Origin of the sequence: Marinobacter sp. (assembly GCF_048266785.1) — a bacterium.
Taxonomy (GTDB): Bacteria; Pseudomonadota; Gammaproteobacteria; order Pseudomonadales; family Oleiphilaceae; genus Marinobacter.
On sequence record NZ_JBLWYX010000007.1, the window covers coordinates 57,672 to 114,967 of the forward strand.

Consider the following 57,296-nt stretch of genomic DNA (forward strand, 5'->3'; position numbering starts at 1 on the left):
CGCACATCCTGTACATGCCTCAGCCAGTTACTGATCAGCCCAAAACCCTCATTGCGCAGAGCAGTTCTGATACCACCGCAGCCGTAATGACCAACCACAAGAACATGTTTGACCTTCAGCACCTCTACGGCGAACTGCAAAACGGACAGGCAGTTGAAATCTGTGTGAACTACTACGTTAGCGACGTTCCGGTGCACAAAAAGCTCGCCGGGAGGCATATCAACAATCTGGTTGGCCGGCACTCGGCTGTCGGCACAGCCAATCCACAGATATTCCGGCGCCTGCTGATTCGACAGGCGATGAAAAAACTGCGGATCATCGGCTTTAATGCCCTCAGCCCAAGCACGGTTTTTTTCAAGAAGGTGGTCAAGTTGCCCCATTAACAGACTCCATTTCGTTGTTCCCGATCACGATTGAACGGGAATCCCGGTTTCAAAGCAATACCCAGTTTGTCTGAATCATGTTATGACACCAGTTCAGGTTGGCTGTCACCGTGGGGCTGATGCAGTGTACTTTGCGCCAGATCCAGCAACTCGCGCAGAGCAACCGAGAACATGGCGTACTCGGGCTCTCTCACCCCCTTGAGTTCCAGCAGCATGGATTTCCAACGGACGATCATGTGCTCGTGCCGCAGTAGCCAGCCGTCCACGCAGGCCGGCACGTCTTCCGGTTTCTCAGCCAGATTCAGAACACCTGTGGTCAGTGCGCGCTGTTGCCAGTCCAGATCTTCGCGGAAACTCTCACGCGCCAGCGCCTGCCAGTGCGAGGCCGGCTTGAGCTTGGCAATTGCGGTGGCAAACCAGTTCAGATCCAGCCGATCGCCCAGCTCATAATAGAGGTTTGCCACCGATTTCAGCGGCATACCTGTGACTTCCTGAGCCTCGATAATGCCAAGCGATGAATAAAGATAGCCGGTTCCGGACACCACAGATGCCAGCTCAGCCGGCAGCCCGGCACCAACCAGTTCTTCATTGCGCTTTTCCCAAACGGTGCGAGCCTGGTCTCCCAGATACTCCGGCAGGCCTGAGGTGATCGCCCAGACACTGTCGGCAAAACGCTCCATATGGTTCTGGATGCTCAGCTCCGCCCGGCGGTTACGTAATAACCAGCGCACAGACCGGCGCATCAGGCGCATCAGATCCTGCATCAGTTCCATCTGCAGCTGCGCCGATATGTGAAAATCGAGATCTTCGATCTTGTCCCACCAGTTATCAATCCGGAAGACGTCCCGGGTGATCAACCAGGCCAGCGCTATGGATGCGGCATCTGCTCCAGTGGACTGTTTCAGTCGCTCCACAAAAGTAATGCCCATGTGGTTAACCATGTCGTTGGCGACCTGCGTGGCAATAATCTCCCGCCGCAGTTGGTGCTCGCCGAGCTCTTTTGAGAACTTCTGAGTCAGATCCCGGGGAAACACCTTGTACATTTCACGAGCAAGCAGCGGATCGTCCGGCAAGCTGCTGTCTATGAGAGTCTGCTTCAGATCGCCTTTGACGTAGGAAATCAGAATCGACAGCTCAGGCCTGGTCAGCCCCTTCTTGTTCAGTTTGCGCTCAGACAGGGTTTCATCATCCGGCAGGAACTCCAGAGCCCGGTTGAGCTTGCCTTCGCTTTCAAAGGTGTTCATCAGCCTGCGATATTCTTCAAGGCGCGTTGCTGCATCCTCATTGGCAATACTGATCGCCTGCGTCTGCCGGTAGTTGTTCTTGAGAACCAGCGCGGCTACGTCGTCCGTCATTTCTTCCAGCATGACATTGCGCTGTTTGGAGGTCAGGTCTCCCATGGCAACAGCACGGTTGAGCAGGATCTTCATATTGACTTCATGATCCGAGCAATCAACACCGCCGGAGTTGTCAATAAAGTCAGTATTCAACCGCCCGCCCTTCAGGGCATAGTCAATGCGCCCCAGCTGGGTCATACCCAGATTGCCGCCCTCACCTACGATCTTGCAGCGCAGCTCTCCGCCGTTGATTCGCAGACCGTCGTTAGCTTTATCGCCAACGTCGCTGTGGGATTCGCCGCTGCCTTTGATGTATGTGCCGATGCCGCCGATCCAGAGCAGATCAACCTGGGCCTTCAGAATGTGGGATATCAGCATGTTCGGCGGTACCCGGTCAGAATTGATACCCAACAGCTTCTTGATCTCCGGGCTCAGCGGTATGGATTTCGCGTTGCGGTTAAACACACCACCGCCTTTGGATATCAGCTTGGTGTCGTAATCGGTCCAGGCCGAACGGGGCTTCTCGAACAGCCGCTTGCGTTCCTTGTAGCTCTTGGCAGCGTCTGGTGACGGATCAACAAAAATGTGGATATGGTTAAATGCTGCCACCAGGCGGGTTTTCTCGGAACTCAGCAGGCCGTTCCCGAAAACGTCCCCCGCCATATCGCCAATCCCAATAGCGGTAAACTCGTCCTCTGCCGGGTTAACACCTCGCTCACGGAAGTGACGCTCAACAGAAACCCAGGCGCCTCGGGCGGTAATGGCCATTTTCTTGTGGTCGTAGCCATTGCTGCCGCCAGAGGCAAATGCGTCGCCCATCCAGAAATTGTATTCCGCTGCCAGACCATTAGCGATATCAGAAAATGTAGCGGTACCTTTGTCGGCTGCCACAACCAGATAGTGATCGTCCGAATCGTGGCGAACCACGCGCTCTGGCGGCTGGATACCCGCATCTACCAGGTTGTCGGTAATGTCGAGCAGGCCCCGGATAAACGTCTTGTAGGCTGCAATGCCTTCTGCCTGGAAGGCTTCGCGGTCAGAGGAGTCCGGAAGACGCTTGGCAACAAAGCCGCCTTTGGCACCCACGGGAACAATAACCGCATTCTTTACTTGCTGGGCCTTCACCAGACCCAGAACCTCGGTGCGATAGTCCTCAAAGCGATCTGACCAACGCAAGCCGCCTCGGGCGACCTTGCCACCACGCAAGTGAACACCCTCAACACGAGGCGAGTACACGAATATCTCGTACACAGGCAGCGGCAGCGGCATGTCCGGAATCCCGGAAGGATCAAACTTCACACTGATGTAGGACTTGGGGCCACCCGCTTCGTCAAACTGATAATAGTTGGTGCGCAGAGTCGCCTGTATCAATTCCAGATAGAGGCGAAGCACGCGGTCTTCACTGAGGTTTTCTACCTCCTCGAGCCCCGCATTGAATTCGATTTCCAGTTTCTGCTGGGCAGCCTGGCTCTTACCCTTGCTCTGATAACGATCGGGGTTGAAACGTACCTCAAAATACTCCAGCAAAATCCGGGTGAGCTCAACATGATTCACCAGCGTGTTGGAGATGAAAGTCTGACTGTTGGAAAAGCGGATCTGGCGCATGTAGCGGGCATAAGTACGTAGCAGCGCAATTTCCCGCCAACTCATGTAAGAGGTAATGAGCATGCGGTTGAAAGCGTCATTTTCCGCTTCGCCGTACCACACCCGGTGAAACAGCTCCTCGAAGATGGGCCGGATCCGGTGGATATCCACTATTTTGCCGCTGTGGGCGTAAAGAGTGAAATCGTGTATCCATACGGTTTTGTTGTTGCGGTCGGTTACTTCAAACGGGTGCTCACCCAGAACGCGGAAGCCCAGATTGTCGAAAATGGGCATCACATCCGACAGCGGCAACTGCCCATCGGGGTAGAACAACTTGAAATGCAAGGTGCTTTCGTCTTCTTCCAGCGCTCGATAGAAGCTCATCGTCAGATCTTGACGAGTCGAAGCCGCCGAAATATGTTCAAGATCGATAGCCGCCCGGCGCGGCGAGAACATCTCGGTGTAGCTCGCGGGGAAGCCTGCGGCCCAAAGCCGATAAAGCTCGTTACCTTCCTCTTCGCCATAGGTCTCGCTCAAGGCACCCGAGAGACCATCGCGCCACGACTGAGCCATCTCGATGACTTTTTCCCGTATTTCAGCAATCGGCAGCTTACGGTTTTCAACCTGGGGTACACGAATGGTGAACTGTACACGCGCCAGCACAGACTCCGAGAAGTGCGTAACAAACTCGATATCTTGAGCTTCCAGCCGGTCCAGAAGCACCTGCTCTACCTTCAGGCGAAGCTCGGTGTTGTATATATCCCTCGGGAAAAACGCGAGGCAGGTTACGAACTGGCCGTATACGTCTTCGCGCATGAACAGCTCAATGCGGCGCCGCTCCTGTATGTACAGGATGTTTTTGGCGACATTCAACAGTTCATCCTCGGCGATCTGAAATAGCTCGTCACGGGGATAGAGAGTAAGAATCTGCTCCAGTTCTTTACCCGCGTAATCCGCACGCAGGAAGCCCGAGCGTTTCATCACATTCTGGAACTTGCGCTTGAGCAGTGGAATCTCATCTGGCCGCTCGTTGTACGCGCGGGAAGTATACAGCCCGAGGAAACGGCGCTCACCAACCACTTCACCCTTTTTGTTGAACTTCTTGACGGCAATATAATCCGGGTAAGCGGGGCGGTGAACCCGCGAACGCTGGGCAGACTTGGCGAAAATGAAAATATCATCGGCTCGCGTCATCTCATGACGTGTACGTTGGGGCAACGCGTTGAGACGAACCCGGTCTGGTCGCTCGTTGTTCACACGGAGTATCCCTAGCTCGGAATTCTCCACGCGGCGAACCATCATGCCCGACTTGTCACTGGCAAAGTCGTACTCATCGTAGCCGAGGAAAGTAAAGTGATCGCGCGCCAGCCATTCCAGAAACGCACGAGCCTCCTCCTTTTGCTCGCTGCTGATGCCGGCGGTATCATCCAATTCTTTAATGATCTGGCTGACCTTTTCAGTCACAACCGGGAAGTCCGCGACTGCAATGCGTACCTCGTGCAATACGGTTTGCAACGTCTGCTCCAGATCTTTCAGGTCCTCTGGATTACTATGCCTGTCGATTTCCAGAACGATAAATGCTTCGTAAGCAGACGCGGAATCACTTTTTTTGATCGCCATTAGCTTCTTGAGCTTGCCGGCCTTGTCGCGTTCTACCTGGAGAATGGAGTGCTGGATCGAGTGCGTTCCGATTTCTCGCTGATTAACCGCTATGCGCAGGGAATCAATCAGAAACGGAATGTTAGGGTGCAGAATAAACACAACAGTGTGTGTGGATTGCCAGCCGTCGCTCTCGAGATCCGGATTGAACACTGCGACAGGCGTTTCCTCGGCGCTGCGTTTCTGCAGAAACTGCCAGGCTGCCAGTGCCGCACCGTAGGTATCGGAGAGGCGCCGGCTAATGAGCTCCTCCAGAGGAATATGGGCGTAATGCTGCTTTACAAATTCGCTGATTTTCTTGGCTTCGGCTTTGGCAATTTTTCTGGAAAACTCTTCAGCCAAAAGCTCAAAAAACTGATCTTTGCTGGCCACTGTCAGCGCATTCATGGGCGACCTCAGATAGTGTGAAGTAAACGTAATCGGGATATCGTGAGATAAGCATAGTCAAACCCTTGATTTTTGCCGGCCAGACACCAAAACTGCGGCAACTACTTACGCACGAGAGCAATCACTTCCAATGTCGTTACAGCATACGTTCGGAGAATTAAGGACACAGTTAGCCAAAAGGATTATCGGGCAGGAAAAACTGGTTGACCGCCTTCTCATTGCATTGCTTGCCGATGGACACCTCCTGGTTGAAGGCGCTCCGGGGCTAGCTAAAACCACCGCCATAAAGGCCTTGGCCGATCATCTTACCGGTGACTTCCATCGCATCCAGTTCACCCCGGATCTTTTGCCATCAGACGTCACCGGCAGCGAGATCTACCGTGCCGAAACCGGGTTGTTCGAGTTTCAACGTGGGCCGATTTTTCACAACCTGGTGTTGGCGGATGAAATCAACAGGGCACCGGCCAAAGTACAGTCCGCCCTGCTTGAGGCCATGGGCGAGCGCCAGGTCAGTGTGGGCATGCGCACATTCCCGCTTGATCGCCTGTTTATGGTGATGGCAACCCAGAACCCTATTGAGCAGGAAGGTACTTACCCACTTCCCGAAGCCCAGCTTGACCGCTTCCTGATGCATGTGGTGATTGGTTACCCGTCTGCACAGGCCGAACAAGCCATTCTCCACCTGGCCAGAAGTGACTACCGCCAGGGTCAGCCGACCACTGATGTTCGCCTGACTGCCGACCAGGTGTTTGAAGCCCGGACGGAAGTTGCGGATATCTTCATGGCCGAGCCGGTTGAGCAATATTTGCTGGCCCTGGTTCTGGCAACAAGAGACCCGGGCACCCTGGACCCGGAGTTGGCACGCTGGACGGCTTTCGGCGCCAGTCCGCGAGGCACTATTGCCCTGGACCGCTGCGCCCGCGCCATTGCGTGGCTCGACGGCAGGGATTATGTAACGCCAGACGATGTTCGCGCGGTAGCCTTCGATGTACTCCGGCACAGGATTCTGCTGACCTTTGAAGCCGAGGCGGAAGGCGTAACATCCGATACAGTAATACAACGCCTGATTGAACGTTTGCCAGTGAGCGCCTGAGGCTGGCCATGGACGTAACCGCCAGCGATGCAACAACCCGCATCAGCCTGCAGGCACTCATCCGCCTACAGGCTGATGCCAGGGCGCTCAAGCTGCCATCGGCACGCCCGGCCCGAGCACGCCAGGCCGGGCTCCAGCACTCCTCGCAGCGCGGGAGAGGGATGGCATTTGCCGAAGTGCGGCTTTACCAGCCGGGAGACGATATCCGCAGTATTGACTGGCGCGTAACGGCCCGGCGTCAAGCCCCCCACACCAAGCTTTATGAAGAGGAACGGGAACGCCCTGTACTGTTGATCTGCGACCTTGGCCCCACCCTGTTCTTTGCCAGCACTGGTGCCTTCAAGCAGGTACGCTGCGCCCAGCTTGCCGCCATTCTGGCCTGGCTCGCACTGTCGGCAGGGGACCAGGTAGGCGGCATTGTTTTTAACGGCAACACCTTGACCGTTCAGCGCCCGGCACGGCGCAAGAAATCCGTGCTGCGACTGCTGGATACGCTTGCCAGCCAGCAACGCTCACATATAGACAGCCCTGCATCCGAAACCACCCTTGATACCGCCCTTGCAGAAGCCCGCAGAGTCGCCCATACGGGCAGCAGAATCTTTGTCATCAGCGATTTTCTCGGCATCTCTGAGAACACCACCTCTTTACTCGGTGCGCTGGCTCGTCACAACAGTGTCAGCGCACTGCGGGTTGTCGACCCATTGGAGCAGGAGTTGCCGCAACGTGGGCGCTTTGCCATCGCGGGAGCAGACGGCCCGGTGTGGTTTGATGCGTCCAATAGCAGCTTTCAACAGGCCTGGAGTGAAAAAATCAGCCGTCATGAAACCGCTCTTGAGGAGTGCTTCCGTTTGGCTGGTGTCGGGGCAACAGACGTTTCTACCCGAGAGGCACCGGCTGTAAGCCTTAAGTCCATACTTGGGCCCGGAGGACGAATCGGATGATGCCAGACGACCCCCTGAGCCAACTCCGGGATATCCACCTGCCACAAACCGGAGGCTTCTGGCCGCCGGCGCCGGGCTGGTGGGTTCTGGTTGTTGTGCTGCTTTTTGCAGTCGCTGCTCTGGTATGGCTGGCCCGTCGTCGTCACCGCCGAAACCGCTGGTTGAGACTGGCGCGAGCCGAGTTGGCCATCCTCGAACATACTGCGTCAAAAGAACCACAGTGGTTTGCGCACCTGAATACGCTGCTGAAGCGAGTCGCACGGGAACGCTACCCGGATGAACATCCCGAGGCACAATCCGGAGAACAATGGACCGCCTGCCTGTTAAGCCATCTCCCCGAGGGCAAGATTGCACAGCGACCGGTTGTTGAAGCGCTGGTCAACAGCGCCTGGCAGCCGCAGCCAGCGGCCGAGCCCATACAGGCTCTGGATTTCGCCCGAACCTGGCTGGAGGCGCAGAAATGCTGAGCCTCGCTTACCCTTGGGCACTCCTGCTGATTCTGGCGCCCGTGCTATTGCAATGGAGAAAGCCGGCTGCGCAAACCGTAGATGCTCCAGTATTTCCAGTTGGTCACTGGCTCTCGGATCTGCCCGGTGTGACTCGCCAGGGCAATACCATACCGCGCTGGCAAACCCTGATCCTGTTGCTGGCCTGGGCGCTTCTGGTGCTGGCACTGGCTCGCCCACAGCATGTGGGCAAGCAGGTTCAGATGCCCGTAACCGGGCGCGATCTAATGCTCGTTGTGGACATCTCCCCTAGTATGGAAGAACAGGACATGGTCATTCAGGGCCGCAGCATTAACCGCCTGCAGGCTGTAAAAAAAGTACTGAATGAATTTATTGCCCGCCGCAAGGGCGACAGACTTGGCCTGATATTGTTCGGCACAGAGCCCTATGTCCAGGCGCCTCTTACGTTCGATCTTGCAACTCTTGAAACGCTTTTACAGGAATCAGGGATTGGTATGGCCGGTCGTGCAACTGCCATTGGGGATGCCGTTGGCCTGGCAACCAAGCGTTTGAGGAACAGGCCCCAGCAACAGAGGGTTGTAGTGCTGCTTACAGATGGCGCCAATACTGCCGGCGAAATTACGCCCGACACAGCCACAGAGATAGCCGCCGCCGCTGGCATTCGCCTTTACACCATCGGTATTGGTGCCGAATCCATGGTCCAGCGAGGATTGCTCGGCTCACGCCGGGTGAACCCTTCCAGAGATCTGGACGAAAACCTGCTTATTCGAATGGCCCAACAAACCGGTGGAGAGTATTTTCGGGCTCGCAGCCTGCCGGAACTGGAGCTCATCTACGAAACCATCAACCAGCTCGAACCCATTGAGCTGGATGGCAAATTCTACCGCCCGGTTACCGACCTGTTTTTCTGGCCAGCCGGCTTGGCGGTGGCGCTTTGGTCAGGTCTTTTCCTGTACCGGCGCAAGGCAGGCAAGCTGACCCTCACTCGACCGAGCACCAAGGGGGGCGCAAACCATGGCTGACGTCCATTTCCTGCGCCCGCTCTGGCTTCTGTTATTGCTGGTTGTGCCCGTGCTTTACCTCGCGTTGAAAGGAAAAGGCTCCGGAGACAGCGGCTGGTCTGGCCTGATCCCTGAGCAACTTTTGTCCCCGGTGATCCGGCGATATGGCGGTGCCGCGGAAACACGCGGCTCCAGTTTTGTGCCCGCAATCAGCGCTGTTGTCATCCTGGCTATTGCGCTGGCGGGACCCGCCTGGCGTGAGGCCCCCACTCCCCTGAAAAAACCGGGGGATAGCCTGGTGATTGTGCTCGATCTGTCCTTGTCCATGCTTGCAACGGATCTGGAGCCCGACCGCCTGACCCGTGCAAAACGCAAGATCCGCGATATTCTGGCTGTTCGTGAGGGCAGCCTGACAGCGCTGGTGGTGTATTCAGGGGACGCACACGTTGTGACCCCCCTGACAGACGACAGCAACACGCTAACGGGCATGCTCAACGTCCTCGACCCGATCATCATGCCGGTTCAGGGCAATCGCGCCGACCTGGCCGTTTCCAGGGCCCTGGCTCTTCTGCAGCGGGGCGCTCCGGGCCAAGGCCGCGTTCTGTTGATTACTGATGGTGTATCCGAGCGCTATCTCACGCCCATCAGCAACGAGCTCGCCGATACCGGATTCACTCTGAGTACCCTGGCGGCTGGCACCCGCGACGGCGGCCCTATTCCCCTTGCACGGCGTGGCTTTATCCGCGACAACGGCAACATTGTCATAACACGTACCGACCCGGACATGCTCGCGGAGCTCGCCCGTAATAGCGGCGGCGCAAGCCATGAGCTAACGCTGGATGACAGCGACATAGAGGCCCTGAACCTCAGCCCTGAAGAATCAGACGAGTGGCAGGACACGAACACCGGGCTCACTATCGACCGCTGGAAAGATGATGGCTATTGGTTGTTGTGGCTGGCCCTGCCGTTGCTGTTACTGGGCTGGCGCCGAGGTGCCTTCACCGCGATGGCGTTGATTCTGATGCCCGCGATACCGCAGCCTGCTGCGGCCATGGATTGGGGCAGCCTCTGGCAACGGGAAGATCAAAGAGCGGAAGAGCTGATTCATGAAGATCCCGGTGCGGCAGCAACGATACTGGACTCCCCGGAATGGCGGGGCTCTGCGCTTTATCGTGCCGAGCGCTATGACGAAGCTGCCAAAGTCTTTGAAGGGGCAGACACGGCCCTTGCAGATTACAATCGCGGCAATGCTCTGGCCCGCGCCGGAAAGCTGCAAGAGGCTCTTGAGGCCTACGATAGCGCGCTGGACCGTAATCCCGATATGGAAGATGCCCGCGCAAACCGGCAACTGGTAGAAGATCTGCTCAAGCAGCAAGAGAAATCCGACCAGGATCAGGGCAACGGCGATCCGAACGACTCAGATTCATCCGGTGAAAACAGCCAGCAGGAAAGCCCTTCCGATGCGTCCGGTGAAAACCAGGATTCCGACAGCGCCCAGAATTCTCAAAATTCCGACACTGAATCAGAGCCGTCCCAAGGCAGTCCTGACGAACAGGAGCAGAGCGGCGACCAGAAAGCGTCTGGCGAAGAGCAGCCCGAAGACAGTTCTGAAAATAACGCTCAAACCGATTCTGAAAGCAACGGTGCAAATGATCAAGCCGCAGAGCCTGGCGCTGAGGAAGTTCAGGCGCCTGCGCCGGTATCCGAAACGCCGCTTACGCAGAGCCAGGAGCAATCGCTGCGCCGGGTGCCCGATAACCCCGGCGGGCTTTTACAGCGAAAATTCCTGCAACAGTATCAGGAACGCCAGACACCATCTGACAAGGGCGACACACCATGGTAAAATGGTTGATTATTCCGACAATCTGGCTGGTTGTTTCTGCAATCCTGATGGCTATCTGGCTGCCAGCCCATGCCGGCGAGCTCACCGCTGAACCTGACAGAACCCGGCTGTACGAAGGTGAAGTCCTGACGCTCACCGTTAAAGGCAGCACAAAGATCGATATCAATTTGAGCAATCTTTTCGATTTCGATATCTCAAGCCTGCCTTCGCCGGATATTGAAAAGGTTACTCCGGATTTCGAAATACTGGCTCGCAATCAGCAGTACAGCATTCGCACCGTCAACGGCGACATGGTGGGAGAAATAACCTGGACATACCAGCTTGCGCCTACGTCCACCGGAGAGATCACCATCCCCGCCCTTACCTTCAAGGATTCCGTATCCAGACCGGTAACCATAGAGGTGGTAGACGGCAACCCTCCAGATCAGGCAGACACTAGCCGGGAAAGCTTCATTGAGCTGTCAGCAGACAAGGCAGAGGTATACGTTCAGGAGCAACTGATTCTGACAGTGAGGTTGTTTTTCCAGGGCAATCTTATCCGTGGCGAGCTATCCGACCCACAGCACCCCAACGCGATCATCGAATCCCTGGGGAAACAGCGCGAGTTTTCCCGAGACCGCGATGGCGTACGATACCGGGTGGTAGAGCGGCGCTATGCATTGTTTCCGCAAAAACCGGGCTCTCTGAACCTGCCTGCCATTCGTTTCGAGGGCCAGGCCAGAGATGCCGATGGCTCGCTCCGATTCCTGCGGGACAGTGCTGAGCTGTTTGAGGTGCAGGTCAAAGATGTTCCACAGGAGTTCAGTGGCTCGACCTGGCTCCCGGCTACCGACCTTACTCTGGCCGAAGCCGGCATGCCGCCAACGCTGAACCTGAAGACCGGCGATAACCTCACACGCACACTCAGCCTGCAAGCAACCGGACTACCTTCAGAGGCATTGCCGCCCCTGCCAGACTCTGTACCGGACGGGCTTCGCAGCTATCCAGAAGCAGCCCAACGGAACGCCAGCAGCGGCCCGGAAGGTATTACGTCCACGCTTACGCAAACCCGGGCACTGGTTCCTGTTGAAGCCGGTAAACTCGTGCTTCCGGCAATCCGCATCCCCTGGTGGGATACGCAATCCGACAGCGAAAAGGTCGCCGTGATCCCGGCACAGACCCTTAATGTAACTCCCGCAAATGGTACAACCATGCCCTCTTCAGGCGCCGCCGGTAGCTCGGCCACGGCCACCGAAACCAACAGCGAACAGAGTGCTTCGAGCGCGGGCGCTGCTACCGACGGTCACAGGTTCTGGCAATGGGTAAGCTTAGCGCTGGCCGGAATATGGGTTCTGACCATGTTGGCCTGGTGGCGCACTCGCAGAGTCACATCCCGGACATCTGCCAATACCGACTCTGAAGGCGCCGGAAATGAGGGAGCGTTATTTGAGCAACTGCTTAATGCCGCAAAGGAAGGCCGTACCTCAACACCCGGGCTATTTGTGAGCTGGGCAAATTTACGCTGGCCCGGCTACAATTTCCGATCTGCAAAGGACATTTTCAGCGTGTTACCGGCAGCCGATCTTGAGCAGGAGCTCGACCGGTTACAGGCACACCTTTTCAGCCGTGATCATTCAGGTGGCGAGAGAAGCAACAAAACGTGGGATGGCAGTGCTTTGGTCAACGCGCTCAAGCAAGTCCGAAAGAAGGTGGACGCCCCGTCTTCAGAGACCGGCTTGCCGCCACTCTACCCCAACAAACTCTCGGTGTAGAGGCAGGCCTGGCGGCAATTCAAAACTCCCAGGAGACTCTATGAGCCGGTATTCACCGGCTCAGTTAATCAGTTGTTGATCAATAACCAACTCGACCGGCGAGCCCGGAACCCCTGAAACAGCAACGGGCGAATCTGTACTGCCCTCCCAGTCACCCGGCTGCGCGTTGATATTGCCCGAGCGAGTGAGGCGAGCGGTCACAACCACTTCTTCTACGCCGGATATAACCGCTTGTGGCGCCATCGCATGACGGTCATCCAGGCGGATCTCAACGGGCAATGCGCCAGCGGTCAATCTGACAACGGCTAAGGGCGGCCCGCCCTGAGTGTTGGCAGCGCGGGCAAAAAGGAACAGCGTCGTATCGTCAGGAATATCCTTCTGAAATGCCTCATCCAGAGTCACCCGAACGGTAACGCCAGCGCCCTCTTGGACCACGCTGTCATCGGGAGCCGAGAGTGCGGATTTTTCGGCTGGCGGCTGTTCACCAAGACGCGTATATGCTTCTTTTATGCCACCCTGAATTGAAGCCAACTGCGGATGATCCGGCGCGACGGTCTGGATGCGTTCCCAGTAATTGATCGCGTCACGATAATTACCCTGACTGAATGAATGGATACCCAACAGACCAAGCGAGTTAACCTCATCGGGGTTCAGTGCCCTCGCCTCCTCAATCGCAGAGGTCACGGCCTGGGTCATGGCACCCTGGCTGTGGAAAAACTGCGCCTGAGCCGCCAGACCCAAGGCTATAGCCCTGGAGCCATCATCGGCACGGACGCTGTCAGCCAGTTGCCGGAATGCCCAGGCGGCATCTTCATGCCGCTCCAGGCGCATATAGGTCTGGCCCAGCATGGCCCAGCCGTCCGGGTTGTCGGGGCTGGCTTCAAGCCGCGCACGCAGTTGCTGAGTCAGTTCACTCATTTGCGCTGCCCGGGCATCATCCGAGCTACCCAATTCCTGCATGGCAACAAATGCTTCGACGCTGTCCATCGCGCCCCACTCTTCGTAGAGCAGAACCGTGGCAGCAGGAATCAGAAGTATTGAGAGCAAAGCGACGGCCATGGCGGCCTTGTGGCCCGGTACCGTTTTGGCGACAACCTCGTTCTCCGGAACATCGTCCAGCATGGCGCCGGCGAGTTCTTCCCGGAGTTGCCGGTAGTTTCCGGTATCAAGAATGCCCGCCTCGTGCTCTTTTTCCAGTTCGGCCATGCGGCCACGATAGGCCATCAGGTTCTGGTTCCTGAGGTCTGTCTGCTGTCGGGCGTCCCGACGATTAAACAGCACTGGGTAGAGTACAAATGCCAAGGCGAGGATGATCAGTACCGTTGCGGCAATCCAGAAAGTTTCAGTCATGGAGATATCGTCACAGGTTCAAAAATGAATAAACGGTGCATGTTGCTGCGAAGTCAGGCGTTGCTCTTCCAGGTAATCAGGCGCTGCCGCCCTCATTCCGTTCCGCGAGCATTTTATCAATGCGGGCTCGCTCCTCACTGCTCAGTGCCGGCGCTGCCGTACCGGCCCTCCGGGAGCGAACAACGACTCCGACGACCACAAGAAGGCCCCCCAGAACGGCAATCACGGGAGTTGCCCAGAGCACGAGCGTACGGCTGTCCAGATCCGGCTTGTATTTGACGAACTCACCAAAGCGACCCACCAGAGATTCGACAATTTCTTCGTTGCTGGCGCCATCCAGCATCATCTGATAGACCTCGTTTCTCATATCTTTGGAAATAGGCGAGTTTGAGTCCGCAATGTTCTGGTTCTGACACTTGGGGCACCGAAGCTCAGCAATCAGATTCTGATAACGCTGCTCTTCACCACGGCTTTCAAAACCATAAACGGCAGAAACGTCCGCAACGGAAAAACCGGATGCCGTAATCGCCAAAAGGAAACACGCCATACGGAGCATCAGCCGTTCTCCCGCGCTTCGTTAATCACCGGCAACAGAATCTTCTCCCATACCTCGCCGTTGACCACACCCACATGGCGATACCGCACAACACCGGAGGCATCAATAACAAAGGTTTCCGGTGCACCATACACACCCAGATCAAAACCCAACGTGCCTTTGGGATCATAGATAACCGTGCGGTAGGGATCCCCCAGCCTGTCCAGCCAGACCAAAGCATCGTCACGGTTGTCCTTATAGTTCAGCCCGATAATCGCAACCTTCTTTTCCCGGGAAACCCTCATGAGGTCGTCATGCTCGTCCCGGCAAGCAGGGCACCAGGTGCCCCAGACGTTCAGAAGGGTAACTTCGCCCCGGAACAGGCCCTCATCCAGAGAACTATCAGGACTTTTCAGGCTTTTGAGACTGAATACAGGAACCTGTTTTCCGATCAGAGCTGAATCAAGCTTGGTGGGATCTTTGCCGATACCGGCAAACAGAAAAACACCCACTACGACGGCCACCAATAAGGGCAGAAACAACAGAAACCGCTTCATGAAACCGCTCCCGCCGTGCCTTGGGCATCGGTCTGCGCTGGCGACAATTTTGCTGAGGATACTGAGCGCTCGGTAGCTCGCTCACGAATCCGGTAGCGGCGGTCCGACACAGCCAGAAAGCCACCGGCAGCCATAAACAGTGCCCCCAGCCACAGCCATCGGATCAGCGGCTTATACTGGAGCCTTATGGCCCAGGCGTTATCTGAAATACGCTCACCCACCGCAACGAAGATATCCCGAAACAGGCCTGCATCGATATCCGCTTCGGTCATGACGCTCATGCCAACGGCATACTGGCGCTTCTCAGGATGCAATTCGGCGATCTTTTTGCCGTCGAGCATGACCTCAAACGTGCCGTACTGGGCTGTGAAATTCTGGCCGCGCCGCTCACCGATGTCGACAAAGAGGAACTGATAGTCACCTACCTCGGCGACATCGCCAGGCACCATACGGACATCACGCTCGATACCGTAGTTCGACACAACGGTTGCGCCGGCCATGGTGATGGCGAGGCCGAGATGCCCAAGCACCATTCCGTAGTAACTGCGAGACTGGCGTTTGAGCCCGTGGACTCGCCCCTTTTTGGAAGAAGATTTGTCCCACAGGTCCCAGAAGGTCGCCGAGGTTACCCAGACGGCTGTAAATACGCCAAGAAAGGCCCAAGGCGTGAACCCACCATAACCGACCATAGTCGCCGTGGTGAGCAGCATACTCACCGCCAGTGGCCACAACAGCTTGCGCGCAAGCCAGCCGGCATCTGTTTTCTTCCAGCGGGAAAAGGTGCCGACGCCAAGCAGAAGGCCGGCCGCCACCGCAAGTGGACTGAAAGTGAGATTAAAGAATGGCTCGCCGATTGAGATTTTGCCCAAATCAAAGAAATCAAGAACCAGCGGGTACAGGGTACCTACAGCTACCAGCAGCGTCGCGGATACCAGCAGCACGTTGTTCAGCAACAGGAATATTTCCCGCGAAAGAGAGCCGTAGCGTGAACGTACATGAACAACAGGTGCTCTGAATGCATAGAGAATGAGGCTCGCAAGAACCGTGATCGCCAGCAAAATCAGAAGGAAGGTGCCTCGCTCAGGGTCTGATGCAAAAGCATGGACTGAAGTGAGTACGCCTGAACGAACAAGGAAGGTGCCCAGAAGGCTCAGCGCAAAAGTGACAATCGCCAGCAGCACCGTCCAGCTTTTGAACACACCGCGTTTTTCCGTCACTGCCAGTGAGTGCATCAGAGCCGTACCGGATAACCAGGGCAACAGGGAGGCGTTCTCAACCGGATCCCAGAACCACCAGCCGCCCCAGCCAAGTTCGTAGTAGGCCCACCAGCTTCCAAGGGCGATACCGACGGAAAGAAATGCCCAGGCAACGGTGGTCCAGGGCCGTGACCACCTGGCCCAAGCGGCATCCAGCCGGCCGTTAATCAATGCCGCAATGGCAAATGCAAAGGCCACCGCAAAGCCAACGTAGCCCATGTAAAGCATAGGCGGATGAACAATCAGCCCAAAGTCCTGCAGAAGCGGGTTCAGGTCTGCACCATCAGACGGCACATTGGGCAGCAAACGGTCGAAAGGGTTCGACGTAACAATAATAAAGAGCATGAACCCGACACTCACCATGCCCAGAACCGACAACACTTGTGAAATCATCACAGAAGGCAAACGACGGCTGAAAATGGCAACTGCCATCGTCCACCCCGTCAGCATCAGTATCCAAAGCAGCAGTGAACCCTCATGACCACCCCACACGGCGCTGAACTTGTAGTACCAGGGCAGCATGCTGTTGCTGTTGTTGGCCACGTAAGCTACGGAGAAATCATCCGTTAAAAACGCGTGGGTCAGCACTGCAAATGACAGCCCGACAAACACAAACATGCCGGTGGTCAGAGGGCGCGCAAATGCCTGGAGATTGTCCCGGCCGGTGAGTGAGCCAACCAGGGGTACAACCGAAAGAAGCACTGCCAGCAACAGCGCGAGTATCAGTGCAAGCTGTCCGAGTTCGGGATACATCAAAGCTCTCCAGGAATCAGGCTGTTGATTGAGGTGTGTTTAGTAGGTTGCCGGTTTGGCAGTGTCAGACATCGGCATACCCTCGGCTTTTGAAGCCTTTTCCAGTGCGCTGGCAACTTCCGGCGGCATGTAGTTTTCATCATGCTTGGCCAGAACCTGGTCCGCTACAAAGCGGCCTTTGTTGTTGAGCCGGCCCATGGCAACGATACCCTGCCCTTCCGCAAACAGGTCCGGCAGGATGCCGACGTACTCAACCGGCACTGAGGCATTAAAGTCGGTTACCAGGAACTCCACTTTCAGGCTTTCCGGGTCTCGTACAACCGAGCCTTCTTCGACCATACCGCCTGCGCGGATTCGCACATCAACCGGCGCTTCCCCGGCAGAAATCTGGCTTGGGTCGTAAAACAGATTGATGTTCTGGCGCAGCGCGTAAGTAGTCAGTGCCACCGCGACGGAGAGCCCTATCAGCAGAAACAGAACAATGGTCAGCCGCTTTTTACGGATCGGATGCATTTACATACCTGTTAGTCAGTCTTGGGAAACGTTTACGCGCGCGAAGGACGCAGAGGTCGCTGGAGCCGCCGCCACTGTACTCTTTTCAGCCTGAAACTCATAACCGCGACGGCAGGACTCAATGATCGCATTCCTGCTTCGTACCGACCCGATCATCATCAGTGCCATCAACACGAAAAACACTGCGTAGCAGGCCCAGACATAGGGGCCGTGGCCTTCCATCGCGATAAAGGCAGAAAAGGAATCAAATGCCATTGCTCAGACCCTTCCTTTCATTACGAATTCTTTTACCCACCGGGTGCGTTGCTCCCGGGACAAAATCTCTGTCTGCATGCGAACACAGGCCAGCCAGCCAAAAATCAGGTACAGGCCCAGTACTGATAACAGCAGCGGCACCCACATTTCCGCCGGCATGGACGGTTTTTCTGTGAGTTTGAACGTCGCGGGCTGGTGCAGTGTATTCCACCACTCCACGGAATATTTGATAATGGGGATATTCACTACCCCTACCAGCACCAGCACCGCAACCGCGCGGGCAGCGGACTTCTCGTCATTAATAGCACGGTCCAGTGCAATGACACCGCCGTACAGAAACAGCAGTATCAACATGGACGTTAGCCGTGCATCCCATATCCACCAGGTGCCCCAGGTTGGTTTGCCCCAGACAGCGCCGGTAAAAAGCGCCAGAAACGTAAGCACCAGACCGACCGGCGCAACCGCCTTGACGAACACATCGGCCAGCTTCATGCGCCAGACCAGTGTTACAAGGGCCGCAGACGCCATCATGATGTATACCGACTGCGCCATAAACGCCGTAGGAACATGAATAAAAATAATCCGATAGCTGTTGCCCTGAAGGTAATCCTTGGGCGCAAACGCCAGACCCCAGACAACGCCGGCCATAAGCAACAGTAGGCCGCCCGCCAGCAGCCAGGGCATGAACCGGGTGGATATCCCGAAAAACCACTTAGGGGAACCCAGTTTGTGAAAAAATTGCCACATCAGATGGTCACCGTCCTACCGTTTACCTTGTTTTACCCATTAGACAAGCTGATTCTCAACGCTGCTGCTGCTGCAAACGGCGCCAAAGTCAGCGCCAGCATAAGGAAAGCGCCCATAAGTGCCAGGTAGGCTCCCACAGCCGCGCCGTCCGCTGCTGCCGCAACTGTACCCGTGCCGAAAATCAGCACAGGAATGTACAGTGGAATGATCAGCAGGGACAAGAGCACGCCTGCGGATCGCAGCCCAAGCGTTAAAGCAGCGCCAATGGCGCCAATCAAGCTCAGTACTGGCGTACCAATCAACAGCGTTAGACACAAAACAGCGATAGAGTTCCCGTCGAGGTGCACCATTACTCCAAGAACGGGCGTCAACACGACCAGAGGCAACCCCGTTAACATCCAGTGCGCCACGGTTTTTGCCAGAATAAGAAGAAACAGCGGTTGCGGCTGGAGCACGAGCTGCTCCAGGGTGCCATCATCAAAATCGTGGCGGAACAAATGATCCAGTGACAATAATACAGAAAGCAGAGCCGCCACCCAGAGAATGCCCGCTCCCGCTTCACGCAGAAATGAAACCTCCGGGCTGACCCCAAGAGGAAACAGAGTAACAACCATCACAAAAAACAGCAGCGGGTTAAGCAGGTCCTGGCGCTGTCGGAATGCTACTTTCATATCCCGCGCAAAAACGCCTTTCATGGCAGCCAGCGCCCCAACACTGCTGCTGGCTAAACGAACCGCAGGGCGAACCTCAGCGTTCATGGAGCCCCCCGGCGCCAAGAGTCAGTCGGTGCATGCCCGGCAATGCCAGATCATGGTGAGTGGTAACCAGCACGGCGCCACCCTCGGCAGCGCGCTGCTGCAAAAGTGCCTCGAGGGCTTTTACGCCATCTGCGTCGATGGCAGTGAATACTTCATCGAGTAGCCACAGCGGCTCATCAGCAACCAGCAAGCGCGCCAACGCAACCCTGCGCTGCTGGCCGGCAGACAGGTTGCGACAGGGTACATTTTCATAGCCTGTCAGGCCGGTGCCCTGCAGCGCCTGACTCAATGCCGCATCAGCTACTGGCCTACGACCGGCCATCAAGGCCCGGAGGTTTTCCGTGGGGGTAAGGAGGGGTTTGATACCCGGGCGATGCCCGAGATAGAGCATGTTCCGGAGAAACGCCTCTCGCTGGTTGGCTACCGGGGTTCCGCACCACTTCAGTTCGCCTGTCCACGCATCGTTCAGGCCGGCCAGTATTTTCAGCAGCGTCGTCTTGCCGGAGCCGTTTGGCCCCTCGACACGGGTTACCGTACCGGGCAGTATGGAGAAGGATAACTCACGGAAAAGTATCCGCTTGTCCCGTTCACACTGCAGATTGACAGCCTGTAGTAACGGCTCGGACATCAGGGCCCCGTAATCAGGTCGATGCGCATATTGCATCGGGTGTGTTCACGGCAAAAGTTGCCGGCGCGGCGTATTATAACGAAAGCGCCTACAAAATACTCTTGTCTGGTATCAAGTCAGCAGCGATGAAACTACCCAGCGGTCAACAGCCCCCTGCACCCCCGGTACCGGTTACCCCCGGCCCCGCAAAAACCACTGACACCGGGCAATCAGGCCGGGAAACTGCCGTTTTGTCTGCCCGACAGCAACTGGACCAGCTTCAGCTTGCGAACCGGGAAACCATGCTGGCCCGTGTCGCGGAAATCATCCAACGTCAAGGCAGCGGTAGTGCCGAAGTGCTTCTGGACGTGCGAGGCAAACCGCTTCAGGTAAGCGCGGCCATTGGCGCCACGGAGCTGACGCCCGGGGACTGGGTGAAAGTGATGCGCGCCGGCAATGAACTGCAACTCATGGGCAAGCTGGCGCAAGCCCCGGAAGCCACCATTGCCCGGGCTCTTGCCCAACGTATGCCCTGGCAGCAGAGCCTGGACAGCGGTCTGGTCAAGCTGATGACCGCACTGAACCGCGGCGTTATTCCTGAACTGACGCCCGGCCAACTCCCTAAAACCCGCAGCCCGCAACCGCTGCCCGAGGCTGCACGACAGGCTCTCGAAACGCTGCTTGCAAGACTGCCTGTCAGTAATACCCTGGCACCGGGCGCTGGAACGCAGAACAACACCGTGCAACAAATACGGCAATGGATCGCGGAGAGCGGGCTGTTCGCAGAATCCCGCCTGACTCAGACGCCATCCCCGGCCCTACCCGACCTCAAGCTTGCCATTGGCCGTATGATCACCGCCCTGCTGGCTGAACAAGGCGGCGACAAGGCAGTTTTGTTCAACCGCCTTACACCACTGGCCAGCCCCGGGCTGGTTCAGGCACCTCTGCAGTTCCCGCAGGCTCTGACATCAACGCCGCCCGCCATGAGCTCCGAGCCCACATCAGTGGGGCAGACATTGCGAATGTTAGCCGGCATGCTGAACCGCATTACCGTAAACCAGTTACACAGCCAGATACTGACTGCCAGAGGCGGGGGTGACGCACCTGCGCCCGCCTCAACCTTGCTCATGGATTTACCTTGGGTAACACCTCAGAATGAGCCCAGAGTGGCGCAATTGCGCGTAGAACAGCACAAGGACGAGGCCTCTTCAAAAGGGCGCGACCACAAGCGGGCGGCCATCAGCGAATGGCGCCTAAATCTTGCCATTGATCTGGAACAGGCCGGCGCCCTGAATTTTGAAGTTTCCCTGCGCCAGCAGGAAATCAGCGCACGGGTGTGGGCAGAAAAACAGGACACGCTGAAACAGGTGAACGAAGAGCTGCCATTACTGAGGCGAAGCCTGTCGGAGCTGGGGCTGGAAGTTACTGACCTTGAGTGTCGCCGTGGCAGCCCGTCGTACCCGACAACGAAGCTGGAACACAGACTGGTGGATACCCGGGCATGAAAAAGCAAAATGAACGTCAATCCTCCAGCGCTGCCGTTGCACTTAAATACGACGGTGAGAAGGCTCCGACCATAACGGCTACGGGTACGTACGAACTGGCCGATGAGATTATCAGGATCGCCAGGGAGCACAATGTGCCTCTGTATGAAAACGCAGAGCTGGCTGGCATTCTTGCGCGCTTGTCCCTGAACGACGAAATCCCCGAAAACCTTTACCGGGTTATTGCTGAAATTCTTGCGTTTGCCTTTCATATCCGCGGCCGAACGCCCGAAGACGCCGGCGGCGATTCAACAGAAACTTTATAGCAGCTTTGCTATCTCAGGCCGCCTGGCGCTTTCTCAATGCTGATACAAGCTCGGCCTCAGGACGGGATATCCCGCAGGTATTCATAAGATCGTCTATATCCGCACCAAGATCCACGAGCCGTGAAGCTTCGTCGTAGGAGATGCGTAACGGGTCGTTCTGGCGCATCTCGTCAATGGTCGAGCGCAGCTCATGCAATTGTCGCTCGCAAACTACGAGACGCTGGCCCACCCCCATACTGCCGCTCGCTGTGGCATGCAGCTCACGGCCGAGCGTATCGCAGCGCTCCTTGAGTGTGGCTTTCAGTTGCCGGTTTTGACGCCCGAGCGTCACACCCTGGGCAAAAACCAGAAAAAGCGCTACCGAGGTCAGCACCCACGGAATATAAGAAGGAATTTCAGCAAACATGATGGACGTCTCCGGTTTATTTGCCACGGAAGGCGTCCATCATAAGGTCTGTCCGGTATAACTCCGGTTCACAGCCCTGAGATTTCAGCCCATTCGTGGTCTGACAGCATTTTGTCGAACTCGACCAATATGATCAGTTCACCACCTTTGTTACACACACCCTGGATAAACCGGGCACTTTCTTCGTTACCCACATTCGGTGCAGTCTCAATTTCACTGGCTTTCAAGTACACAACCTCGGCCACAGAATCCACCAGAATGCCCATTACCTGATCGGCAGATTCCATCACCACTATCCGGGTCGCGTCTGTTACATCCGCATCCGCCAACCCGAAACGGCGGCGAGTGTCGATAACCGTCACCACATTACCCCGCAGATTGATGATACCGAGCACGTAATCCGGAGCACCGGGTACTGGCGCGATTTCCGTGTATCTCAGCACTTCCTGAATCTGCATAACGTTTAGACCATAGGTCTCGTTATCCAGCCGGAAGGTCACATACTGCAGTACCTGATCGTCCTGGGCCTGACTTTGCTGTCCGCTCGGGGATGCCATAACCTGTATCTCCTGTTCGGCTGCCCGGCGGGCAACCTGATCGTCAAAAAAACATCATCAGTGCCCAATACTATAATCAAGGGCACAAACCGTGCCAGCATGGCACCGTTTCATTCCGTAACCGGCTTGCCGGTCAGCTCAGATCAAGATGCTGTTCCCGTTCGGCACCTACCAGCAAGTTCGCCATGGTGCGCACATCAACAAGGGCACACATCTGTTCAATTACCGTTCCCGCCAACCATGGCCGCTTGCTGCGCGCCGTGCGCCAGCGCACATTATCCGGGCTTAGAGTGAACGACTGAGCCACGTCATCACAGGCCAAGCCCCACTCGCTATTGTCTAACCGGATAACAAACCGGTAGTTGTCCCGGGCATTCACCGGCACCCTGCCGGCCATAATCCACTCGGCCGTATCCACAACTCTCAGATTCTCTTGAGTGCCCGGGCGGATCCCCATATACCACTTGGGGCTACCGGGAATTGGCCGGACTTCCTCTTCAATCCGGTGGATAGCACCCAGCAGCAGGAGCGGAACTGCAAGCTGCAGGCCCGCCACGGTAAAAATCAGGCACTCAAACGGGCGGTGCGACCACTCAGGGCGCGACACCGGCATTTCCGATGCCGGTTCCGGCGCGGAAGCAACGACAGCAACAACCTCTTGAACTTGCTCCGGTTTCGGCGACGCTTCCACTCGGGGCGCTGGCCTGGTCCGCAACACCGGCTTCTGCACCGGTGTCGGTTTCGGCTCAGGTTTCATTTCGGGAACTGGCTCCGGCTCGCGAACCTCTTCATGCAACGCGGTGTCGGTTGCCGTATGCAGCAATTCATCCAGATAGCTGGCAATGGCACTGGCCGGACCCGCCAGCCTTGTCAATTTTTCGTCAGTCATACTGACGCTCCTTCCCTGCGCCTGTTCTTGCCAGCAAATCGTCCAGCAAGTGCCGATACGCCCGCACGCCATGAGTCTGCGCGTCCAGTTTTGACGGCACTATGCCTGCCTGGCTGGCATCACGGAATTTGGTATCGACAGGCACCGCAAACCTCCACAGGGTGTCCTGATAGGTTTTTCGCAGCTGGTTCACGCTCTTGATCGAAGCCTGGGTACGTCGGTCGAACAAAGTTGGCACAATGGTATAAGGAAGTTCGTTCTTCTGGGAGCGCATGATCATCTGCAAAGTATGCAGCATGCGCTCAAGTCCTTTGATCGCGAGAAACTCGGTCTGCACCGGAATAACGAGGTGCTGTGCTGCCGCCAGGGCATTCACCATCAGCACGCCCAATGATGGCGTGTTATCCAGGATGACGTAGTCAAAATCGTCCCATAGCTGGGTGAGCGCGCGTGACACGATAAGCCCCATACCCTCAGCGCCGACCATCCGACGCTCCAGCGTCGCCAGTGCCGTGCTCGCGGGCAGCAGCGACAACCCGGGGCAACTGGTTTCGGTAATAAGCTGGGCAGGCAAACCCTCAGGCACTTTGCCTTGGTGCTGGAACAGGTCAAAAACACTGTGCGCGAGGGTATCAGGGTCGTACCCGAACCAACTGGTAAGCGAACCATGAGGGTCAAGATCAACCACGAGAACGCGCTTGCCGCGCTCTGCCAGCAAGCCGCCCAATGCGACCACCGAGGTGGTTTTACCCACACCACCTTTCTGATTGGCTACTGCCCAGATTCGCACGTTTTTTCTCCGAAAAGTACGGTATTACGACCCACTGAAAACCAGTTGTACTCCGGTTTATCGGCCAGAGGTTAAACAACTTGAACGGGAACGGAACCCTAGCGCATGATTCCCCGAACACTGGCCTCCCGGGAGACTAAAAGCACCACGCGGCGGTTTCGCCGGCGCCCCTCTTCAGTGTCGTTGCGAGCTAAAGGCTGATACTGTCCATACCCGACCGCTGCCAGTCGTTCGGGCTCAATGCCATCCATGCCCAGCATGCGAACAACCGCAGCCGCTCTTGCCGCTGAAAGCTCCCAATTCGAGGGAAAGCGGGTCGTACGGATGGGCTGATTGTCGGTGAAGCCTTCAACCTTTACTGCGTTATCCCGGTTCCTGAGAACCCTGGCGATTTTTTCGATCACTCCAAACGCGTCATAGTGCGGCTCGGCATCACCGCTGCCAAACAACAGACTGTCCGGCAGATTAAGTGCCAGCCAGCGCTCATTGGTTTCAAGCGTTACCACCCCACGATTGATCAGATCACCAAACTCCATTGCGAGCTGATCTGCCATGGTACGCAATGCTTCAGTGCGCTCCTGAATTTCTTGCTCCGGGTTTCGGGGAGCTTCTGTGACCGCCGGAGGGATAACATCCTCCGACACAGCCACTTCAGAAGGCGGGGGCTGATCGCCGATTTCTATAGGCTGAAAGGATCGCTGAGGTGCGTTGAAAACGCCCGTAAGCGTTTCTGAAAGCACCTTGTATTTGCCCTCATTTACCGAAGACACTGAGTACATCACCACAAAAAACGCAAACAGCAGGGTTATGAAATCCGCATAGGAAATCAACCAACGTTCTTTGTTGTGCAGATCATCCTGAGGTTGCCTGCGACGCCGCATAAATAGGAACCGGGTTTGCCTACTGCAGGAAGCCCCGCAGCCGCAATTCAATGGATTTAGGGTTCTCACCCTCCGCAATGGCGATAAGGCCATCAATCATCATGTCTTCGTATCTCGAGCGCTCCTTCACCAGCCCGCGAAGCTTGTTGGCAACCGGAAAAAACAGCAGGTTTGCCAGTGCTACGCCGTAAATAGTTGCTACGAAAGCCGTGGCAATCCCGTTGCCGAGCGATTCCGGGTCTTCAAGGTTGGTCATTACCTGGATCAGTCCCATAACGGCACCGATAATACCGATCGTCGGTGAATAGCCGCCCATGGCTTCAAACACCCGGGCAGACTCCAGATCCCGCTGCTCACGGCACTCCAGATCAATATCCATGATGCTTCGGATTGTTTCTGTTTCTGCCCCATCCACCAGCAGCTGCAAGCCTTTGCGGGCAAAGTTTTCCGGCTCTTTCTCAGTCAACCCCTCAAGCCCAAGCAGGCCTTGTTTACGAGCCTTTACGCTCCAGTCGATTACCTTGCCAATGCCGTCTTCGATACTGATGTAAGGAGGAACAAACACCCATTGGGCCTGTGCGAAGGCTCTTTTCAGGGTCGGCCAGGAGGTCTGGAGAATAGTGGCCGCCAAGGTGCCGCCAATAACGATAATCGCCGCAGGGCCATTAAAGAGGGAACTCAGCGCCCCACCCTCAAGCAGGTTGCCACCGAGAATGGCGGCAAATGCCAGAACAACTCCAAGCAGGCTGAGAAAATCCATCAGCTAACGCCCTCAATCAGCCTCGGGGCTACGTCATCAAGAGCCAGAACCTCATCGCTCAGGCCCGCTTTCGCAACGGCCATGGGCATACCGTAGATCACCGATGATTTTTCATCCTGAGACCAGATTTGCGAACCACTCTGTTTCATCATGCGGCAGCCTTCCCGGCCGTCTGACCCCATTCCCGTCAGGATCACACCCAGTGTTTTTCCCGGGTATGCGCGTGCCAGAGAACCAAAGGTAACGTCCACACAGGGCCGATAATTCAGCCGTTCGTCTCCGGGCAAAATACGCACCCGGGGCTGTCCACCGCGGTTTTCAACCATCATCTGTTTGCCGCCCGGTGCCAGCAATGCCAACCCTGGACGCAAAATATCGCCGTCCTCAGCCTGGCGAACTTCTATCTTGCACAGCTTGTTGAGACGCTCTGCAAACGCTGGAGTAAAACTCGCTGGCATATGTTGAACCAGCACAATGGGCGAAGGAAACGTTGCCGGCAGTGCCGCCAGAACTCGCTGGAGCGCGACAGGCCCACCGGTAGAGGTGCCGATACCGACAACAGCAAAGTGCCTGGCCGGACCTTTTCGTGAGGGGCGACTGGGTACGCCCTGCGCACTCTGATCGCCCGATGGCAGCGGTCGCGTGTCCGGGCGGCCCGGAGCTGAAGGCCTGGAAAAAACCGTGCCCGAGGCTGACTGATCGGGTCGTGAAGAGTGAGAAGAAGATTGAGACGGCGATTGATAAGTAGAGTGCGAAACCCGACTGGAAGGCCGGCTTCGCGCAACATCAAGCACGCGATCAATCAGAATTTTCTGCAACTGGCTGCCATCGCGGGCAATTTCTTCAAAGTTTTTAGGCAGAAAGTCTACGGCCCCGGCTTCGAGTGCATCCAGCGTAATTCTGGCACCTTCATAGGTAAGGGAAGAAAACATCAACACCGGCACAGGGTGCCTTTTCATAATCTCACGCACAGCCGAAATACCGTCCATGATCGGCATTTCGTAATCCATGGTAATAACATCCGGGCGCAGTGATTCAGCCAGCTCAACGCCTTCCCGGCCATTGGACGCAACACCCACCACCCGAATCTGTCCGGATGCAGTCAGTATCTCCGTCAGCCGTTTGCGGAAGAACCCTGAATCGTCGACGACCAGGACAGAAACTGTCATCCGTTTCTCCTACCAAAAATATGTTGTCCCACAGAGTCTTCAGCGATCATGAAGAGCCCTCAGCGATCATGAAGAGCCCTCAGCTACCATGAAGCGCCCTCAGCTTTTATGAAACGCCGTCAGCTGTAACGCTGCAACAGGCTGGGAACATCAATAATAAGCGCGATACGGCCGTCGCCGGTGATCGTGGCGCCAGCCATACCGGGTGTACCCTGAAGCCCGCGCCCAAGAGGCTTGATAACCACTTCTTCCTGGCCCACCAACTGATCAACTACAAAGCCAACCTGGCGGGTGCCCATGGACACGATCACCACATGGCCATTTTCAGATTCACCCTTGGCGACAGAGCGTTTAACCAACCACCGCTTTATATGAAACAACGGGAACACCTTGTCGCGCACAACAATGCATTCGCGGCCGTCCACAATATTGGTGCGGGTCAGATCCAGATGGAAAATTTCCACCACATTCACCAACGGCAGCGCAAAAGACTGGTTGCCCAGCATGATCATCAACGTTGGCATGATTGCCAGGGTCAAAGGCACCTTGATGATGATGCGTGAACCTTTGCCCAGCTTTGAAACAATGCTGAGCTGACCGTTGAGCTGGCCGATTTTGGTCTTGACCACATCCATACCCACACCGCGGCCAGAAACGTCAGAAATCTGCTCTTTGGTGGAAAAGCCAGCGGCGAAGATCAGGTTGAAACACTCCGTATCGGTCAGGCGATCGGCTGCATCCTGATCGTAAATTCCTTTCTCCACGGCTTTGCGTCGCAGTACTTCCGGATCCATACCGGCGCCATCGTCATCAATAGACAGGAGAATATGATCCCCTTCCTGCTCTGCCGAAAGCGTGACTGTACCCTGCCGCGGCTTGCCGGCTTTTTCGCGCACGTCCGGCGCTTCAATGCCGTGATCCACCGAGTTCCGCACCAGGTGGACAAGTGGATCCGACAGCGCTTCGACGAGGTTTTTATCGAGATCGGTGTCCTCGCCGTGCATGACAAGGTTCACTTCCTTGTTCATGCCACGGGCAAGATCGCGAACAACACGCGGAAAACGGCCGAATACTTTCTTGATCGGCTGCATCCGGGTTTGCATGACAGCGGCCTGCAGGTCTGTCGTCACGACATCAAGGCTGGATACCGCTTTGTGCATGTGCTCGTCTTCGCTCGCAGAACCCAGCCGCTGCAGCCGGTTGCGTACCAAAACCAGTTCACCCACCATATTCATAATGTCGTCAAGACGCTTGGTATCGACGCGTACAGTGGTTTCTGCAACCGGCGCTTGCTCTCGGGCGGGTGCCGCAGGCGCAGCTTTTTCAGGAGCCTGTTTGGCGGCCGGCTTTGAATCAGACTTGCTTTTCGCAGGTCCGGGGCCGGGTTCTGCTTTTATCTGTGAAGGTTCATCGGGTTTTTTTCCGCTACCGGTTGTTGGGCTGCCGCCCTTGCCGTGCAGCTCGTCCAGCAGTTTTTCGAATTCATCGTCGCTGATTAGCTCGCCACTGCTGCTTGTTGCCGGGCCACCTGAGCCTGTTGCGCCGGAATCCGCGGCCGGGGCTTCCGGCGCTGCAAATTTGCCTTTGCCATGAAGCTCATCCAGCAAGGCTTCAAATTCATCATCGGTAATCTCATTGCCGGCGCCATCACTGTTGTTGCCAACTGGCTGCTCATGCGCCTGGCTCGCACCTGCCCCGGCGGCGGGAGTTTCCCCGTGCAGAGCATCAAGCAGTTGTTCAAATTCCTCGTCGGTAATATCACCGCCATCTGCCCCGGCTTCCGGGGATTCTTCCCGGGATTCGCCTGACGCTTTCGCAACGGCATCCTGCGGCAAGGCCAGAGCGTCCAGTGCGGCGATCAATTGATCAGGCGCAGGCGTAAGTTCTTCCCGATTGCGCACCTGATCAAACATGGCGTTCACGTGGTCCAGAACTTCCAGGACAACGTCCATAAGCTCTGAATCCACCTGCCGCTTATGGTTGCGTAGAATGTCGAACACATTTTCTGCGGAGTGACAGCAGTTAACAAGTGCCTCAAGCTGCAGGAAACCTGCACCACCTTTGACGGTATGAAACCCACGAAATATTGCGTTGAGCAGGTTGCTGTCATCAGGATGTTGCTCAAGATCGACAAGTTGCTCAGACAGTTTTTCGAGAATCTCTCCGGCTTCTACGAGGAAGTCCTGCAGGATCTCATCATCGGCATCAAACGCCATGGGTTAACCTCTTAAATTCAGAAACCGAGACTGGACAACAGATCATCTACGTCGTTTTGCCCCGAAACTACATCTTCACGCTCTTCAGCCTTGATCTGAGGCCCCACGCCCTGCTCAGCAGATACGTCCGGGCCTTCAATCTGATGAACGGTGCCGGTGAGCCTGTCGACATGGCTGGCCATGACAACAAGGCTGAGCATCTGCTCTTCCACGTCTTTAACCAGCGTCGTGACACGCTGAATCACCTGTCCGGTCAGATCCTGAAAATCCTGCGCCAAAAGAATTTCGGAGAGGCTGCTGTAAATCGTATCGGCGTCCTGGGTCAGGCTTACAAAAAAGTTGTCAATCCGACCGTATAGTTCACGAAACTCCGCAGGTTGCATTTCACGGCGACGCAAACGCTGCCATTCCTCCCGCAAAGCGGTCGCTTCGTCACGCATTGCATTGGCTACGGGCATACTTTCTTCAACCAGATCCATGGTGCGATTGGCAGCCTGGCCGGTCATCTGGACAACGTAGGCAAGCCGATCTGAGGCGTCTGTCATCATCGACAGAACTTCCTTCTGTTCGGGACTGCGTGGGTCTATCTGGAAATTCCGGATTGATTCATGAAGCGATCGGGTCAGTCGTCCCACTTCCCGATACAGACTCTGATCCCGGACCTCGCCCAGCTCATTGATCAGGGTCATAGCGCCGGCATAATCTCCGCCTTCAACGCATCGGCTAAGCTCTGCCGTCTGCTGCCGGAGCTTTTCAGTTACTTCCGGCTCGAGACCCCGGTGGATCTTCTCGTTATCACTCATGCGATCCATCCAATCTCTGATTACTGGATTCGTTCAAAAATTTTCTCAATTTTTTCCTTGAGAACAGCGGCGGTGAAAGGCTTCACCACATACCCATTCACGCCGGCTTGAGCAGCCGCCACAATCTGGTCGCGTTTGGCTTCGGCCGTAACCATCAACACCGGGAGAGTTTTCAGATTGTCATCGGCCCGCACTGCCTTGAGCAGATCAAAGCCAGACATTCCAGGCATGTTCCAATCTGTCACCAGAAAATCGTATTTACCGCTTTTGAGCATAGGCAAAGCCGTGTTGCCATCATCAGCTTCATCCGTATTGGTGAAACCCAGATCACGGAGCAGGTTCTTGATAATCCGCCGCATTGTGGAGAAATCATCCACAATGAGAATTTTCATGTTCTTGTCCAAAGGGACCTCCAGTAAGTAAGACCCGGAATTCGTTTGACCTTTGCGCTCAAAATTTGGCAGGCCGCTGATTTAAGCACTTATTGTCTGATCTTTATCACGGTTGTAAAGCATCGGTTACCAAATACTACACTCCAGTACGATCGGGATACCTGAGCCGGGCCTATTGGCCATCCTCATGGCGCCATTCCGAGAGCCTGCCACGCAGTCGCAGCGCAGCTTGACTGTGAATCTGGCTGACCCTGCTTTCGCTGACGCCCAACACAGCGCCAATTTCCTTAAGGTTCAGCTCCTCTTGGTAATACAGGCTCAGAACCAGCTTTTCCCGCTCTGGCAGCTGCTCAATAGCCGCTGCCAGATTGCTGCGAAAGGAATCAGAAGCCAGTCCGTCCAGTGGATTATCACGGGTCTCTGTTTCTCCTATCGGCAGCTCTCCGGATTCATTTAGCTCATCAAGGCTAAAAAGTCGCCCACTGTTCGAATCAGACAAAGTGGCGTGGTATTCAGAAAGCCCCATACCGAGCTCTTCGGCAACCTCCGCGTCCTGGGCTTCACGTCCCAAACGATTTTCAACTGCCTTGATAGCCTGGGCAACGCGGCGCCCGTTCCTGTGAACAGAGCGCGGCACCCAGTCGCCTTTGCGGATATCATCCACCATGGCACCCCGGATGCGGATACCGGCATAAGTCTCGAAAGTTGCGCCTTTGGTGGAACTGTAGCGTTGGGCAGCCTCAAGCAAACCGATCATACCGGCCTGCATAAGATCATCGAGCTGCACGGATGCGGGCAGTCGCGCCAATAGATGGAGAGCAATTTTCTTGACCAGGGGCGCGTGCGTCTCGATCAGCTCTGAAGAGCTCTTTGCGCCTGCCTGGCTGTAGATTCCCAAATTTTTCGTCAATGTCATGTATCCGGTATTGTTTGACGGGATCGGTTTCAGACTTCGACGAGTCGCTCCACAAAAAACTCCAGATGTCCGCGAGGGGATGAAGGCAGCGGCCAGCTTTCCACTTTGTCGGCCAGAGCCTTGATCGCGAGCGATGCCTTGGCCCGGGGGTAGGCTTCCAGCACGGCTTTCTGACGTTGGACCGCTTTTTTCACGGCTTCGTCGTACGGCACCATACCCACGTACTGTAGTGCCACATCCAGAAAGCGTTCAGTAACCCTGGTCAGTTTTTCAAACAGGTGGCGGCCTTCCTGCTCATTTGCCACCTGATTGGCGAGAATGCGGAAGCGGTTGGTACCGTAGTCGCGATTCATCAGTTTAATCAGAGCGTAAGCGTCGGTAATCGATGTCGGCTCATCGCAAACCACCATCAGCAATTCCTGGGAGGCCCGAAGAAAACTCACGACCGACTCGGAAATGCCGGCTGCCGTGTCCACGATAAGCACATCAATCTGATCGCCCAGCTCGCTGAACGCATTGATAAGGCCAGCATGCTCCATTGGACTGAGCTGAGTCATGCGTTGCGTACCGGACGATGCGGGAACAATTTTGATACCACCTGGGCCATTAACCAGTATGTCTCTGAGATCGCACTCGCCCGCCAACACATCCTGTAACGTACGGTTAGCTGTAATACCAAGCAGCACATCAATGTTGCCAAGACCCAGATCGGCATCAAGCAAAACTACACGTCTGCCCTTCTGCGCCAAAGCAATACCAAGATTGACCGACACGTTACTCTTGCCGACACCGCCCTTGCCGCCGGAAACTGCGATCACCTGTACCGGATGTGGTTTGCTCATACTGTTTATTGTCTCTCGCAACGGTTAGCCGGTTATGACTCATAGCTGGGTACAACGCGGATCTTCACGGTCTCATGCCATTTCACGCGGCCGCTCTGCGCCCCGTAAGCGCTCTGCTGCCGCCTGTTGTTGAAGCGTTTTAAGACGCTCGACTGCCAGGCGAACAAGCGGAACCGCTTCGGCATGGTGCAAATCTTCCGGAATTTTCTGACCATCTGTGTAGTAGGCCACCGGTAATCCGGTCTCCATTACAAAGCCCAGAGATTCGCCCAGCGTCAGGGCCTCGTCGATCTTTGTCATCACGCAGCCTGTAAGACCTGCCATCTTATAGCAATGCCATACGGATTTCATAATACGCGGCTGACTGGTTGCCGAAACAACCAGGTGTGTGCGCACTTTGTGGTGGCTGCGGGCAAGCTCCGCCAGCTGCTCCTGATAGCCCTTGTCTGAGCTGGTCAGCCCCGCAGTATCAATCAGTACCAGATGACGATCCGACAAGTCATCAAGAATATCATCCAGTGTGTGGCTCTCGTCTACCACTCGAACCGGCACGTTCAGAATACGGCCAAATACAAAAAGCTGCTCATGCGCGGCAACCCGATAACGATCGGTGGTAACCAGCGCCAACGAATCGGCGCCGTGCTTCAACACATAGCGGGCAGCCAGTTTACCAATCGTGGTGGTCTTGCCGGAGCCCGTAGGGCCGACCAACGCATAAACGCCTCCCTCGTCGAGCCACTCTTTATGCGGAGTTCGCACACCGGTGACGAGCATTTTCAAGGACTGCTTCCAGCCGTCCTCCAGCTTCCCGCCTTTGTGTCGGCGGGAGAGAGAGCCTGCCAGGTCCGCGCTCAGGCCAAACTCCTGCAGCCGCTCCGCAAGCCGCTGCTGAACTGCATTGACGCCAGGCTTTTCTGGCTCTTTACGCTGGCCACTCATAAGATCCCGCAATGAGCTGATTTCTGCACGCATACGGGCAAGCTCATCGGAATAGTCGGTATTACTGCTGGCGCCCGTCGAGCGTGGTTCATCAAAACCATCACTCGCTGCTTTATGCAGCTCCGCAAATGAAGCGTCAGCATAGCCCTGACTGCGCATTGCGCGATTTTCGCGAACATCGCGAATACGGGAACGGGAGCGGCTTAACTCATCTTCCAGGCGGCGGTGTTGCTCTGCCTGCATTTCACCGAGCCGGGATCCGTTGGTGGCTTCTATCGCTTTATCGCCCAAGCTTTGGCGCGCCATATTTTCGTCGTAATCCAGCGCACAGACAATCTCGACGCCTCCGTCGACCCGCCGGTTAGAAAGGATGACAGCATCCGGCCCCATCTGCTCATTTACCTGTTTCAGCGCTTCGGCCATGCTTTTGGCAAAAAAACGTTTCACTTTCATGTTATTGCATCCTCCACCGGCAACGCTGTTTTGGCGCTGTCCGTTCTTTCATCCGCGTGCTTACTGGCCCACGGACGCCACGATCGTAATCTGTTTGTTATCCGGTATTTCCTGGTACGAGAGCACATGCAGCCGCTCCACACCGTAGCTGGCAAACTTGGCCAGCACCGGCCTCAGCGGTCCGGATACCAGCAGAATGGCGGGCTTACCCAGCATCTCCTGGCGCTGCACGCTGTCTTGTAAAGAGCGCTGCAGTTTTTCCACCATGTTTGGCTCCAGAACCATACCTATGTCTTCCTGGCCGCCAGATTGTTGACTCTGCTGAACAGACTTTAGCAATAACTGTTCCAGATCCGGATCCAGAGTAATTACCGGGATTTCCTGATCGTTGCCGCAGATGCTTTGAACGATCATCCGCCGCAGCGCCTGACGCGCCACCGTGGTCAACAATCTGGGGTCCTGGCTCTTCGGATGCACGTTCACCATGGCTTCTGCAATGGAGCGCATATCACGGATAGGAACTTCCTCTTTGAGCAGGTTCTGAAGCACTTTCAGCAAAAGGCTGATGGACACAGTGGTCGGCACTAACTCTTCCGTCAGCTTCGGCGAGACTTTTTCCAGCTGATCCAGCCATTTCTGGACTTCTTCGTGCCCCAGCAGTTCGTGAGCGTGTTTCTGCAGAACCTGGTTCAGGTGTGTCGCAACAACGGTGCTGGCATCCACCACGGTATAACCAAGGGTCTGGGCCTGATCTTTCTTTTCCGGCTCAATCCAGCTCGCCTCCAGGCCAAAAGCAGGATCCTTACCCTCTATACCTTCTATTTTTCCGAATACCTGGCCGGGATCGATTGCCAACTCCCGGTCGGGATGTATTTCCGCCTCCGCGATGGTCACGCCCATCAGCGTAATGCGATACACATTCGGCATGAGGTCCAGGTTGTCGCGAATGTGCACGGAGGGCATCAGAAAGCCCATGTCCTGGGACAGTTTTTTACGCACGCCTTTTATGCGGCTCAGCAACTGACCACCCTGGGATTTATCGACCAGCGGAATCAGGCGGTAGCCAACTTCTAACCCGACAATATCCACCGTTGCTACATCGTCCCAACCCAGCTCCCGGGTTTCCCCTGGCGCCGGCAACTGGCGACCCGGATCACCACCCGCATCACCGGCCAGCGGTATATCGCGCCCCCCGGATCCAGGCGCTACAACGGTGCCTCCCCGGCCGTGGAACATGCCACTCTCTTCCACCGTCTGCTGGTCTTTCTTCCAGATAAACCAGGCGCCCCCAGCAGCAAGGCTGCCTAACCCCAGAAACGCCACATGAGGCATCCCGGGAACCAGACCCAGCAGAATAAGAATACCGGCCGCGATCGCAAGGGCTTTGGGCGCATTGAACATCTGCTGAAGAATCTGTCCGCCCATATCCTGGCTGGAAGTTACCCGGGTAACCATGATGGCAGCAGAGGTAGAAAGCAGCAGTGACGGAATCTGAGCGACCAGCCCATCACCGATAGTGAGCAGCGCGTAGCGCTCCATAGCAAGCCCGAAATCAAGGCCATGCTGAATCATTCCGATGGCAACACCGCCAATAATATTGATCGCGAGGATCAGCAGGCCGGCAACAGCATCACCTTTTACAAACTTGGACGCACCGTCCATGGAACCGTAAAAATCCGCCTCCTGCGCTATCTCGGCACGCCGGTGCTTGGCTTCGTCCTGATTGACAAGGCCGGCGTTCAGATCGGCATCAATGGCCATCTGCTTACCCGGCATCGCATCCAGGGTAAACCGCGCGCTGACTTCCGAAACCCGGCCGGCACCCTTAGTGACAACCAGAAAGTTGATAATCATCAGTATGGCAAAAACCACAAGACCGACCGCGTAGTTACCGCCGATCAGCACCGCCCCGAACGATTCGATGACCTTACCGGCCGCATCGCCACCTTCATGCCCTTCCAACAATACAATTCGGGTGGAAGCCACATTTAGCGCCAGGCGCAGCAGGGTTGCTACCAGCAGTACCGTGGGAAAGGAGGCAAATTCCATCGGCCGCAGCGCGTATACGCAGACCAAAAGAATGACAATCGAGAGCGTGATATTGAACGTAAAAAACACGTCCAGAAGAAAAGCGGGCATGGGCAGTATCATCATGCCCAACAGGCCCATCAGCATGACAGGCACACCGAGGTTGCCCCGCGTCAGGGATTTGACGTTACTAAGGACTAAAGCTCTGTCCATGCCGGAAGCATCTCCGATTCACTGTTTCTGAGGGCGTTTTCAGGGTCGAAATTCTGACACCCAGGCGTCTTTTGCAGTGATACCGCAAGATCCATACCATCGTGTTGAATTTTTCATTCGCAAGCTGCCTTTCCCTGCCTGACTCACATTCCAAGATACGGTATCCTTGCGCCACTAAAACGCGACACTGAACCCCTAACGACACCCCCCAAAACACACAAACAGGTGAGCCCATGCCAGTCCACGAGGTAAGACACCCCCTGATCAGACACAAACTCGGCCTGATGCGTCGCGCGGAGATCAGTACCAAGAATTTTCGTGAGCTGGCACAAGAAGTCGGCGCTTTGCTGACGTATGAAGCCACCAAGGATTTCAGCCTGCAGAAAAAAACCATTGAAGGCTGGGCCGGGCCGGTGAACGTGGAGCAGATTCACGGTAAAAAAATCACGGTCGTACCTATCCTGCGTGCGGGGCTAGGCATGCTGGACGGTGTTCTGAGCCTGATTCCGGTCGCCCGGGTCAGTGTGGTTGGCCAGATCCGGAATGAAGAAACCCTGGAGGCCGACACTTATCTGGAGAAGCTGGTTGGCGAACTGGATCAGCGCATGGCGCTGATTGTTGACCCCATGCTGGCGACCGGGGGCTCTATGATTTCCACCATTGATCTGCTCAAGAAAGCTGGCAGCACTGAAATCCGCGCGCTGATTCTGGTGGCGGCTCCGGAAGGTGTGAAAAAGGTTCTGGAAAAACATCCGGATGTTTCCATTTATACTGCTTCTGTGGACGACTGCCTGAATGAAAAAGGCTACATCCTGCCTGGGCTCGGCGATGCGGGCGACAAGATTTTTGGTACCAAGCAGAAGGACGCCTGATCATGGAAGACCACACCAGGGACCCTGTCTGGAAGCAGGCGATTGCCGGCTCACAGATGCTGCTTGTAGCCTTCGGCGCGCTGGTTCTTATGCCACTGATCACAGGCCTCGACCCCAACGTTGCACTGTTCACCGCCGGTCTGGGCACACTGATATTCCATATCGTGACCGGCGGCCAGATTCCGATTTTCCTTGCTTCATCTTTTGCGTTTATCGCGCCGGTTATCGCCTCCAAGGGCAAGTTCGGCCTTGAGGAAACGCTCGGCGGCCTGATGGCCGCGGGTATTCTTTATATCCTGCTTAGTGGTGCAATACGACTGCGTGGTACCGGCTTTGTAACCCGCCTGTTGCCCCCTGTGGTTATCGGGCCGGTCATTATGGTGATTGGCCTTGGCCTGGCACCCGTTGCGGTACACATGGCTTCCGGTCGCACTGGCGATGGCGCAGCCCAGCTGATACCGCAAGCTACGGCGCTTTGGATTGCGATGATCTCACTCACCGTGACCATTGTTGCTTCGGTCTGGTCCAAGGGTATCTTCCGCCTGGTTCCGATCATGTTTGGTGTGATTGTTGGATATGTCCTGTCTGCTTTCGCTGGCATTGTTGATACCACACCTATTCAGCAGGCAGCTTGGCTTGCGATTCCCAACTTTGTGGCGCCAGCGTTCAGCTGGGGCGCTATCCTGTTCATGATTCCGGTTGCCATTGCGCCGGCCATTGAGCACATTGGCGATATTCTGGCGATTGGCAACGTCACCCGCAAAAACTATCTCGAAAAACCCGGCCTGCACCGCACTCTGCTGGGCGACGGCCTGGCTACCAGTGCTGCCGCTATGCTGGGCGGGCCACCGAACACGACCTACTCTGAAGTAACCGGCGCTGTGATGCTGACCCGTAACTTTAACCCGAAGGTTATGTGGTGGGCGGCGTGTACGGCGATCGTTCTGGCCTTTGTGGGAAAATTCGGTGCGGTTCTGCAGACAATTCCGGTACCGGTTATGGGCGGCATTTTGTGTCTGCTGTTCGGTTCCATTGCAGTTGTCGGCATGAGCACACTGATCCGCCACCAGGTGGATCTTTCTCTGGCGCGGAATCTGGTTATCGTGGGTGTGACCCTGGTGTTCGGCATCGGCGGCATGGTTCTGGGCCACCTTGAGGGTATCGCCCTGAGTGCGGTGGCAGCCATCATCCTGAACCTGATACTTCCGGGCGACCGCGAGGCCTGGGGTAAGGCTATTTACGAGCATAAAGAAGACTAACACCTGTGTACGCCTGCTAGCAGCCTTTAACTTAAGTGCCAGCAGGCCGTGCAAAGCCCCTTTCCACGTCTGCGGTTTGACTGTTGAGATATCGCAAAATTTGAAAAGAGTAGTGGTGGGTGGCCTTTTCAGGACTGTCGGTGGCCAAGGACGGCCACCGTCAAGCCCCCATGGATGGGCTCGTAGCGTGTCCTGGAAAGGCCACCCACCACCACTCTACCCCCCCAAATCAGCACGCTGGGAGCCCAAGCTAACAGGCCAGAAACCCAGCTCAGATATCCCGCCGCAAATCCGAAGGAATCGGAAGATCAGGCATCCCGGGCTTGGGCCCGCGCCCCTTGCGGAACTGCCGGAGCTGGAACACGTAGGCCAGTACCTGGGCGATGGCCATATACAGGCCATCCGGGATTTCGTCGCCTATGTCGCTGTTGTGGTAAACCGCACGAGCAAGCGGTGGTGTACGGAGAATTTCGACTTTGTACTCACGGGCAATTTCCATAATCTTGAAGGCAGTCTCGTCATTGCCTTTGGCCACGACCATAGGTGCGCCCATGGAGTCAGGATCGTACTTCAGAGCTACCGCGTAGTGGGTCGGGTTGGTGATGACCACGTCTGCAGTGGGTACGTCCTGCATCATGCGGCGCTGAGCCATTTCCCGTTGAAGCTGACGGATTTTGCCTTTGACCTCGGGCTTGCCTTCGCTGTCTTTGTACTCGTCTTTAACTTCCTGCTTGGTCATTCGCAGTTTTTTCTGGTGATCAAAAATCTGGAAAGGCACGTCTATAATCGCAATAACGATAGTGGCACAGGCGAGCACAAAGAAGCTCCAGCCCAAAGTCCAGAGTACGTGCTCCATCGCGGGTATGGCGGACTCTTCCGCTATGGCAAGCAAGTCTTCGGTGCGGATATTCAGGATAAAAATGGCTACAGCCATTACCAGGCCAACTTTGGCGATGGCCTTGACCAGCTCAATCAGCGAACGCATGGAGAACATCCGGCCCAGGCCTTTAATCGGGTCCATGCGATTGAGTTTGGGGGCTATGGCTTTGCCGCTGAACAGTAATCCTCCAATACCTATGGAGCCGGCAACGGCAGCGACCAGCAGGAGCAGGAAGATGGGCGCCAGAGCCCAGGCGGCCTCTTTGGCGGAAGCCATGAGCTGAATGCTCATGTGCCGGGTGTCGAATATGGCCGAGCGCTCCAGCGTGAAGGCATCGCGCATGATGGCCTCCATGGCGGCACCCAGCTGAGATCCGAACATCAATAAACCACCGGCGCCGGCAATCAGAACAGCCATGGTGGCCAACTCTTTTGATCGGGCTGTCTGGCCATCCTCCTTGGCTTTTTCAAGCCTTCGGGGGGTGGCCTCTTCGGTTTTCTCCTGACTGTTGTCGTTCTCTTCTGCCATGCTCTAACTCTTGAGGTGTCGCCAGGAAACTAGGGCTGCCCCTGAAGGTTTCGCATAAACTCAAAGGTTTGCCGTGTGTAATCTTCAAAGTGCGGCAGAAAATTGGCGTGCAGCACCCATATGGCAAACAATCCAAAAATCAGGCCAATCGGGAAGCCCAGGGCAAAGATGTTCATCTGGGGCGCCGCCCGGGTCATGACGCCGAAGGATATGCTGACGATGAGCACAGCCGTTACGGCCGGCAGTGCCAGCAACATGGCGGAGGTGAACATCCAGCTTATGCGGTGCGCCAACTCCCAGACACCCGCCTGCCCCAGGCCTTCCATGCCGATGGGTAGGGTTCGAAAGCTTTCGATGAAGACTTCAAACGCTACCAGGTGGCCGTTCATGGCCAGGAACAACAAGGTTACGGTTATGGTGTAGATCTGAGCCAGCACGGGCACGTTAACGCCGTTGGCAGGATCGACCATGGAGGCGAAGCCCAGGCCCATTTGCATGGCTATCATCTGGCCGGCGATAACAAACAGCTGCCAAAGGGCCGTCAGCGCAAACCCCATGCCTACGCCAATCAGAATCTGCTGCAAGGTAATGATGACAGCGTCGGCACTCAAGGCTTCAACCTTGGGCACTTCCGGGATCATGGGCACGATCAGTATGGTCATTAACAGGGCCAGCCCGAGGCGCACTCTTGCCGGCACCAGTTGGGTTCCGAAAATGGGAATGACCATCAGAAAGCTGGCCAGGCGGAACAGTGGCCAGAGGTGCTGCCCAACCCATTGGCCAAGAATATCTGCATTGAGTTCCATGGGGGTCATGGATCAGCCGATCAGGAAAGGGATGCTGGAGATCAGCCGGTGTGCGTGATCCAGAAGCTTGGTCAGTAACCAGGGACCCAAAACGATGATAACAATGAGCGTTACCAACAGGCGAGGCAGGAAACTGAGCGTTTGTTCGTTGATCTGGGTCGCGGCCTGAAAGGTACTCACTACCAGGCCAATAACCAGCCCCGGGCCGATAATCACGGAGGCGAAAAGCACGATCATCCACAGCGCTTCCCGCAGGATGTCGATAACAGTTTCCGGAGTCATGGCTTCCTCCTATATTCCATAACTGGCAGCCAGCGTGCCCATGATCAGGGCCCAGCCATCCACCAGAACAAACAGCATGATCTTGAACGGCAGCGAGATGATAATGGGTGACAGCATCATCATACCCATTGCCATCAGTACGCTGGCCACAACCATGTCGAGAATCAGAAACGGGATAAACAGTATAAACCCTATTTGAAACGCTGTTTTGAGCTCGCTGGTCACGAACGCAGGCATCAGGATCCAGAACGAAACATCCTGTGCTGTATCGTACTGAACGTCGGCAATACGCATGAACAGCGCCAAGTCGTCTTCCCGGGTCTGTTCCAGCATGAATTTCTTGAAGGGCTCGCTGGCCAGTTCAACCGCTTCCAGCGACGTAACTTCTTCCTGAAGGTACGGCTGTAACCCGACGCGATTGGCTTCTTCGAGAACCGGCTTCATGATAAAAATACTGAGAAACAGAGCCAGACCGAGCAGTATCTGGTTGGAGGGTGTTGCCTGCAGGCCCAGAGCTTGGCGCAGGATAGCAAACACCACGATGATGCGGGTGAAGGATGTCATCATCATCAGCATGGCCGGTAGAAACGTCAGCGCGGTCATCAGCGCCAGAATCTGCAGGGTTACCGAGTATTCCTGAATGCCCTCGCCTTCACCGGGTTGAACCGTAAAGGCGGGAATGCCGGGCAGGTCCGCAAATGACAGCGGTACCCAGAACAGGCCGCCGAGCAGAACAAACAGCGGAATGAATCGTTTAAGCGTTGCCACCATCATGGGCCTGTTCATTCCTTGTGCGGGGCTGTCCAGGATTTGCCGATCATGCTTTGCAAGCGTCGGGCAAAATCGCCGGTGTTCGGGTTATTGGCATCTACAATCGGCTCTTCAAAAACCTGCAGCGTGCGAATAGCCGACGGGGTGATCCCCAAAAGGATCTGTTGTCCACCCACTTCAATCAGGGCGATACGTTCACGGGCACCTATGGCCATTACGGACACGACCTTGATCGCATTGTTGTTCATGCCCGTCATCCCGTTCATCCGGCGGATGATCCAGGCGCAACCGTATATCACGGCAATTACCGCCACCAGCCCGGCACCAAGGCTGAGCAGGGTGCCGAGTGTGTCAGGCGTTCCGCCCGGACTGCCCTGTATCGTTTTGGCCGTTTCTTCGGCCATGACAGGCATGGCCGAAAGCAACAGTGATAAGCCCGCCGTTTTCATCCACATCCTATTTTTGCAGCCGTTTGATGCGTTCACCGGGGCTAATGACGTCGGTCAGGCGAATACCGAACTTTTCGTTGACCATGACCACCTCGCCGTGAGCGATAAGCGTGCCGTTCACCAGCACGTCCAGCGGCTCACCCGCCAGCCGATCCAGCTCGATAACCGAACCCTGGTTTAATTGCAGAAGGTTGCGAATAGGAATCTGGGTATTGCCCACTTCCATAGAGATACTGACGGGAATGTCCAGAATGACGTCGAGATCCGGTGGTGGCCCACTGCCCTGAGTAGCCATGGACACCTCATCGAATTCTTCCATAGGCGCTGCTCGTACACCGCTATTGGCACCTCCGCCCTTCTCGCCAGCTTCCTCCATAGCTTCCGCCCACTCATCATCCCGGGATTCTTCTGCGCCCTCGTCACCGGTCTCTTCCATGGCTGCCTCCCATTCGGCTGCCAGCTTTTCGTCTTCGCTCAGCTCCTGACCGTCTTTTTTGTCGTCAGCCATTGCGTCCTACCTTCAGTTGTTTTTTTAACTTGGGCCGTGTCGCCCGTTCATGAATTCTAAGCGCCAGTTTTCCGTCCCGGGTTCCCATGGTTGCCTTGTATATGGGTATGCCATTGGCCGTTACTGTCAGGTATTCCGGCACTTCTACGGGAATAATATCGCCGGCTTTCAGTTTGGCGATATCTCTCAGGGAAATCCTGCGTCGACAGACTGTGGTATTGACCGGAACATCTACCTCCTTGATATCCTCCTGCAACGCATTGACCCAGCGCTCATCGACATCGTCAATGTCACTTTGCACCCCGGCATCAAGCACATCCCGGATCGGTTCAATCATTGAATAGGGCAAAGCAAAGTGCAGCTCACCACCGCCACCATCCAACTCAATGTGGAAGGTACTGACCACCACCACTTCGCTGGGACTGACAATGTTGGCCATGGCCGGGTTTACCTCGGAGCTGAGGTACTCAAAATCCACCTTGGTGACCGCTTGCCAAGCTTCCTGCATATCGTTGAAAACCTGGTTAAGCACCATCTGCACAATGCGGTTTTCCGTAGGTGTGAACTCCCGGCCCTCGATCTTTGCGTGCCGCCCCTCACCCCCGAAAAAGTTGTCAACCAGCTTGAATACCAGTTTCGCATCCAGAACAAACAGGGATGTTCCCCGCAAAGGGCGAACCTTACACAGATTCAGACTGGTGGGTACATAAAGCGTGTGTATGTATTCACCAAACTTCATGATCTGGACGCCACCGGTGGAGACATCCGCATTACGACGCAGAAGATTGAACAGACTGATGCGGGTGTAGCGGGCAAAGCGCTCGTTGATCATCTCCAACGTGGGCATTCGACCGCGTACGATACGATCCTGGCTGGCGAGATCGTAGTTTTTTACGCCGGTCTCGTCAGACTCTTCATAGGTATCAATGTCACCGTCATCCACGCCGTGGAGGAGCGCATCAATTTCATCCTGTGACAGTAAATCCTGCATACTTTGTCCTGCCGCTGAAAGCCTTGCCCGGGTCCGGGCGCTAATACACTCTCTAATTCAATCTCTATTGCACTACAAAATTCCTGAACAGCACCTGATTGACGCTGGGCTCGCCTTCCTGTTCCAGCACCTGGTTAATCGTAACCAGCATGTTTTCCGCCAGGCCCTGCCTGCCCTCGGGTGTCTGCAGTTCCGCAAAACTACTGCTACCGAGCACCATCACAAGCTGACTGCGAATCAAGGGCATATGCAGTTTGGCTGCGGCCAGCGCCTGCGGATCTGTTGCGCTGAAAGCCACATAAGCCTGTGCGTAGCGCTGAGGGCCTTCACCTTGCACCGTTGTCACCAGGGCTTTTTCGATGTTCAGATAAGCGGTTGGCACGAAGGTTTCTACCACCACATCGTCCTCGGCTTGTGTATCGTCGCCCATTCCGGGCAATCCGCCACCAAGCAACCACAAAGTGCCAGCTACCGACAGTGCAATCGCCAGTATCACCGCCACCGTAATCAGGATGATCAGCTTCAGTTTACCTTTCTTGGCCGGTGTAGCCTCGGGGGCGCTATTTTCTGCCATAGTGTTTTTCGCCAGAAATCCGTCAATGAAAGTGCTTTTCCATGACTTTTACAGAATGACTGCAAAGGGCGGGCCACAAGGCCCAACCCTCCCGCTCAGAACCGCAGTTTAGCGTTGCGCGAAGGGATGGGCAAAGCGGATCGGCGAGGAGTACTCAATGAGATGGCGCAGGCGCTCACGCAAAAATATCGACCGCGCCGTTCCAGCTCAAGTCCAGACTGCCAGCCTGAGTGTCAGCTTCACCGTCTTGTGCCGCCGAAAGCTCTGTACCAGAGCCCGAAGACAGAGCTTCTCCATCACCTGCACCCTGCTCTCCGGGCTGGTTCTGTGAATTGTCTGAGACGTCAAACTGAGCCAGGGAAAGGCCTTGCTCGCCCAGCATGTCACGTAGCCGGTGCGAATGCAGTTCCAGCTGATCCCGCACAACCGGGTTAGCCGCATGAACGGTGATAGTGGCTTGATCATTTTGAACCCGAACCCGGACTTCCATTGGCCCCATATCAGGCGGGGTCAGATGAATCTCGGCCACTGACAGGTTTTTGGCGGTCAGCCAACTGAGCTTACCCATCAGTTTATCACCCCACTGTGCATGGTTTACGGGCACATCAACCGACGTCGCGTAACCCTTCAGGGGCACCAGGGCTTCTGCTGCGAGCTTGCCGGCGGAGCTGGCGCTTTGTTGAGAAACCAGCTCCATGGCAGATTCAAAACGGGTGCCACTGAGCAGGCTTGAAGGATCCGTAACACTGGCTTTTTCTCCGGCGGTCGGCACCAGGGCATCGGTTATTTGCAGGCCGGCCATCATCTCACCACTACTGCCAGATGAGGACTTACCCCCGGCAAGCCCTGGGAAAAGCGCGGAACCCTGTATGACAGCCGAGCTCGCTGCGGAACCTGCTGCATCTCCGGCGACTGCCGCATCTCCGGCCACTGCTGCCTGTCCGGTTGCTGGCAGCAATAACGCCTGCAACTGGGCAAAGGTCAGAGGAGTAGTGACGACCTCCATTTCAGGAGCTGCCTCCGCGATCTCTATCGCGGTTCCCTCTTCAGACACTTTGCCTTCACCTGTTTCGGCAGTGTTACCACCCTTGCCCGGCTCCCTGTTGTCTATGTCCGCTCCGGCCTGGTTCGCTGACGACGCGCTGTCTTCTTTTCGGGCATCTTTGGCGTCGGCTTGCCCGGCATTCCGGGGCCCATCGTTGCGCTCGGACTGCTGTCGATCAAGTCGTTTCTGCTCAGCACGGGAAACAGATTCATACCGACTTTCACCGGCGTCATTATCTCGACGAGCACCGGCTTTGGATGCGCCGACGTCGTTCTGCGCGCCGGGCGCGGGAGTCTGGGGAAGAACCATCTGTGTCATGGCAACCTCTTGCCGCTTTTGATCGGTAGACGCACTGTTCAGTCCCTTTCAGATCTGAGTTTCAGGCGATTTCCCAATCAAATGCAAAAGCAATGCCAGCAGCAATCAGTTAATGCTCCCTTTCCTACCCGGCGCCCCGCATCATCAGCGTATTGAGCGCATCTGTCACTTGTTGAAATTCTTCCTCAATAGCGTGCAAAACTGGTGGCACGTCACTCAGACGCTCGTTTTTCCCGGCTGTTTCCGCTTCCCTGCACAGCTCTCCAAGGCGTGGAGCCCCGATATTGATGCAACTGCCCTTAAAGCTATGGGCAGTCTTCGCGAAGGCGTCTGTATCCCCGACATTCATAGCTGCCTTCAGGCTCTCGATTCGCTCTTTTGAATCGTTCAGATAGGTCTGGATCAGTATCGAGAATTCATTTTCCATTACGTCCTGAAGCTCTGCCAGAGCTTCCTTATCAAGGTGTGGCTTATCAACCATGACCAACTCCCTTGCTTCTGTTAAAAGCGTCCATTTAATGCAATCACTAACTAAAAATACCAATCATAAGCAATTTCCACCCGGTTCCCCTGTTCATGGAACCTGATGAACTCTGCCAACCGCTTTAGCAGAATCAGCCCACGACCCGCATAGCGGGGGCCGCTCTGCGCCATCTCTGTGGTTTGCAGAACTGCATGGTTTTGGAAATCAAACCCTTGCCCGCTGTCTTCGCAAACAATTCCCAAGCGCCCACCCCACTGCGTAGGTTCGTGATGAAAACTGAACCGTATGTAGTGGCCACTCACCTTGCCAAGGCGCGTAGCACGCTCCGAATAGTACCGGCCAAAACCATCAGGTGTATATTTCCAATCAGATGGAAGCTCCAGAACACCATGCTCCAGTGCGTTACTGTACAGCTCTGAGAGCAGGGTATAAATTTCGCCACTTTTTCGCCTTAGCCCCGGCACTTCCATGCAGATGTGAAGCATCAACGGCAGTGGGCTGAATTCCCCTAGTGTACTCCCTTGGATTTCGTATACACACTTCCACTCTGTTGGCCCAGCCAGAGTGGAAGGCGCAGCCCCTTCTGTCAGAGTCGCAAGCCCTGCCTCATCAACCATTTCCAGACAGCAGAGCGTGAGGTCGTCACCGAACTTCTGGCGCCCGGTGAACCGTCGAATTCCCGTCATAAGAGTATCAAACGGATGCCGCGCAGAGCCCAGACCCTCGAGAGAGCGCCGCACGCCTTGCTCACCGAAAAGCTGGCCTTTTTCATTGCCGCACTCAAGCACACCGTCGGTCATCAGTAGCAGCCGGTCGCCGGGCAGGGTTCTGATGGTCTCCATTTCAGCGTTAAACTGATCCGCGCTCAGGATACCCAGCGGCAAATACCGGGACGGCAGGCGATAACGGGCTGTAGATGAGCGCACCAGCCAACCGTCAGGCAAGCCACCATTCCATATCCTCAACTGATTTTGCGCGAAGTCTGCCTCAACCATCGCACCACAGCAGAACATATCTTTTGGCAGTATGCGCCCGAGTTTCTGATTGATCTCCCGAAGAATATCAGACCCATCAAAACCTTTGCTGGCCATGCCGTAAAAGGTTTCCGCAACCGGCATGGCACCAATGGCTGCCGGCAATCCGTGGCCGGTAAAATCGCCTGTAAAAACAAGCATCCCGCCCGCAGGGCGGGGTGAGGCAAACAGCACATCCCCACTGAAAACCGATAAAGGAGAAGCGTGATAACGAATATTGGGCGCATCCAGGCACCCGGTGTGTGCAACGTTATCAAAGACCCGCCGCGCCACATGCTGTTCCTCCAGCAGTTGCCGGTTGCGCTCATGCATCAGATCTCTCTGGTCTGACAGCGCCTGATGCATCAATCGCATCCGGTTAAAGGCATTGACCTTGGCTTTGATCATCACCCGGTTATAGGGCTTGCTGAGAAATCCGTCACCGCCTGCTTCAAGGCACCGCGCCAGATCTTCCGCGTCCGACAAAGAGGTAATGAAAATCAGCGGCACCAGACGCTCACCCGCAAGCCGTTTGATCTCCCGTGCTGCCTCCATACCGTCCATTGCAGGCATCAATGCATCCAGAAGAACAATATCCGGCGCGCCCGATCGAAAAAGTGCCACAGCCTCCTGGCCATTTGCAGCATCCAGCACCTGATGGCCAAGGCGTTTCAGCAAGGTTTTCAGGATTAGCCGGTCGCTGTCACTGTCATCGGCAATGAGGATTTTCAGGGGATCACTGTATGCGGCGGACTCATCCATGGAATGTCCCGGCGGCCTGAGCACTCACCGAATGGTGAACAGCTGCTCGAAATTGGAAATAGTCAGAATCTTGCGGACATCGTTGTTGCAGTTCTCAATGACAATACTGGCATTGTCACCCCCGGCATGGTCCCTGAGCAAAAGCAGCATGCCCAGCGCTGAGCTGTCGAGATACGTTGCGTCGGACAAATCCACAACGTAGCGACAGATGTCCTTGCCGCCATGCTCGTAGGCATCGCGAAAGGCTTGATGGGTGCTGAAGTCAAAGCGCCCTTCTATTTTGATGATCTGAGTCTGACCGTCCTGACTGCGGCGGGTCTGGATTGGCATCCGCGAAACCTCCCGTGGTATTCACTGAAACACACTGCCCCCATGGTGAAGTGACCTGTGTTCCTACTAGAATAGCTCAGCGCGGTCAGTTTGCTCGGGATTGCGATTAATTCAAGGCAAGGATCAGCGACGACGACGCGCAAAAGCCCGGCCTGCGGCCTCATCAGACAGCTTTTGTTCCTGTACATCCTGTGCGCTTTGCTCTTGCTTGCGACAGGTCTCGATGTATTTCTCCATGCCCCGCCGGCGTTCCCAGGCTTGCTGCCACTCCCTTCGGCGAGTCTCAAAAACTGCCTCGGCCTGAGCCAGCTGTTTTTGTTGCTGCAAGATAACCTGATCAAGCTGCGCAATAAATGCCTGCCATGCCTGCAAACGACTAACCTGCACAACACCGTGTTGGCTGTTGCGAATCTGATCGCGGTATTCCTGCTGGTAGCGGTTGAGGTTGTCTACCTGGCCCTTGTGTTGTTCCATCACTTCCCGGGCTTTGCCCATCTGCTCCAGCGCTGCCTGTTCCTTGCGCTCTTCCAGAGCGAGCACGACGGTAAGGCGCTGAGAGCGCAACATCAACCAGCACCTCTACTTGCATTGACGGCAGCGGGATCAGGAACGGCAGATTTCCGACGTTCCGGTGAGCGTCGTTCGGGCACTACGGTAAGCAGCCCCTCGATACTCTCGGCCAGCGAGGCACGCTCGTTCAGACCCTGCTGCAGGAACTGCCGCATATTTGCGATATGGGTAATGGCAAAATCGGTTTCAGGGTCGGAGCCCTTCAGATAGGCGCCCACACTGATCAGATCCCGGGCCTGCTGATAGCGTGAATAAACCTGTTTGAAGCGCTGGGATCGAGAGAAATGCTCTGTGTTTGTCACTTGCGGCATTACCCGGCTGATGGAGGCTTCAACGTCGATGGCCGGATAATGCCCTTCTTCCGCAAGCCGACGCGAGAGCACAATATGCCCATCAAGAATCGCCCTGGCCGCGTCCGCGATGGGATCCTGTTGATCGTCGCCTTCGGTCAGCACGGTATAGAACGCTGTGATCGAACCGCCTCCGGGCAAACCGTTACCTGTACGCTCAACCAGTTGCGGAAGCTTGGCGAATACGGAGGGCGGGTAACCTTTCGTGGCCGGAGGCTCACCAACCGCCAGCGCAATTTCACGCTGGGCCTGAGCGTATCTTGTAAGCGAATCCATCAACAGAAGAACGCGTTTGCCTTTGTCTCTGTAATATTCGGCAATTCGGGTGGTTAGCATGGCTGCGCGCAAACGCATGAGCGGTGAGTCATCCGCTGGAGCGGCAACCACAACCGATCTGGCCAACCCCTCTTCTCCCAGAATGTCTTCTATAAATTCCTTGACCTCACGGCCCCGTTCGCCAATCAGCCCAACCACGATCACATCAGCATCGGTGAACCGGGTCATCATGCCCAGCAGCACACTTTTGCCGACGCCACTGCCGGCAAACAGGCCCAAACGCTGACCCTGCCCCACGGTCAGCAAAGCATTGATAGCCCGGATCCCCACATCCATGGACTGCCTCACCGGCGCCCGGTTTAGCGGGTTTATAATTTCGCCGGTAAGCGGAACCCGGGCTTCAGCCTGAAGGGGGCCTTTGCCATCCAGAGGTTCACCGCTGCCATCCACCACACGACCCAGCATAAGAGGGCCCACCGGGACTTTGCTGGCCGCAGATAGCGGAACCACCATGGCTCCCGGCTTAAGGCCTTCGATAGCGGTCAGCGGCATGAGGTAGACCTTGTCATCCTCAAACCCTACAACTTCAGCCTCAACGACGCCCGTGCCCTGGCCTTTAATCACACAACGATCACCCACCACCATGGGGCAGCCGACGCACTCAAGCGTCAGCCCTACCATCCTGGTCAGGCGTCCTGACAGCTCCGGTTCGGGATCTGCACGAAGATAAGACTGGTATCGGTCCAGGCGATCAGCCAGGGAGGATGTCATCACGCTTACCTTCGACTGGGTTATCCGAGCTGTCTTCGGAAGAGCTGTCTCTGAGCAGGAGGTCTTCGCCAAGGGCCTCTTCGTCCGAAGCTTTCTCCGGTGAACTCAATACATCACGCTGGAAATCCGTCAGGTCGTCCATCAACGCGTTCAGCTCTTCAGGCTCACTGCTTTCACTGTCATCTGTCTGCTGCTCGAGCATACTCTGAACCGCGCGTTGAAAACGCTTTTCTACGGTAAAATCGACGAGGCTGTTGCGGGTTTCAACCCGACAACCGCCAGGCAATATGTTGCTATCTTCCACAACGGAGGCCGCCGCATCAAATCGTTCAGCCACTTCACGAACGGCGTTGTAGTCGTCTGGATGCACATGAATCCGAACATTGTCCACCGTTGAAGGTAAAGCCTCCAGCGCACGGCGCACCACCTGCCGTATGTGTGAGGAATCGATCGTCAGCTCACGGTAAACAACGGCCCGGGCAAGAACCATGGTGAGATTGAGCAGCGAGGTTTCAAGCTCGTCCTGGTGCTTTCGGATGGGCAACAAAAGCTCGCCCAGCATCGGTTCAAGGCGATCCAGGCTGGCAGTTACTTCCGCCCGGCTTTCGTCATAGCCTTCAATCTGCCCACGCTCTCTTCCCTCAGCCAGGCCGGTTTCCAGACCTTCCTTGTGGCCCTTCTCAAAACCTTCAGCGAGGCCATCCTGCAAACCCTGTTCCCGACCTTCGGTAAGGCCGTCTTCTCGCGCCGCCTGGCGAATCTCGGCAAGGTCACCTGCCGTCAGGGGTTTGACATTCAGTTCCTCCTCTCGGGCGACCTCATTGCCACTGGCATCCAGCAACGGGAGCTCCCAGCGCTCATAGGCCGTTAACTGCTCCTTGGGAATGCGGCTGGTGTCTCTGGGGAGTTCTTTAGAGAGCGCCTTGGAGAAATCTTTCGAGGAGTCTTTCATCACATCATTTCTTCACCGGCACCGCCCAGCGTGATTTCTCCCGCTTCGGCCATGCGACGGGCAATGGTAATAATGCCTTTCTGGGCAGATTCCACATCACTGACCTTCACCGGGCCTTTGACCTCCAGGTCATCCTGCAGCAACTCGGCGGCGCGCTTGGACATGTTCTTGAAGATCTTTTCCTGAACCGCATCATCAGCGCCCTTCAGGGCGACTACCAGCACTTCAGAAGATACCTCACGCAGCAGCGCCTGAACGCCCCGATCATCAATATCCTTAAGGTTATCAAAGACAAACATAAGGTCTTCGATGTTCGTGGCAAGATCCGGATCCATATCCTTGATGGAATCCAGCAGATTGCCTTCAATACTACGATCCATAAAGTTCATGATGTCCGCAGCGCGCTTTATACCACCTATGCGGCTGGTCTTGGCCGATGAGCCGCCAGAGAACTGTTTTTCAAGAATGTCGTTCAACTCCTGCAAAGCCTGGGGCTGAATACTTTCCAGCGAGGCAACCCGCATCATGACATCGAGGCGCACTTTCTCATCCAGCGTGGCAAGAATCTCGGCGGCCTGATCAGGATCCAGATAAGAGATAACAATGGCTTGAATTTGCGGGTGCTCGTAACGGATGATGTCGCCGACGGCTCTCGGCTCCATCCACTTGAGCGTGTCCAGCCCGGTGGTATTGCCTCCAATGAGGATGCGGTCGATCAGGCTCGCGGCCTTGTCGTCACCAAGAGCCTGGGTAAGCATGGCGCGGATATAGTCATCGTTGCCCACGCCCAACCCGGTTTGGCCGCCCACCGCCTCCACAAACTGATTCAGCACGTAGGATACGTCGTCTTTGGAGACGTCCCGCATCTGGGCCATGGCAACACCAACCCGCTGCACCTCTTTCGGGCCCATATGCTTGAGCACTTCGGCAGCATCCGTCTCGCCCAGAGACATCAGCAGGATCGCAGCCTGCTCTACCCTTGGAATTTTACGCTGATGCTTCTGGGGCGCATCATCAACCAACGGTCTGGATTGGTCAGTCATCAACATTCACCCACTGGCGCATCACCTGAGAAACCCGTGCAGGGTCTTCGGCAATGAGGCCTTTAAGAGCATTCAGTTGCCTATCATAGCTGTCTGTAGCGCCCGGCAAAAGCAGGTCGTCCTGAGAAGACATGGCATGACGCAAGGCATCGTTACCGCCAGCATCATCGTAGCCGCCGTAACCCGAGCCAAAATCATCCCCGCGCTCACGTCGACCACCACCGGATAGGCTTTTAAGCGTCGGGCGCAACAGGCCAAGAACCAGCACCAGAACAACCAGTCCGGCCAATACCTGCTTCATAAGATCCCAAAACCAGGGTTGCTCCCAGAATCCGGGCGCTTCAAACTCGAAGGTCTCTTCCGGCGCAAACGCTGTATTCATAACGGTTACGCTGTCGCCGCGGGCGGCCGAGTAGCCTACCGCATCCCGCACCAGCATGCTCAGGCGCTGTAATTCCTGCTCCGGCCAGGGTTCATACGTTACCGCACCGGTGTCCGGGCTGACCACCTTCATGTCGTCAACGGCAAGTGCAACGGTTACCCGCCTTACGCGCCCCAGCTCCTGCCGAGTATAGCTGACCGTGCGATCCATTTCGTAATTGCGAGTGGATTCCTTGCGCACATTTACCGGCGGTGCAGCCGGCGCTGCACCATCCACCTCCGCCGCGTTTGCACCGGCCTGCTCCGGCACTGTGGCATTGCCGGGAGGCTGGTTAGATAAGGCCCCCGGAATACCCCCGTTAAAGCCGGCAACACGCTGTTCGGTCAGGTCACGCTCACTGCGAACCGCCTGCTGTTCAGGGTTGAACAGCTCCTCGGCCTGCTCGACCGACGAGAAATCGAGATCTGCAGAAACTTCGGCCCGGTACCGGCCTTCGCCAACAATCGGGGCGACGAGGGAAGAAACACGGCGTGTGAGCCGCTCTTCCAGCCGCGAGGTGTATTCATACTGGTCCTGCATGCGCTCGCCATCGCCCTGGCTTTCTTTTCCAGTCAGCAGGTTGCCGTTCTGATCAACAACGGTGACATGATCCTTGTTCATCATGGGAATGCTGCCGGCGACCAGATTCACAATCGCGGCGATCTGCTCCTGCTCGGGACGGCGTCCTGCAAAGACTTCGAGAAAAACCGAGGCGGTAGGATTACGGGCATCCCGCACAAACACGGAACGCTCGGGAATGGCCAGATGAACCCGTGCACCGCGCACACCACGCATGCTACTGATGGTGCGCGCCAACTCGCCCTCAAGGCCCCGGCGATAGCTCACGGTTTCCATGAACTGGGATGTACCTAAACCACGATCCTGATCCAGAAGCTCGTAGCCCATTGTTTTCTGATCCGTTACGCCTTCTGCAGCCAGCTTGAGCCGCGCATTGTAGACCTGATCGGAAGGCACCAGCAGAGCGCCGGTGCGCGTATCCATTTTGTAATCGATGCCGTTGCTGTCAAGAATCGTGGTCACGTCCTGAGGGTTGTAAGCTGACAAATCCCCCACCACGGGTTGGTAATTTGGCTCCTGGGCCCAGAGCACAACCGCAACACCCAACGCAACGCTGGCAGCGAGACCCACCATCAGGCCAACCTGGCGCAAAAGGTTCAGCCGGTTAAAGCCCAGAAACAGATCGCTGTTGCTGTCGGAGCCGTCGCCACCCTGGGCGGCAGGCATGTTCGAGGTAGTTTCTGCGGGAACGCTGGCCATGTCTGTGCTCCGTTATCAGATCGGCATGTTCATGATGTCTTCGTAAGCCCTGACCACGCGGTTACGCACTTGGGTCAAAGCCTCGAAAGACACAGAAGACTTCTGGGCAGCGATCATCACACGGGTGATGTCTACATTCGGATCGCCCATATCGTATGCCGTCCGCAGTTCACCGGCGTGTTGTTGAACTTCGTTGACACTGTTGACAGCCTTACCGAGCATATCGCCAAAATTCGATGTTTCCCGGGTCTGGTCAACCTGGCGCGGGCCGTCAATACGGCCACGCACCGATTGGTCCTGTTCAACGCGCTGATTCTGATTCATTTGCGAACGCAGTGAACGGATATCGGACAGAACGCTGTTGATGTCGGCACGCTGAACCATGACTTTCTCCTGACACCGCCCCTACAGGGCAGGCTTGCTGGGCTATCTGTATTGACTAAGCCTAAGCAATGGTCAGGCCACAATTATTTTTCTATTATTTAACAACAGATTAAGCGCTATTAGTGACCATTGGAAATCGTTGCTGACAGAGTTTTGACGAAGATGAATTGCTTTGTGCGGATATGGCGAACTGCGTGACTGTGCACACGCAGGAAACTGCCGATAAAAAAAGGCACCTGTGCGGGTGCCTTAATATTGGGGTGCTACAAAATTGAGTGCTACAAAAACAAGTGCAAAAAACTTAGGCCGAGGCCAACTCTGCATCCAGATCAATCCCGGCGTCACGCATCTGGGCCAGCTTGTATCTCAGAGTTCTCGGGCTTATACCCAAGTGTTCTGCGGCCCGGTTGCGTCGTCCACGCTCATTCCTGAGTGTCTGGATGATTATACGGAACTCCTGCTGGCGCAGATCATCACCAAGCGATCCGGCTTCGATCAATTCCGGGGCAACGTGATCAGCTTCAGAAAACCCGGGGCCTGGAGTTACTGCAACAGGCTGTTCCGGCTGCTGAGCATGCGCTTCCTCCAAAGGTGGAAGTGTGGAAACCGGTTGTGCCAGCGCAGGTGCCGAACCATGCCCATCAAACCGCCCGCTTGTGCCAATCTCAAGACACAAATCACCGGAGTGAATCACATTCCCCTGGTGCAAAACCAATGAACGCTGGATGGCGTTGTCCAGCTCTCGCACGTTGCCCGGCCAGCTGTGCTGCATCAGCGCATTGCGGGCATCTGCTGCAAAACTGATGCCCGTCAGCTTCATCTTGCGGCAGTGTTTCTTAAGCAAGGAAGTCGCCATCGGCAGTATATCGAGCGGGCGTTCCCGCAGCGGCTGCCAGTGCATCGGGAATACGCTAAGCCGATAATAAAGGTCTTCCCGAAACCGCCCTTCCTTTACATAGTCCGCCAGGTTTCGGTTGGTTGTGGCAACCACACGAACGTCCAGGGTGATGGTTTTACGACCACCTACCCGCTCCACTTCCCGTTCCTGCAAAACCCGGAGCAACTTGGACTGAAGCGCCGGATCCATTTCCGAAACCTCATCCAGCAAAATTGTCCCGCCATTCGCCTGCTCAAACTTGCCAGGGGCAGAAGCAACAGCGCCAGTAAAGGCTCCTTTCTCATGGCCAAACAGAATCGCTTCGAGCATATTCTCCGGGATAGCCGCGCAGTTAATGGCGACAAACGGCTGATCCGCCCGCGGCGACTGCTGGTGAATATACCGGGCCAGAACTTCTTTGCCGGTACCGCTTTCCCCCGAGATCATAACCGTCGAATCACTGCCAGCCACTTTGGTTGCCAGCTGGAATATCCGCTTGCTGGCCGGGTCTTCCGCCACCGGCTCATCACCGGATTTCTGACGGCTACCGCCCACAACCTTGCTAACGGCGTCAACAAGCACCTTTGACTCAAACGGTTTAACCAGATAATCCACCGCACCGGATTGCATGGCAGAAACCGCGTGGCTGATCTGCCCGTAGGCTGTAATCAGCATCATCGGTAAACCGGGGTAAAGGCGCTGTACTTCACCCAGCAATTCATGACCGGAGAGGCCGGGCATGTTGACGTCGCTGACCACCATATCAACCGGTGCTTCTGCCAGACGCGCCAGCGCTTCATGGGCATTCGATGCTTCACGTACCCGGAACTTCGCCAGTTCCAAAGTGGTCACCAGCGCTTCGCGCAGGTCACGGTCATCTTCAACAATCAGAATCTGGGCCTTGGCCATAGTTGCCTCCAATCAGCCTTTATTACGCAATAGCGGCAGGCGCAGAGTCGCAACAGCGCCACCTTGCTCCGGCGATTCAATCGAAAACTGCCCCTGATGAGCCTTGAGTACCGCTTGCACAACGGCCAGGCCAAGCCCGGTGCCGTGAGATTTTGTGGTGTAAAAAGCCTCAGCCAGCCGGCTTGCTTCCGCCTTGCCAAACCCCGGGCCATTATCCATAACCCGAATCAACAGCTCGCCAGCCTCCGATACAACCTGAACGGCAACAACAGTGGCCCCCGCTTCAAGACTGTTGTTCACAAGATTGGTGCAGGCCCCGACCAGCGCATCCCGGTTACACAACAACCGGCACTCCTCGGGCAAGTCGATTTTCAACATCACATCCGAACCGGCAGCGGGCTTGATCCCCTCCAGTGCAGATTCCAGAGCCGAAACCAGCGTTGCGGCAGACAGCTCCTCCGCCAGACGGGTCTCGCCCCGGGCAAAAATCAGCATATCCCGCACCTGTTGCTCCAGATGCGTAAGCCGCGACATCAGGCGAGAAGCACAGCGCTGGCGCATCTCCTCATCCAGATCGTCCTGAGTTAAATGGCCGCCATAAAGAATGGCCGCCGACAAAGGCGTGCGAATCTGGTGCGCAAGCGAAGCCACCATCTTGCCCATGGCAGAAAGCCGCTGGGCATGAGCGAGCTGCGACTGCAAATGACGGGTTTCAGTCAGATCGGTGAGCAGAATCAACTGCCCCGGCTGGTTATCCATCGTACGAATTTCAATACTCACCCGGCGCCCATCTTTCAGCGACACCTCATGACCATCGTCCCGACGCGGAGAGAAACAACGGCGAATCACATCCACCCAGTGTTCTCCGTCCAACGGCTCACCCAACAAAGCGATCGCCGCGGGATTGCTCTGAGACACCACACCCTGGCTATCCAGAACCACCACCCCGGCAGGCAAGGCTTTCAGCAGCGTAGAGAGGCGGTCAGCCAACTGCTCCTTCTCCTCCAGTTCCTGCTGACGCTGCAACGACTCCTGGCTCAGCTCACCAGATAACTGGTTAACACGAGACTCCAGAGTGCGATAGGAATCGGTAATCTGCCGCGACATCTGGTTGAACATCTCCAACGCAGAATCCACCGCCTCATCATCCTGCTGCGGAAACAGCGCCCTGACCTTATCGTTAGCATCCGCCGCAGCATTAGCCTGCGCCTCATGTTCCGCTGACGGAATGACAAACTGTGCCTGACTCATAACCTGACTCCCGATTAGCCCGTTACACCGGACCACACCCTTCGGATGATTCGTTTGCAAGTCACCAAGCCAGCTCCGTGCCAACTAGAGTTTTTCCCTATATATCAATAGGTAAGAAAAGCCAAAGAAAGGCAAACGACAGTTTTACGTCGCCCAAAACGAGAAAAACGCCAAAGGCCACAAACCTTTGACGTCTTATTGTCACAAAAAAAGAAGAGGCTATTGCTTCAGTTTCCAAGCGGGTGTGGGGTAGTCCTTTTCAAAAAGTGTCGCTTGTCTGAGCAAAGCGAGTTGTGCGACGCTTTTTGAAAAGGACTACCCCACGACCGCGCCGCCACCCGGCTTGGTCAATCAGGACTCCTCCGACTCCTCCTCCCGAAGCCCATACTTTCGAACCTTCTCCACAAGCGTAGTCCGCCGAATCCGAAGCTTCTCCGCAGCCCGTGCAACCACCCCACCGGCCTCATCCAAAGCCTGCTGGATCAGCTGCTTCTCCAGATT

General features: G+C 55.9%; 56 protein-coding genes (2 of these 56 cut by a window edge). 10 read left to right on the forward strand and 46 right to left on the reverse strand.

Features of this window, described 5'->3' with window-relative positions:
* Both can and ACN0V1_RS11685 read right to left on the reverse strand, forming a co-directional pair.
* Positions 1-380, reverse strand: the 5' portion of a protein-coding gene (gene can / locus ACN0V1_RS11680; protein WP_417545162.1) for a carbonate dehydratase. It extends 313 nt beyond the left edge of the window; only the first 380 of its 693 coding nucleotides appear in the window; its start codon is at positions 378-380; its stop codon lies off the left edge, out of view.
* An 83-nt stretch (positions 381-463) separates the two neighbouring features.
* Positions 464-5,350 carry an NAD-glutamate dehydrogenase gene (locus tag ACN0V1_RS11685; RefSeq protein WP_417545163.1) on the reverse strand — a complete coding sequence of 1,629 codons (4,887 nt, stop codon included), beginning with the start codon at positions 5,348-5,350 and terminating at the stop codon, positions 464-466.
* Between the two features lie 130 nt (positions 5,351-5,480).
* Here ACN0V1_RS11685 and ACN0V1_RS11690 point away from each other — a divergent pair, with 130 nt between their 5' ends.
* From ACN0V1_RS11690 to ACN0V1_RS11715, 6 genes are read left to right on the forward strand one after another with little or no spacing between them, the layout of a single operon-like run.
* On the forward strand, positions 5,481-6,443 hold the full coding sequence (locus ACN0V1_RS11690; RefSeq protein ID WP_417545164.1) for an AAA family ATPase: 963 nt from the start codon (positions 5,481-5,483) through the stop codon (positions 6,441-6,443).
* Between the two features lie 8 nt (positions 6,444-6,451).
* A complete protein-coding gene (locus ACN0V1_RS11695) occupies positions 6,452-7,384 on the forward strand; it encodes a DUF58 domain-containing protein (protein ID WP_417545165.1) in 933 nt (310 codons plus the stop codon).
* Entirely contained in the window at positions 7,381-7,851 is a 471-nt protein-coding gene (locus tag ACN0V1_RS11700; RefSeq protein ID WP_417545166.1) for a DUF4381 domain-containing protein, read from the forward strand. Before ACN0V1_RS11695 ends, ACN0V1_RS11700 begins: the two co-directional genes overlap by 4 nt.
* Entirely contained in the window at positions 7,845-8,873 is a 1,029-nt protein-coding gene (locus ACN0V1_RS11705) for a vWA domain-containing protein (protein ID WP_417545167.1), read from the forward strand. Before ACN0V1_RS11700 ends, ACN0V1_RS11705 begins: the two co-directional genes overlap by 7 nt.
* Positions 8,866-10,695 carry a VWA domain-containing protein gene (locus tag ACN0V1_RS11710; protein ID WP_417545168.1) on the forward strand — a complete coding sequence of 610 codons (1,830 nt, stop codon included), beginning with the start codon at positions 8,866-8,868 and terminating at the stop codon, positions 10,693-10,695. Before ACN0V1_RS11705 ends, ACN0V1_RS11710 begins: the two co-directional genes overlap by 8 nt.
* Positions 10,689-12,446 carry a BatD family protein gene (locus ACN0V1_RS11715; RefSeq protein ID WP_417545169.1) on the forward strand — a complete coding sequence of 586 codons (1,758 nt, stop codon included), beginning with the start codon at positions 10,689-10,691 and terminating at the stop codon, positions 12,444-12,446. Before ACN0V1_RS11710 ends, ACN0V1_RS11715 begins: the two co-directional genes overlap by 7 nt.
* Positions 12,447-12,506: 60 nt before the next feature.
* On the opposite strand, the gene ccmI is transcribed toward ACN0V1_RS11715, so the two are convergent.
* From ccmI to ccmA, 9 genes are all read right to left on the reverse strand, one after another.
* Positions 12,507-13,796, reverse strand: coding sequence for a c-type cytochrome biogenesis protein CcmI (gene ccmI / locus ACN0V1_RS11720; protein WP_417545170.1), 1,290 nt, complete (start codon positions 13,794-13,796; stop codon positions 12,507-12,509).
* 76 nt (positions 13,797-13,872) lie between these two features.
* Entirely contained in the window at positions 13,873-14,352 is a 480-nt protein-coding gene (locus ACN0V1_RS11725) for a cytochrome c-type biogenesis protein (protein ID WP_417545171.1), read from the reverse strand.
* On the reverse strand, positions 14,352-14,888 hold the full coding sequence (locus ACN0V1_RS11730; protein ID WP_417545172.1) for a DsbE family thiol:disulfide interchange protein: 537 nt from the start codon (positions 14,886-14,888) through the stop codon (positions 14,352-14,354). The genes ACN0V1_RS11725 and ACN0V1_RS11730 overlap by 1 nt, the downstream gene beginning before the upstream one ends.
* Positions 14,885-16,897: a heme lyase CcmF/NrfE family subunit gene (locus ACN0V1_RS11735; protein WP_417545173.1), complete on the reverse strand. Its 2,013-nt coding sequence runs from the start codon at positions 16,895-16,897 to the stop codon at positions 14,885-14,887. Before ACN0V1_RS11735 ends, ACN0V1_RS11730 begins: the two co-directional genes overlap by 4 nt.
* Positions 16,898-16,936: 39 nt before the next feature.
* A complete protein-coding gene (gene ccmE, locus ACN0V1_RS11740; RefSeq protein ID WP_417545174.1) occupies positions 16,937-17,410 on the reverse strand; it encodes a cytochrome c maturation protein CcmE in 474 nt (157 codons plus the stop codon).
* Positions 17,411-17,425: 15 nt separating this feature from the next.
* Positions 17,426-17,665, reverse strand: coding sequence for a heme exporter protein CcmD (ccmD, locus tag ACN0V1_RS11745; RefSeq protein WP_292272888.1), 240 nt, complete (start codon positions 17,663-17,665; stop codon positions 17,426-17,428).
* A gap of 3 nt (positions 17,666-17,668) precedes the next feature.
* Positions 17,669-18,412, reverse strand: a complete 744-nt coding sequence (ccmC, locus tag ACN0V1_RS11750) for a heme ABC transporter permease CcmC (RefSeq protein WP_417545175.1) — start codon at positions 18,410-18,412, stop codon at positions 17,669-17,671.
* 32 nt (positions 18,413-18,444) lie between these two features.
* Positions 18,445-19,170, reverse strand: coding sequence for a heme exporter protein CcmB (ccmB, locus tag ACN0V1_RS11755; RefSeq protein ID WP_417545176.1), 726 nt, complete (start codon positions 19,168-19,170; stop codon positions 18,445-18,447).
* Complete coding sequence (ccmA, locus tag ACN0V1_RS11760) at positions 19,160-19,798, reverse strand: cytochrome c biogenesis heme-transporting ATPase CcmA (RefSeq protein ID WP_417545177.1); 639 nt, start codon at positions 19,796-19,798, stop codon at positions 19,160-19,162. The genes ccmB and ccmA overlap by 11 nt, the downstream gene beginning before the upstream one ends.
* 125 nt (positions 19,799-19,923) lie before the next feature.
* On the opposite strand from ccmA, the gene ACN0V1_RS11765 reads away from it, so the two are divergent.
* Together ACN0V1_RS11765 and ACN0V1_RS11770 are read left to right on the forward strand one after the other, a co-directional pair.
* Entirely contained in the window at positions 19,924-21,282 is a 1,359-nt protein-coding gene (locus ACN0V1_RS11765) for a flagellar hook-length control protein FliK (protein WP_417545178.1), read from the forward strand.
* On the forward strand, positions 21,279-21,587 hold the full coding sequence (locus ACN0V1_RS11770) for an EscU/YscU/HrcU family type III secretion system export apparatus switch protein (RefSeq protein WP_417545179.1): 309 nt from the start codon (positions 21,279-21,281) through the stop codon (positions 21,585-21,587). The genes ACN0V1_RS11765 and ACN0V1_RS11770 overlap by 4 nt, the downstream gene beginning before the upstream one ends.
* 13 nt (positions 21,588-21,600) lie before the next feature.
* Here ACN0V1_RS11770 and ACN0V1_RS11775 read toward each other — a convergent pair whose 3' ends face one another.
* The 14 genes from ACN0V1_RS11775 to flhA all read right to left on the reverse strand — a co-directional run bounded on the left by ACN0V1_RS11775 (position 21,601) and on the right by flhA (position 35,841).
* Positions 21,601-21,993, reverse strand: coding sequence for a DUF2802 domain-containing protein (locus tag ACN0V1_RS11775; RefSeq protein WP_417545280.1), 393 nt, complete (start codon positions 21,991-21,993; stop codon positions 21,601-21,603).
* A gap of 68 nt (positions 21,994-22,061) precedes the next feature.
* A complete protein-coding gene (locus tag ACN0V1_RS11780; protein ID WP_417545180.1) occupies positions 22,062-22,550 on the reverse strand; it encodes a chemotaxis protein CheW in 489 nt (162 codons plus the stop codon).
* 133 nt (positions 22,551-22,683) lie between these two features.
* Positions 22,684-23,439, reverse strand: a complete 756-nt coding sequence (locus ACN0V1_RS11785) for a chemotaxis protein CheW (RefSeq protein WP_417545181.1) — start codon at positions 23,437-23,439, stop codon at positions 22,684-22,686.
* Positions 23,432-24,229, reverse strand: coding sequence for a ParA family protein (locus tag ACN0V1_RS11790; RefSeq protein ID WP_417545182.1), 798 nt, complete (start codon positions 24,227-24,229; stop codon positions 23,432-23,434). Before ACN0V1_RS11790 ends, ACN0V1_RS11785 begins: the two co-directional genes overlap by 8 nt.
* A gap of 98 nt (positions 24,230-24,327) precedes the next feature.
* Complete coding sequence (gene motD / locus ACN0V1_RS11795) at positions 24,328-25,110, reverse strand: flagellar motor protein MotD (protein ID WP_417545183.1); 783 nt, start codon at positions 25,108-25,110, stop codon at positions 24,328-24,330.
* Positions 25,111-25,129: 19 nt separating this feature from the next.
* Complete coding sequence (locus tag ACN0V1_RS11800) at positions 25,130-25,870, reverse strand: flagellar motor protein (RefSeq protein ID WP_417545184.1); 741 nt, start codon at positions 25,868-25,870, stop codon at positions 25,130-25,132.
* Positions 25,870-27,039 (reverse strand): protein-glutamate methylesterase/protein-glutamine glutaminase, encoded by a 1,170-nt coding sequence (locus ACN0V1_RS11805; RefSeq protein ID WP_417545185.1) that lies wholly within the window; start codon positions 27,037-27,039, stop codon positions 25,870-25,872. The genes ACN0V1_RS11800 and ACN0V1_RS11805 overlap by 1 nt, the downstream gene beginning before the upstream one ends.
* 119 nt (positions 27,040-27,158) lie before the next feature.
* Complete coding sequence (locus ACN0V1_RS11810; protein WP_417545186.1) at positions 27,159-29,255, reverse strand: chemotaxis protein CheA; 2,097 nt, start codon at positions 29,253-29,255, stop codon at positions 27,159-27,161.
* 17 nt (positions 29,256-29,272) lie between these two features.
* Positions 29,273-30,058, reverse strand: coding sequence for a protein phosphatase CheZ (locus tag ACN0V1_RS11815; RefSeq protein ID WP_417545187.1), 786 nt, complete (start codon positions 30,056-30,058; stop codon positions 29,273-29,275).
* Between the two features lie 20 nt (positions 30,059-30,078).
* Positions 30,079-30,462, reverse strand: a complete 384-nt coding sequence (gene cheY / locus ACN0V1_RS11820) for a chemotaxis response regulator CheY (RefSeq protein WP_072796801.1) — start codon at positions 30,460-30,462, stop codon at positions 30,079-30,081.
* Between the two features lie 160 nt (positions 30,463-30,622).
* Positions 30,623-31,366, reverse strand: a complete 744-nt coding sequence (locus tag ACN0V1_RS11825) for an RNA polymerase sigma factor FliA (protein WP_417545188.1) — start codon at positions 31,364-31,366, stop codon at positions 30,623-30,625.
* Positions 31,367-31,395: 29 nt separating this feature from the next.
* A complete protein-coding gene (locus ACN0V1_RS11830) occupies positions 31,396-32,208 on the reverse strand; it encodes a MinD/ParA family protein (RefSeq protein ID WP_417545189.1) in 813 nt (270 codons plus the stop codon).
* A gap of 72 nt (positions 32,209-32,280) precedes the next feature.
* Positions 32,281-33,600 (reverse strand): flagellar biosynthesis protein FlhF, encoded by a 1,320-nt coding sequence (gene flhF, locus ACN0V1_RS11835; RefSeq protein WP_417545190.1) that lies wholly within the window; start codon positions 33,598-33,600, stop codon positions 32,281-32,283.
* A gap of 60 nt (positions 33,601-33,660) precedes the next feature.
* Entirely contained in the window at positions 33,661-35,841 is a 2,181-nt protein-coding gene (flhA, locus tag ACN0V1_RS11840) for a flagellar biosynthesis protein FlhA (RefSeq protein WP_417545191.1), read from the reverse strand.
* A 233-nt stretch (positions 35,842-36,074) separates the two neighbouring features.
* Between flhA and upp the strand changes: the two genes are divergently transcribed.
* Both upp and ACN0V1_RS11850 read left to right on the forward strand, forming a co-directional pair.
* Positions 36,075-36,713, forward strand: coding sequence for a uracil phosphoribosyltransferase (upp, locus tag ACN0V1_RS11845; RefSeq protein WP_417545192.1), 639 nt, complete (start codon positions 36,075-36,077; stop codon positions 36,711-36,713).
* Between the two features lie 2 nt (positions 36,714-36,715).
* On the forward strand, positions 36,716-37,972 hold the full coding sequence (locus ACN0V1_RS11850) for a uracil-xanthine permease family protein (RefSeq protein WP_417545193.1): 1,257 nt from the start codon (positions 36,716-36,718) through the stop codon (positions 37,970-37,972).
* A gap of 271 nt (positions 37,973-38,243) precedes the next feature.
* On the opposite strand, the gene flhB is transcribed toward ACN0V1_RS11850, so the two are convergent.
* The 21 genes from flhB to ACN0V1_RS11955 form a co-directional block, all read right to left on the reverse strand.
* On the reverse strand, positions 38,244-39,380 hold the full coding sequence (flhB, locus tag ACN0V1_RS11855; RefSeq protein WP_417545194.1) for a flagellar biosynthesis protein FlhB: 1,137 nt from the start codon (positions 39,378-39,380) through the stop codon (positions 38,244-38,246).
* 29 nt (positions 39,381-39,409) lie between these two features.
* Positions 39,410-40,195, reverse strand: a complete 786-nt coding sequence (gene fliR, locus ACN0V1_RS11860; RefSeq protein ID WP_417545195.1) for a flagellar biosynthetic protein FliR — start codon at positions 40,193-40,195, stop codon at positions 39,410-39,412.
* A 3-nt stretch (positions 40,196-40,198) separates the two neighbouring features.
* A complete protein-coding gene (gene fliQ / locus ACN0V1_RS11865; RefSeq protein WP_417545196.1) occupies positions 40,199-40,468 on the reverse strand; it encodes a flagellar biosynthesis protein FliQ in 270 nt (89 codons plus the stop codon).
* 9 nt (positions 40,469-40,477) lie between these two features.
* Positions 40,478-41,242 (reverse strand): flagellar type III secretion system pore protein FliP, encoded by a 765-nt coding sequence (gene fliP, locus ACN0V1_RS11870; protein ID WP_417545197.1) that lies wholly within the window; start codon positions 41,240-41,242, stop codon positions 40,478-40,480.
* Positions 41,243-41,250: 8 nt separating this feature from the next.
* Positions 41,251-41,694 carry a flagellar biosynthetic protein FliO gene (gene fliO / locus ACN0V1_RS11875; protein WP_417545198.1) on the reverse strand — a complete coding sequence of 148 codons (444 nt, stop codon included), beginning with the start codon at positions 41,692-41,694 and terminating at the stop codon, positions 41,251-41,253.
* Between the two features lies 1 nt (position 41,695).
* Positions 41,696-42,196: a flagellar motor switch protein FliN gene (fliN, locus tag ACN0V1_RS11880; RefSeq protein ID WP_417545199.1), complete on the reverse strand. Its 501-nt coding sequence runs from the start codon at positions 42,194-42,196 to the stop codon at positions 41,696-41,698.
* On the reverse strand, positions 42,189-43,187 hold the full coding sequence (fliM, locus tag ACN0V1_RS11885) for a flagellar motor switch protein FliM (RefSeq protein WP_417545200.1): 999 nt from the start codon (positions 43,185-43,187) through the stop codon (positions 42,189-42,191). The genes fliN and fliM overlap by 8 nt, the downstream gene beginning before the upstream one ends.
* A 64-nt stretch (positions 43,188-43,251) precedes the next feature.
* Positions 43,252-43,761 carry a flagellar basal body-associated FliL family protein gene (locus tag ACN0V1_RS11890; RefSeq protein ID WP_417545201.1) on the reverse strand — a complete coding sequence of 170 codons (510 nt, stop codon included), beginning with the start codon at positions 43,759-43,761 and terminating at the stop codon, positions 43,252-43,254.
* Between the two features lie 175 nt (positions 43,762-43,936).
* Positions 43,937-45,124: a flagellar hook-length control protein FliK gene (locus ACN0V1_RS11895; RefSeq protein ID WP_417545202.1), complete on the reverse strand. Its 1,188-nt coding sequence runs from the start codon at positions 45,122-45,124 to the stop codon at positions 43,937-43,939.
* A gap of 124 nt (positions 45,125-45,248) precedes the next feature.
* Positions 45,249-45,605 carry an Hpt domain-containing protein gene (locus ACN0V1_RS11900; protein ID WP_417545203.1) on the reverse strand — a complete coding sequence of 119 codons (357 nt, stop codon included), beginning with the start codon at positions 45,603-45,605 and terminating at the stop codon, positions 45,249-45,251.
* Positions 45,606-45,655: 50 nt separating this feature from the next.
* The gene (locus tag ACN0V1_RS11905; protein WP_417545204.1) at positions 45,656-47,383 is read right to left on the reverse strand and encodes a SpoIIE family protein phosphatase; all 1,728 of its coding nucleotides are present in this window, start codon (positions 47,381-47,383) and stop codon (positions 45,656-45,658) included.
* A 24-nt stretch (positions 47,384-47,407) separates the two neighbouring features.
* Positions 47,408-47,713, reverse strand: a complete 306-nt coding sequence (locus tag ACN0V1_RS11910) for an STAS domain-containing protein (protein WP_417545205.1) — start codon at positions 47,711-47,713, stop codon at positions 47,408-47,410.
* Between the two features lie 123 nt (positions 47,714-47,836).
* The gene (gene fliJ, locus ACN0V1_RS11915; protein WP_417545206.1) at positions 47,837-48,280 is read right to left on the reverse strand and encodes a flagellar export protein FliJ; all 444 of its coding nucleotides are present in this window, start codon (positions 48,278-48,280) and stop codon (positions 47,837-47,839) included.
* Positions 48,280-49,680 carry a flagellar protein export ATPase FliI gene (gene fliI / locus ACN0V1_RS11920; RefSeq protein ID WP_417545207.1) on the reverse strand — a complete coding sequence of 467 codons (1,401 nt, stop codon included), beginning with the start codon at positions 49,678-49,680 and terminating at the stop codon, positions 48,280-48,282. Before fliI ends, fliJ begins: the two co-directional genes overlap by 1 nt.
* Positions 49,661-50,632, reverse strand: a complete 972-nt coding sequence (locus ACN0V1_RS11925) for a flagellar assembly protein FliH (protein ID WP_417545208.1) — start codon at positions 50,630-50,632, stop codon at positions 49,661-49,663. The genes fliI and ACN0V1_RS11925 overlap by 20 nt, the downstream gene beginning before the upstream one ends.
* Positions 50,632-51,675 (reverse strand): flagellar motor switch protein FliG, encoded by a 1,044-nt coding sequence (fliG, locus tag ACN0V1_RS11930; RefSeq protein WP_417545209.1) that lies wholly within the window; start codon positions 51,673-51,675, stop codon positions 50,632-50,634. Before fliG ends, ACN0V1_RS11925 begins: the two co-directional genes overlap by 1 nt.
* On the reverse strand, positions 51,668-53,374 hold the full coding sequence (gene fliF, locus ACN0V1_RS11935) for a flagellar basal-body MS-ring/collar protein FliF (protein WP_417545210.1): 1,707 nt from the start codon (positions 53,372-53,374) through the stop codon (positions 51,668-51,670). Before fliF ends, fliG begins: the two co-directional genes overlap by 8 nt.
* Positions 53,375-53,389: 15 nt before the next feature.
* Complete coding sequence (gene fliE, locus ACN0V1_RS11940; protein WP_417545211.1) at positions 53,390-53,758, reverse strand: flagellar hook-basal body complex protein FliE; 369 nt, start codon at positions 53,756-53,758, stop codon at positions 53,390-53,392.
* A 301-nt stretch (positions 53,759-54,059) separates the two neighbouring features.
* Entirely contained in the window at positions 54,060-55,544 is a 1,485-nt protein-coding gene (locus tag ACN0V1_RS11945) for a sigma-54-dependent transcriptional regulator (protein ID WP_417545212.1), read from the reverse strand.
* Between the two features lie 12 nt (positions 55,545-55,556).
* Complete coding sequence (locus ACN0V1_RS11950) at positions 55,557-56,795, reverse strand: sensor histidine kinase (RefSeq protein ID WP_417545213.1); 1,239 nt, start codon at positions 56,793-56,795, stop codon at positions 55,557-55,559.
* Positions 56,796-57,146: 351 nt separating this feature from the next.
* A protein-coding gene (locus ACN0V1_RS11955; protein ID WP_417545214.1) for a sigma-54 dependent transcriptional regulator crosses the window boundary here: on the reverse strand, positions 57,147-57,296 show its 3' end. 1,302 nt of this gene lie beyond the right edge of the window; the window shows 150 of its 1,452 coding nt (coding positions 1,303-1,452); its start codon lies beyond the right edge, outside the window; its stop codon occupies positions 57,147-57,149.

Coding starts and splice junctions, on each gene's coding strand:
- ACN0V1_RS11685 (WP_417545163.1), bottom strand. CDS start 5,350: ATGAATGCGCTGACAGTGGCCAGCAAAGATCAGTTTTTTGAGCTTTTG.
- ACN0V1_RS11690 (WP_417545164.1), top strand. CDS start 5,481: ATGTCGTTACAGCATACGTTCGGAGAATTAAGGACACAGTTAGCCAAA.
- ACN0V1_RS11695 (WP_417545165.1), top strand. CDS start 6,452: ATGGACGTAACCGCCAGCGATGCAACAACCCGCATCAGCCTGCAGGCA.
- ACN0V1_RS11700 (WP_417545166.1), top strand. CDS start 7,381: ATGATGCCAGACGACCCCCTGAGCCAACTCCGGGATATCCACCTGCCA.
- ACN0V1_RS11705 (WP_417545167.1), top strand. CDS start 7,845: ATGCTGAGCCTCGCTTACCCTTGGGCACTCCTGCTGATTCTGGCGCCC.
- ACN0V1_RS11710 (WP_417545168.1), top strand. CDS start 8,866: ATGGCTGACGTCCATTTCCTGCGCCCGCTCTGGCTTCTGTTATTGCTG.
- ACN0V1_RS11715 (WP_417545169.1), top strand. CDS start 10,689: ATGGTAAAATGGTTGATTATTCCGACAATCTGGCTGGTTGTTTCTGCA.
- ccmI (WP_417545170.1), bottom strand. CDS start 13,796: ATGACTGAAACTTTCTGGATTGCCGCAACGGTACTGATCATCCTCGCC.
- ACN0V1_RS11725 (WP_417545171.1), bottom strand. CDS start 14,352: ATGCTCCGTATGGCGTGTTTCCTTTTGGCGATTACGGCATCCGGTTTT.
- ACN0V1_RS11730 (WP_417545172.1), bottom strand. CDS start 14,888: ATGAAGCGGTTTCTGTTGTTTCTGCCCTTATTGGTGGCCGTCGTAGTG.
- ACN0V1_RS11735 (WP_417545173.1), bottom strand. CDS start 16,897: ATGTATCCCGAACTCGGACAGCTTGCACTGATACTCGCGCTGTTGCTG.
- ccmE (WP_417545174.1), bottom strand. CDS start 17,410: ATGCATCCGATCCGTAAAAAGCGGCTGACCATTGTTCTGTTTCTGCTG.
- ccmD (WP_292272888.1), bottom strand. CDS start 17,665: ATGGCATTTGATTCCTTTTCTGCCTTTATCGCGATGGAAGGCCACGGC.
- ccmC (WP_417545175.1), bottom strand. CDS start 18,412: ATGTGGCAATTTTTTCACAAACTGGGTTCCCCTAAGTGGTTTTTCGGG.
- ccmB (WP_417545176.1), bottom strand. CDS start 19,170: ATGAACGCTGAGGTTCGCCCTGCGGTTCGTTTAGCCAGCAGCAGTGTT.
- ccmA (WP_417545177.1), bottom strand. CDS start 19,798: ATGTCCGAGCCGTTACTACAGGCTGTCAATCTGCAGTGTGAACGGGAC.
- ACN0V1_RS11765 (WP_417545178.1), top strand. CDS start 19,924: ATGAAACTACCCAGCGGTCAACAGCCCCCTGCACCCCCGGTACCGGTT.
- ACN0V1_RS11770 (WP_417545179.1), top strand. CDS start 21,279: ATGAAAAAGCAAAATGAACGTCAATCCTCCAGCGCTGCCGTTGCACTT.
- ACN0V1_RS11775 (WP_417545280.1), bottom strand. CDS start 21,993: ATGTTTGCTGAAATTCCTTCTTATATTCCGTGGGTGCTGACCTCGGTA.
- ACN0V1_RS11780 (WP_417545180.1), bottom strand. CDS start 22,550: ATGGCATCCCCGAGCGGACAGCAAAGTCAGGCCCAGGACGATCAGGTA.
- ACN0V1_RS11785 (WP_417545181.1), bottom strand. CDS start 23,439: ATGACTGACGAAAAATTGACAAGGCTGGCGGGTCCGGCCAGTGCCATT.
- motD (WP_417545183.1), bottom strand. CDS start 25,110: ATGCGGCGTCGCAGGCAACCTCAGGATGATCTGCACAACAAAGAACGT.
- ACN0V1_RS11800 (WP_417545184.1), bottom strand. CDS start 25,870: ATGGATTTTCTCAGCCTGCTTGGAGTTGTTCTGGCATTTGCCGCCATT.
- ACN0V1_RS11805 (WP_417545185.1), bottom strand. CDS start 27,039: ATGACAGTTTCTGTCCTGGTCGTCGACGATTCAGGGTTCTTCCGCAAA.
- ACN0V1_RS11810 (WP_417545186.1), bottom strand. CDS start 29,255: ATGGCGTTTGATGCCGATGATGAGATCCTGCAGGACTTCCTCGTAGAA.
- ACN0V1_RS11815 (WP_417545187.1), bottom strand. CDS start 30,058: ATGAGTGATAACGAGAAGATCCACCGGGGTCTCGAGCCGGAAGTAACT.
- ACN0V1_RS11825 (WP_417545188.1), bottom strand. CDS start 31,366: ATGACATTGACGAAAAATTTGGGAATCTACAGCCAGGCAGGCGCAAAG.
- ACN0V1_RS11830 (WP_417545189.1), bottom strand. CDS start 32,208: ATGAGCAAACCACATCCGGTACAGGTGATCGCAGTTTCCGGCGGCAAG.
- flhF (WP_417545190.1), bottom strand. CDS start 33,600: ATGAAAGTGAAACGTTTTTTTGCCAAAAGCATGGCCGAAGCGCTGAAA.
- flhA (WP_417545191.1), bottom strand. CDS start 35,841: ATGGACAGAGCTTTAGTCCTTAGTAACGTCAAATCCCTGACGCGGGGC.
- upp (WP_417545192.1), top strand. CDS start 36,075: ATGCCAGTCCACGAGGTAAGACACCCCCTGATCAGACACAAACTCGGC.
- ACN0V1_RS11850 (WP_417545193.1), top strand. CDS start 36,716: ATGGAAGACCACACCAGGGACCCTGTCTGGAAGCAGGCGATTGCCGGC.
- flhB (WP_417545194.1), bottom strand. CDS start 39,380: ATGGCAGAAGAGAACGACAACAGTCAGGAGAAAACCGAAGAGGCCACC.
- fliR (WP_417545195.1), bottom strand. CDS start 40,195: ATGACCCCCATGGAACTCAATGCAGATATTCTTGGCCAATGGGTTGGG.
- fliQ (WP_417545196.1), bottom strand. CDS start 40,468: ATGACTCCGGAAACTGTTATCGACATCCTGCGGGAAGCGCTGTGGATG.
- fliP (WP_417545197.1), bottom strand. CDS start 41,242: ATGATGGTGGCAACGCTTAAACGATTCATTCCGCTGTTTGTTCTGCTC.
- fliO (WP_417545198.1), bottom strand. CDS start 41,694: ATGTGGATGAAAACGGCGGGCTTATCACTGTTGCTTTCGGCCATGCCT.
- fliN (WP_417545199.1), bottom strand. CDS start 42,196: ATGGCTGACGACAAAAAAGACGGTCAGGAGCTGAGCGAAGACGAAAAG.
- fliM (WP_417545200.1), bottom strand. CDS start 43,187: ATGCAGGATTTACTGTCACAGGATGAAATTGATGCGCTCCTCCACGGC.
- ACN0V1_RS11890 (WP_417545201.1), bottom strand. CDS start 43,761: ATGGCAGAAAATAGCGCCCCCGAGGCTACACCGGCCAAGAAAGGTAAA.
- ACN0V1_RS11895 (WP_417545202.1), bottom strand. CDS start 45,124: ATGACACAGATGGTTCTTCCCCAGACTCCCGCGCCCGGCGCGCAGAAC.
- ACN0V1_RS11900 (WP_417545203.1), bottom strand. CDS start 45,605: ATGGTTGATAAGCCACACCTTGATAAGGAAGCTCTGGCAGAGCTTCAG.
- ACN0V1_RS11905 (WP_417545204.1), bottom strand. CDS start 47,383: ATGGATGAGTCCGCCGCATACAGTGATCCCCTGAAAATCCTCATTGCC.
- ACN0V1_RS11910 (WP_417545205.1), bottom strand. CDS start 47,713: ATGCCAATCCAGACCCGCCGCAGTCAGGACGGTCAGACTCAGATCATC.
- fliJ (WP_417545206.1), bottom strand. CDS start 48,280: ATGTTGCGCTCTCAGCGCCTTACCGTCGTGCTCGCTCTGGAAGAGCGC.
- fliI (WP_417545207.1), bottom strand. CDS start 49,680: ATGACATCCTCCCTGGCTGATCGCCTGGACCGATACCAGTCTTATCTT.
- ACN0V1_RS11925 (WP_417545208.1), bottom strand. CDS start 50,632: ATGAAAGACTCCTCGAAAGATTTCTCCAAGGCGCTCTCTAAAGAACTC.
- fliG (WP_417545209.1), bottom strand. CDS start 51,675: ATGACTGACCAATCCAGACCGTTGGTTGATGATGCGCCCCAGAAGCAT.
- fliF (WP_417545210.1), bottom strand. CDS start 53,374: ATGGCCAGCGTTCCCGCAGAAACTACCTCGAACATGCCTGCCGCCCAG.
- fliE (WP_417545211.1), bottom strand. CDS start 53,758: ATGGTTCAGCGTGCCGACATCAACAGCGTTCTGTCCGATATCCGTTCA.
- ACN0V1_RS11945 (WP_417545212.1), bottom strand. CDS start 55,544: ATGGCCAAGGCCCAGATTCTGATTGTTGAAGATGACCGTGACCTGCGC.
- ACN0V1_RS11950 (WP_417545213.1), bottom strand. CDS start 56,795: ATGAGTCAGGCACAGTTTGTCATTCCGTCAGCGGAACATGAGGCGCAG.